The 57671-nt window shown below is 48.3% G+C and carries 56 protein-coding genes (1 of these 56 only partly in view); 34 read left to right on the plus strand and 22 right to left on the minus strand.

All coding sequences use genetic code 11. The features are described 5' to 3' along the window. The first annotated feature begins 415 nt into the window (after positions 1-415). Complete coding sequence (locus tag ACXAGX_RS07365) at positions 416-1279, plus strand: MaoC family dehydratase (protein ID WP_474837481.1); 864 nt, start codon at positions 416-418, stop codon at positions 1277-1279. Between the two features lie 82 nt (positions 1280-1361). On the opposite strand, the gene nadB is transcribed toward ACXAGX_RS07365, so the two are convergent. Further along, a complete protein-coding gene (nadB, locus tag ACXAGX_RS07370; RefSeq protein ID WP_474837483.1) occupies positions 1362-3038 on the minus strand; it encodes an L-aspartate oxidase in 1677 nt (558 codons plus the stop codon). A gap of 220 nt (positions 3039-3258) precedes the next feature. Here nadB and rpoE point away from each other — a divergent pair, with 220 nt between their 5' ends. The 10 genes from rpoE to ACXAGX_RS07420 all read left to right on the plus strand — a co-directional run bounded on the left by rpoE (position 3259) and on the right by ACXAGX_RS07420 (position 12119). Next, complete coding sequence (rpoE, locus tag ACXAGX_RS07375) at positions 3259-3837, plus strand: RNA polymerase sigma factor RpoE (protein ID WP_070126678.1); 579 nt, start codon at positions 3259-3261, stop codon at positions 3835-3837. A 100-nt stretch (positions 3838-3937) separates the two neighbouring features. After that, a complete protein-coding gene (locus ACXAGX_RS07380; RefSeq protein WP_070126679.1) occupies positions 3938-4528 on the plus strand; it encodes a sigma-E factor negative regulatory protein in 591 nt (196 codons plus the stop codon). A 179-nt stretch (positions 4529-4707) separates the two neighbouring features. Continuing rightward, entirely contained in the window at positions 4708-5688 is a 981-nt protein-coding gene (locus ACXAGX_RS07385; RefSeq protein WP_474837485.1) for a MucB/RseB C-terminal domain-containing protein, read from the plus strand. Then, complete coding sequence (locus ACXAGX_RS07390; RefSeq protein WP_474824526.1) at positions 5681-6154, plus strand: SoxR reducing system RseC family protein; 474 nt, start codon at positions 5681-5683, stop codon at positions 6152-6154. The genes ACXAGX_RS07385 and ACXAGX_RS07390 overlap by 8 nt, the downstream gene beginning before the upstream one ends. A 235-nt stretch (positions 6155-6389) precedes the next feature. Next, entirely contained in the window at positions 6390-8186 is a 1797-nt protein-coding gene (gene lepA / locus ACXAGX_RS07395) for a translation elongation factor 4 (protein ID WP_474837487.1), read from the plus strand. Then, complete coding sequence (lepB, locus tag ACXAGX_RS07400; RefSeq protein WP_474837489.1) at positions 8186-9088, plus strand: signal peptidase I; 903 nt, start codon at positions 8186-8188, stop codon at positions 9086-9088. The genes lepA and lepB overlap by 1 nt, the downstream gene beginning before the upstream one ends. Next, positions 9088-9777 carry a ribonuclease III gene (gene rnc / locus ACXAGX_RS07405; RefSeq protein WP_070126684.1) on the plus strand — a complete coding sequence of 230 codons (690 nt, stop codon included), beginning with the start codon at positions 9088-9090 and terminating at the stop codon, positions 9775-9777. The genes lepB and rnc overlap by 1 nt, the downstream gene beginning before the upstream one ends. Then, complete coding sequence (gene era, locus ACXAGX_RS07410) at positions 9764-10675, plus strand: GTPase Era (RefSeq protein WP_474824529.1); 912 nt, start codon at positions 9764-9766, stop codon at positions 10673-10675. Before rnc ends, era begins: the two co-directional genes overlap by 14 nt. Positions 10676-10706: 31 nt before the next feature. Beyond that, a complete protein-coding gene (gene pdxH, locus ACXAGX_RS07415; protein WP_474824530.1) occupies positions 10707-11345 on the plus strand; it encodes a pyridoxamine 5'-phosphate oxidase in 639 nt (212 codons plus the stop codon). 9 nt (positions 11346-11354) lie between these two features. Beyond that, positions 11355-12119: a TatD family hydrolase gene (locus ACXAGX_RS07420; RefSeq protein ID WP_474837491.1), complete on the plus strand. Its 765-nt coding sequence runs from the start codon at positions 11355-11357 to the stop codon at positions 12117-12119. On the opposite strand, the gene ACXAGX_RS07425 is transcribed toward ACXAGX_RS07420, so the two are convergent. The 4 genes from ACXAGX_RS07425 to ACXAGX_RS07440 all read right to left on the minus strand — a co-directional run bounded on the left by ACXAGX_RS07425 (position 12110) and on the right by ACXAGX_RS07440 (position 14983). After that, positions 12110-12652: a tetratricopeptide repeat protein gene (locus ACXAGX_RS07425; RefSeq protein ID WP_474837493.1), complete on the minus strand. Its 543-nt coding sequence runs from the start codon at positions 12650-12652 to the stop codon at positions 12110-12112. The genes ACXAGX_RS07420 and ACXAGX_RS07425 overlap by 10 nt on opposite strands. 165 nt (positions 12653-12817) lie before the next feature. Next, positions 12818-13672 carry an SDR family NAD(P)-dependent oxidoreductase gene (locus ACXAGX_RS07430; RefSeq protein ID WP_474837495.1) on the minus strand — a complete coding sequence of 285 codons (855 nt, stop codon included), beginning with the start codon at positions 13670-13672 and terminating at the stop codon, positions 12818-12820. A gap of 42 nt (positions 13673-13714) precedes the next feature. Continuing rightward, positions 13715-14065: a DUF4345 family protein gene (locus ACXAGX_RS07435; protein WP_474837497.1), complete on the minus strand. Its 351-nt coding sequence runs from the start codon at positions 14063-14065 to the stop codon at positions 13715-13717. A gap of 306 nt (positions 14066-14371) precedes the next feature. Then, a complete protein-coding gene (locus ACXAGX_RS07440; RefSeq protein WP_474837499.1) occupies positions 14372-14983 on the minus strand; it encodes a hypothetical protein in 612 nt (203 codons plus the stop codon). Between the two features lie 139 nt (positions 14984-15122). On the opposite strand from ACXAGX_RS07440, the gene serB reads away from it, so the two are divergent. Then, positions 15123-16121 carry a phosphoserine phosphatase SerB gene (gene serB / locus ACXAGX_RS07445; protein WP_474837560.1) on the plus strand — a complete coding sequence of 333 codons (999 nt, stop codon included), beginning with the start codon at positions 15123-15125 and terminating at the stop codon, positions 16119-16121. A gap of 120 nt (positions 16122-16241) precedes the next feature. On the opposite strand, the gene ACXAGX_RS07450 is transcribed toward serB, so the two are convergent. Further along, positions 16242-18752: a PilZ domain-containing protein gene (locus ACXAGX_RS07450; protein WP_474837501.1), complete on the minus strand. Its 2511-nt coding sequence runs from the start codon at positions 18750-18752 to the stop codon at positions 16242-16244. Positions 18753-18939: 187 nt separating this feature from the next. On the opposite strand from ACXAGX_RS07450, the gene radA reads away from it, so the two are divergent. After that, the gene (radA, locus tag ACXAGX_RS07455) at positions 18940-20310 is read left to right on the plus strand and encodes a DNA repair protein RadA (protein WP_474837503.1); all 1371 of its coding nucleotides are present in this window, start codon (positions 18940-18942) and stop codon (positions 20308-20310) included. Between the two features lie 2 nt (positions 20311-20312). Here radA and ACXAGX_RS07460 read toward each other — a convergent pair whose 3' ends face one another. Then, positions 20313-20717: a PilZ domain-containing protein gene (locus ACXAGX_RS07460; RefSeq protein WP_474837505.1), complete on the minus strand. Its 405-nt coding sequence runs from the start codon at positions 20715-20717 to the stop codon at positions 20313-20315. A gap of 141 nt (positions 20718-20858) precedes the next feature. Beyond that, complete coding sequence (gene ettA / locus ACXAGX_RS07465) at positions 20859-22529, minus strand: energy-dependent translational throttle protein EttA (protein ID WP_474837507.1); 1671 nt, start codon at positions 22527-22529, stop codon at positions 20859-20861. A 203-nt stretch (positions 22530-22732) separates the two neighbouring features. Here ettA and lpxD point away from each other — a divergent pair, with 203 nt between their 5' ends. The 11 genes from lpxD to ACXAGX_RS07520 all read left to right on the plus strand — a co-directional run bounded on the left by lpxD (position 22733) and on the right by ACXAGX_RS07520 (position 31980). Then, complete coding sequence (gene lpxD / locus ACXAGX_RS07470; RefSeq protein ID WP_474837509.1) at positions 22733-23773, plus strand: UDP-3-O-(3-hydroxymyristoyl)glucosamine N-acyltransferase; 1041 nt, start codon at positions 22733-22735, stop codon at positions 23771-23773. Positions 23774-23848: 75 nt separating this feature from the next. Then, positions 23849-24544: an aspartate/glutamate racemase family protein gene (locus ACXAGX_RS07475; RefSeq protein ID WP_474837511.1), complete on the plus strand. Its 696-nt coding sequence runs from the start codon at positions 23849-23851 to the stop codon at positions 24542-24544. A gap of 203 nt (positions 24545-24747) precedes the next feature. Beyond that, a complete protein-coding gene (glyA, locus tag ACXAGX_RS07480; RefSeq protein ID WP_474824542.1) occupies positions 24748-26004 on the plus strand; it encodes a serine hydroxymethyltransferase in 1257 nt (418 codons plus the stop codon). A 71-nt stretch (positions 26005-26075) separates the two neighbouring features. Continuing rightward, a complete protein-coding gene (nrdR, locus tag ACXAGX_RS07485; protein ID WP_070126694.1) occupies positions 26076-26525 on the plus strand; it encodes a transcriptional regulator NrdR in 450 nt (149 codons plus the stop codon). Between the two features lie 9 nt (positions 26526-26534). Then, the gene (gene ribD, locus ACXAGX_RS07490; protein WP_474837513.1) at positions 26535-27656 is read left to right on the plus strand and encodes a bifunctional diaminohydroxyphosphoribosylaminopyrimidine deaminase/5-amino-6-(5-phosphoribosylamino)uracil reductase RibD; all 1122 of its coding nucleotides are present in this window, start codon (positions 26535-26537) and stop codon (positions 27654-27656) included. 23 nt (positions 27657-27679) lie between these two features. Further along, on the plus strand, positions 27680-28345 hold the full coding sequence (locus tag ACXAGX_RS07495; protein ID WP_474824544.1) for a riboflavin synthase: 666 nt from the start codon (positions 27680-27682) through the stop codon (positions 28343-28345). An 18-nt stretch (positions 28346-28363) separates the two neighbouring features. Continuing rightward, the gene (gene ribBA / locus ACXAGX_RS07500; protein ID WP_474837515.1) at positions 28364-29464 is read left to right on the plus strand and encodes a bifunctional 3,4-dihydroxy-2-butanone-4-phosphate synthase/GTP cyclohydrolase II; all 1101 of its coding nucleotides are present in this window, start codon (positions 28364-28366) and stop codon (positions 29462-29464) included. 86 nt (positions 29465-29550) lie between these two features. Beyond that, entirely contained in the window at positions 29551-30024 is a 474-nt protein-coding gene (gene ribH / locus ACXAGX_RS07505; protein WP_070126698.1) for a 6,7-dimethyl-8-ribityllumazine synthase, read from the plus strand. 11 nt (positions 30025-30035) lie between these two features. Then, on the plus strand, positions 30036-30455 hold the full coding sequence (gene nusB / locus ACXAGX_RS07510; protein WP_070126699.1) for a transcription antitermination factor NusB: 420 nt from the start codon (positions 30036-30038) through the stop codon (positions 30453-30455). A 62-nt stretch (positions 30456-30517) separates the two neighbouring features. Next, the gene (gene thiL, locus ACXAGX_RS07515) at positions 30518-31486 is read left to right on the plus strand and encodes a thiamine-phosphate kinase (protein ID WP_474824546.1); all 969 of its coding nucleotides are present in this window, start codon (positions 30518-30520) and stop codon (positions 31484-31486) included. Further along, complete coding sequence (locus ACXAGX_RS07520; protein ID WP_474824547.1) at positions 31486-31980, plus strand: phosphatidylglycerophosphatase A family protein; 495 nt, start codon at positions 31486-31488, stop codon at positions 31978-31980. Before thiL ends, ACXAGX_RS07520 begins: the two co-directional genes overlap by 1 nt. Before the next feature lie 95 nt (positions 31981-32075). Here ACXAGX_RS07520 and ACXAGX_RS07525 read toward each other — a convergent pair whose 3' ends face one another. From ACXAGX_RS07525 to xseB, 4 genes are all read right to left on the minus strand, one after another. Next, positions 32076-33332, minus strand: a complete 1257-nt coding sequence (locus tag ACXAGX_RS07525) for a PQQ-dependent sugar dehydrogenase (RefSeq protein WP_474837517.1) — start codon at positions 33330-33332, stop codon at positions 32076-32078. A 202-nt stretch (positions 33333-33534) separates the two neighbouring features. After that, entirely contained in the window at positions 33535-35400 is a 1866-nt protein-coding gene (gene dxs, locus ACXAGX_RS07530; protein ID WP_474837519.1) for a 1-deoxy-D-xylulose-5-phosphate synthase, read from the minus strand. A 34-nt stretch (positions 35401-35434) separates the two neighbouring features. Next, positions 35435-36325: a farnesyl diphosphate synthase gene (locus ACXAGX_RS07535; protein ID WP_474837562.1), complete on the minus strand. Its 891-nt coding sequence runs from the start codon at positions 36323-36325 to the stop codon at positions 35435-35437. A 49-nt stretch (positions 36326-36374) separates the two neighbouring features. Next, entirely contained in the window at positions 36375-36620 is a 246-nt protein-coding gene (gene xseB, locus ACXAGX_RS07540; protein WP_070126704.1) for an exodeoxyribonuclease VII small subunit, read from the minus strand. Positions 36621-36938: 318 nt separating this feature from the next. Here xseB and pomA point away from each other — a divergent pair, with 318 nt between their 5' ends. Together pomA and ACXAGX_RS07550 are read left to right on the plus strand one after the other, a co-directional pair. Next, positions 36939-37697 carry a flagellar motor protein PomA gene (gene pomA / locus ACXAGX_RS07545; RefSeq protein ID WP_474824550.1) on the plus strand — a complete coding sequence of 253 codons (759 nt, stop codon included), beginning with the start codon at positions 36939-36941 and terminating at the stop codon, positions 37695-37697. Positions 37698-37702: 5 nt separating this feature from the next. Further along, positions 37703-38650 carry a flagellar motor protein MotB gene (locus tag ACXAGX_RS07550; protein ID WP_474837521.1) on the plus strand — a complete coding sequence of 316 codons (948 nt, stop codon included), beginning with the start codon at positions 37703-37705 and terminating at the stop codon, positions 38648-38650. Positions 38651-38664: 14 nt separating this feature from the next. On the opposite strand, the gene ACXAGX_RS07555 is transcribed toward ACXAGX_RS07550, so the two are convergent. The 5 genes from ACXAGX_RS07555 to ACXAGX_RS07575 are packed head-to-tail and all read right to left on the minus strand — an operon-like array spanning position 38665 to position 43102. After that, entirely contained in the window at positions 38665-39924 is a 1260-nt protein-coding gene (locus tag ACXAGX_RS07555) for a class I SAM-dependent methyltransferase (protein WP_474837523.1), read from the minus strand. Further along, positions 39924-40661, minus strand: coding sequence for a DUF1365 domain-containing protein (locus ACXAGX_RS07560; protein ID WP_474824574.1), 738 nt, complete (start codon positions 40659-40661; stop codon positions 39924-39926). Before ACXAGX_RS07560 ends, ACXAGX_RS07555 begins: the two co-directional genes overlap by 1 nt. Positions 40662-40678: 17 nt before the next feature. Then, the gene (locus ACXAGX_RS07565) at positions 40679-41950 is read right to left on the minus strand and encodes an NAD(P)/FAD-dependent oxidoreductase (RefSeq protein ID WP_474837525.1); all 1272 of its coding nucleotides are present in this window, start codon (positions 41948-41950) and stop codon (positions 40679-40681) included. 13 nt (positions 41951-41963) lie between these two features. Next, positions 41964-42683, minus strand: a complete 720-nt coding sequence (locus ACXAGX_RS07570; RefSeq protein WP_474837527.1) for an SDR family NAD(P)-dependent oxidoreductase — start codon at positions 42681-42683, stop codon at positions 41964-41966. After that, the gene (locus ACXAGX_RS07575) at positions 42680-43102 is read right to left on the minus strand and encodes a nuclear transport factor 2 family protein (RefSeq protein WP_474837564.1); all 423 of its coding nucleotides are present in this window, start codon (positions 43100-43102) and stop codon (positions 42680-42682) included. Before ACXAGX_RS07575 ends, ACXAGX_RS07570 begins: the two co-directional genes overlap by 4 nt. 186 nt (positions 43103-43288) lie before the next feature. Between ACXAGX_RS07575 and ACXAGX_RS07580 the strand changes: the two genes are divergently transcribed. The 3 genes from ACXAGX_RS07580 to ACXAGX_RS07590 all read left to right on the plus strand — a co-directional run bounded on the left by ACXAGX_RS07580 (position 43289) and on the right by ACXAGX_RS07590 (position 45298). Beyond that, positions 43289-43864: an LON peptidase substrate-binding domain-containing protein gene (locus tag ACXAGX_RS07580; RefSeq protein ID WP_474837529.1), complete on the plus strand. Its 576-nt coding sequence runs from the start codon at positions 43289-43291 to the stop codon at positions 43862-43864. A gap of 110 nt (positions 43865-43974) precedes the next feature. Next, the gene (locus ACXAGX_RS07585; protein ID WP_070126713.1) at positions 43975-44586 is read left to right on the plus strand and encodes a sigma-70 family RNA polymerase sigma factor; all 612 of its coding nucleotides are present in this window, start codon (positions 43975-43977) and stop codon (positions 44584-44586) included. Continuing rightward, positions 44579-45298 carry a ChrR family anti-sigma-E factor gene (locus tag ACXAGX_RS07590; RefSeq protein ID WP_474837532.1) on the plus strand — a complete coding sequence of 240 codons (720 nt, stop codon included), beginning with the start codon at positions 44579-44581 and terminating at the stop codon, positions 45296-45298. The genes ACXAGX_RS07585 and ACXAGX_RS07590 overlap by 8 nt, the downstream gene beginning before the upstream one ends. A gap of 94 nt (positions 45299-45392) precedes the next feature. Here the strand turns inward: ACXAGX_RS07590 and fucP are convergent, their stop codons facing one another. Further along, entirely contained in the window at positions 45393-46721 is a 1329-nt protein-coding gene (gene fucP, locus ACXAGX_RS07595; protein WP_474837534.1) for an L-fucose:H+ symporter permease, read from the minus strand. Between the two features lie 198 nt (positions 46722-46919). Here fucP and ACXAGX_RS07600 point away from each other — a divergent pair, with 198 nt between their 5' ends. From ACXAGX_RS07600 to ACXAGX_RS07610, 3 genes are all read left to right on the plus strand, one after another. Next, positions 46920-48119 (plus strand): ROK family transcriptional regulator, encoded by a 1200-nt coding sequence (locus tag ACXAGX_RS07600; RefSeq protein WP_474837536.1) that lies wholly within the window; start codon positions 46920-46922, stop codon positions 48117-48119. Positions 48120-48238: 119 nt separating this feature from the next. Then, positions 48239-49579: a carbohydrate porin gene (locus ACXAGX_RS07605; RefSeq protein ID WP_474837538.1), complete on the plus strand. Its 1341-nt coding sequence runs from the start codon at positions 48239-48241 to the stop codon at positions 49577-49579. 43 nt (positions 49580-49622) lie between these two features. Then, on the plus strand, positions 49623-50591 hold the full coding sequence (locus ACXAGX_RS07610; RefSeq protein WP_474837540.1) for a carbohydrate kinase family protein: 969 nt from the start codon (positions 49623-49625) through the stop codon (positions 50589-50591). Between the two features lie 69 nt (positions 50592-50660). Here the strand turns inward: ACXAGX_RS07610 and ACXAGX_RS07615 are convergent, their stop codons facing one another. Then, the gene (locus tag ACXAGX_RS07615) at positions 50661-51428 is read right to left on the minus strand and encodes an outer membrane protein assembly factor BamD (RefSeq protein WP_474824563.1); all 768 of its coding nucleotides are present in this window, start codon (positions 51426-51428) and stop codon (positions 50661-50663) included. Positions 51429-51596: 168 nt separating this feature from the next. On the opposite strand from ACXAGX_RS07615, the gene rluD reads away from it, so the two are divergent. Both rluD and pgeF read left to right on the plus strand, forming a co-directional pair. After that, positions 51597-52580 carry a 23S rRNA pseudouridine(1911/1915/1917) synthase RluD gene (gene rluD / locus ACXAGX_RS07620; protein ID WP_474837542.1) on the plus strand — a complete coding sequence of 328 codons (984 nt, stop codon included), beginning with the start codon at positions 51597-51599 and terminating at the stop codon, positions 52578-52580. A 9-nt stretch (positions 52581-52589) separates the two neighbouring features. Then, complete coding sequence (pgeF, locus tag ACXAGX_RS07625) at positions 52590-53336, plus strand: peptidoglycan editing factor PgeF (protein ID WP_474837566.1); 747 nt, start codon at positions 52590-52592, stop codon at positions 53334-53336. Here pgeF and ACXAGX_RS07630 read toward each other — a convergent pair. The 3 genes from ACXAGX_RS07630 to ACXAGX_RS07640 all read right to left on the minus strand — a co-directional run. Next, the gene (locus ACXAGX_RS07630; protein ID WP_474824564.1) at positions 53333-55138 is read right to left on the minus strand and encodes a sigma-54-dependent Fis family transcriptional regulator; all 1806 of its coding nucleotides are present in this window, start codon (positions 55136-55138) and stop codon (positions 53333-53335) included. The genes pgeF and ACXAGX_RS07630 overlap by 4 nt on opposite strands. A gap of 110 nt (positions 55139-55248) precedes the next feature. Beyond that, positions 55249-56370: an NAD(P)-dependent alcohol dehydrogenase gene (locus ACXAGX_RS07635; RefSeq protein ID WP_474824565.1), complete on the minus strand. Its 1122-nt coding sequence runs from the start codon at positions 56368-56370 to the stop codon at positions 55249-55251. An 11-nt stretch (positions 56371-56381) separates the two neighbouring features. Continuing rightward, a protein-coding gene (locus tag ACXAGX_RS07640; RefSeq protein WP_474837544.1) for a benzaldehyde dehydrogenase crosses the window boundary here: on the minus strand, positions 56382-57671 show its 3' portion. The gene runs 174 nt beyond the window's last position; 1290 of the gene's 1464 nt are visible here — the last part of the coding sequence; its start codon lies beyond the right edge, outside the window; the stop codon is at positions 56382-56384.

The following is a 57671-nucleotide window of genomic DNA, read 5'->3' on the forward strand; positions in this document are numbered from 1 at the left end:
TTTGTTGTGCCTTCCTCCTACAGCGAAAAGCTGGCTGCCGGGAAACCTACCTGAACTGCTCATCGTTTTTCTCGTAGTAATAACGTCAGTATGGCAATTTAGAACTAACATTCTGTGTGTTTTCTGCGCGTTGTTGAAGAGGCCTGTTCACGATTCAGCGAGAGATATTGCCCGCCCAACTATATTCGTTGAAGTCGATGGCGACATTTGGACTGAACAAGAATCAGGAGCGATACGACGCAGACAAATAAATATAAACCACAGCCGACTGTTTCCCGGTGCAATGTTCCTTCAATTCAGAACTGAAAACGGTGATGTGAGCTATCGCTGGGTATTCAGAGGGGAATGCGATGAGTTGTATTATCGTCGATTGAGCCGGCTTATCGTTACATGAAGCTTTTTTGGAGATGCGTGTATGTTTGGTTTAATGTTCAAGGCGTTGACACACCGGCCTGACAAAAATTTACTACGGCAATTTAAGCCACCCGTGGTACCCGCGATTACACGGGAAAAGAATATCATTATTGATGATAAGCATTTGGCCCAGTATGCATCGCTAACCGGTTGGGAGCATGCGGTATTGCACCCGTGTTATCTTCAAGTGTTGTCATTGCCGCTGCAGTTACAATGTCTGGCACATAAACGAAGTCCTTTTCCCCTGTTAGGCTTGGTACATCGGGAAAACAAGATTCGTCAGTTGAATCACCTCGATAAAGCAAAGCCTTTTGAGATGCGTGTGGGATTTTCCGATATTAGTGCCCACAAAAGAGGGTGGGACGTGAAAATGTACGCCCGCGCGTTGCAAGACAATCAGTTGGTGTATGATGCGCAAGCGACCTATCTGGTGAAAGCAAAAGCGCCCCATGTGTCAACGGAAAACAATGCTGGTACCGGAACGGTCCATATCAAGCCGCAGATAGAATATGCTAACGCAACCACGCATATCGAAGCGCCAGGGAATATTGGCAGGCGCTATGCGAAACTGTCCGGTGATGCGAATCCTATACATTTGAATGCGTTAACGGCCAAACCATTCGGATTCCCTCGCGCCATCGCTCATGGTATGTGGACACTCGCCATGTCGGTAAGTCATCTTTATCCGGCAGCACCGGTCACGGAAATCACCGTTAATAATCAATTTAAGAAGCCGTTGTTATTGCCTGGCCTGGCGCAGTTAAAGACGGCGCAGAGTAACGGCGATACTCGCTTCTTACTGGAAAATGCAGACAACAATGAGCCGGTGATAACCGGCGTTATGGCGAACTTCTTTGCCCTGTAACCAATGCTATTAGCCCAATAAAAAGCCCACGTTAATTAACGTGGGCTTTTTGTTTGGTGACAAGATCACTTCCGGTAGACCCTTAGTGGTCTTTTACCGTCGCCATAGAGCCGGGTTCGGGTTGCCATTTCGCAGGAAGCGGTTTCAACACTGTAGGCTTGGCCTTAGGAAGCAAGTCGGGATAATCAAGATTATAATGTAGCCCGCGACTCTCTTTACGCTCCATGGCACAGCGAACAATCAGCTCAGCCACAGTGACCAGGTTACGCAACTCTAATAGATTGTTGGAGACACGGAAATTGGCGTAATACTCCTGAATCTCCTGGCTTAGTAGCTGTATTCGTCGTAGTGCTCTTTCCAGGCGTTTATTGGTGCGCACAATGCCAACGTAATCCCACATGAAGAAGCGCAGTTCATGCCAGTTGTGCTGAATGATGACTTCTTCATCAGAGTTGGTCACCTGAGACTCATCCCACGGCGCTATCGGTTCTTCTACGTAATTGTCTTGCAGGTGACTGAGAATGTCTTTTGCTGCTGCGGCGGCGTACACCACACATTCTAACAGCGAATTTGACGCCATTCGGTTAGCACCGTGCAATCCGGTATAAGCTACCTCGCCCACAGCGTATACGTTGTCCAGATCCGTTTTAGCGTTGAAATCTGTCATCACGCCCCCGCAACTGTAATGCGCTGCGGGCACCACGGGAATGGGCTGTGTGGTGATATCAATACCCAACGACAAGCACTTCCGATAGATATTCGGGAAATGTTTGACCACGAATTCCGCCGGCTTGTGGCTGATGTCGAGATACATACATTCTGCACCCAGACGTTTCATTTCATAATCGATGGCACGGGCGACGATATCACGGGGAGCCAGATCACCGCGTTCATCAAACCGTTTCATAAATGGTGTGCCGTCAGTGTGACAAAGGCGGGCACCTTCACCGCGCAATGCTTCGGTGATCAAAAAGTTTCTGGCCTGGGGATGATACAAACAGGTTGGATGAAACTGATTAAATTCCATATTGGCAACACGACAACCTGCGCGCCATGCCATAGCAATACCATCACCGCTTGAAACATCTGGGTTCGACGTATATTGGTAAACTTTACTGGCGCCACCTGTGGCAAGCACGATGAATCTGCTGCGAATAACTTCAACGTGAGCGCGCTGCAGGTTCCATACATACGCACCAGTACAATGCTGGCTATTTTGCTTTGAACGGATAAGGTCAATCGCATTATAGCGTTCAAGAAATTCAATGTTTGGATGGGCTGAAACCACGTCATTTAACGTTATTTGCAATGCTTCGCCGGTGGCATCTGCAGCATGCAGAATGCGGCGATGACTGTGTCCACCTTCACGGGTAAGGTGAAAACGTTCTTCACCTTTTTCATCGGTTTCGGTGTCGAAAGGTACGCCATGATTAATAAGCCAGGTGAGCGCTTCTTTGGCATTCTCGGCGGTAAATCTAACCGCCGCTTCCTCGCAAAGTCCGGCACCCGCGTTGAGTGTGTCAGCTACATGTGCGTCAATTGAATCCTGCTCATCGAATACGGCAGCAATGCCACCCTGAGCGTATCGGGTAGAGCCTTCATTACGATCACTTTTACTCAGTACGATAACCCGGCAATGGTCGGCGAGTTTAAGCGCAAGACTAAGACCCGCAGCGCCACTGCCTATTACGAGTACGTCGCACTGGTGTTCAATACTTTGATGTTCCGCTGAAGGTAGTGATGAAGCCACTGATTTCATGGTATTTTAGCGGTTTATAACTAGGATAAGGTTCGGCAAGTCTAAATGAAGCGTGGAAAAAGGCAAATCGCCAATATCCCGTTATGGTAAATTTTCTTATATCTTTTATTGATAATTTAAAGTTTGACCGCATTTTCTTCGAACTTTCTGAAAAATATGCAGTCTACCTGATGCTTGCATGAGCTGTTTATGTGGTAGATGTTAAGGAGAAATGGCTCGGATGAGCGAGCAGATAACCGATCAACAGATTGTTGAAAAGGTACAGAACGGTGATAAAAACGCATTTAACCTGCTGGTAACCCGTTATCAGCATAAAGTCATGCATCTGGTGTCAAGGTATGTGAAAAATACTGGTGATGTTGCAGATGTCACGCAAGATGCGTTTATTAAAGCTTACCGTGCTTTGCCCAATTTTCGTGGAGACAGTGCGTTTTATACCTGGCTCTACCGTATCGCTGTTAACAGTGCAAAAAATTATCTCGTTGCTCAGGGGAGAAAACCGCCTGCCAACGATGTAGATGCAGAAGAGGCAGATTACTACGACGGCAGTGACGCGCTCAGAGAGCAGTCTACCCCCGAACGCAGTTTGCTTTCTGATGAAATTGAAGCAACGTTGTTCCGTGTGGTCGAAAAACTGCCTGACGATTTGCGTATGGCTATTACGCTTCGGGAGATCGAAGGACTAAGTTACGAAGAGATCGCCAGTGTAATGGGTTGTCCGGTAGGCACGGTACGTTCTCGGATCTTCCGGGCACGTGAAGCCATCGACAAAGTCATTCAGCCACTTTTGGAAAATTAATTTAGTTTTTTTCGCGATGAAGTTGAACTTTCTCGGGATGAAGTGAACTAACTAGCTGTGTTATGGTAGCAAGCGATCATTTGGATCAGGATTTTATAGTATGACGCAACAGCAAGAAAAATTGTCAGCCTTTATGGATGGTGAGACAGATAGCGCTGAAATTATGGAAGCTATCCTCAATGATGAAGAGCTGAAAGCAAAATGGCAGCGTTACCATGTTATCCGTAGTGGTTTACGCAAAGAAGCAACGGTGGCACCAGAAATGGATATCACCGCAGCAGTGGCTGCAGCGTTAGACAGCGAGCCAACAGTCATGGCGCCTAAGCGCTCAGGCTGGAAATCACTGCCACTTATTGGCAACGTGGTTCCATTTGCAAAGCAAAGTGGCCAGTTTGCGGTTGCGGCTTCCGTTGCCGTTGCCGTTATCTTAGGCGTGCAGCAGATGAATCAGCCAGAGCCAACAGAACCGTTTTCGACATTCGAAACGCCGGGACGCATTGGTGGTTTATCACCGGTAAGTCTTGAGCAAACTCGTACGTTGCCTCGCAACGACATGAGCGTGGTTCTGGAAAAGAAACGTAAGATTAATGCTATCATTGCAGACCACGAGCAGCAGATTCAGCTGAAACAAGCTGAAGATCAGAGCAACGAGGTAGATCAGGAAGCGCGGTCAAACGTTAATCCAGACTAAGAGTTTCGATGACAAAAGCATTTTTTAATAACGTACCAGCTCCCTCGGAGCTGGTACGTTTGTTTTCACCGTGGAATTTTTGCATTTATAGCCTGGCGTGTGTTGGGCTCGCATTTTCTGTTCATGCACAACAGCCCCCACCCCCACAAGTAAAGAGCCAATCCCAGCCAGATGCTATTGTGTCTGAGCAAAACTCCATGCTGGCCGACGACGACAATAATGCATTGGCTGATGTTTATCCCTATGCTCTCACGGAAAAACCGCAATCTGCCACAGATTGGATGCTGAAAATGTCTGCGGCGGTGAGAACGCTGAATTTTGAAGTGTCGTTTGTTGTAAGCAGACTGAATCAAGAAACGGTACCGTTCTTGTGGCGTCATGGTGTGCTTAACGATGGCACTTCGGTTGAACAGCTGAATTTACAAAATGGACCTGGACGGGAACTGATTCGATTTGGTGATGTAGTCAGTATTTTTGAACCTGATGCACCGCCTTATAGTTTGCAGTCTAAATACATCAATGGTCCTATTCCCAGCGAGTTACTTTATGATCCGATGTCGCTGGTGAAAGGGTACGATTTTGTTTCTGTTGGCCGTGCGCGCGTAGCCGGCAGACCTGCTCAGCAGCTCCGGGTTGTTAGTCGTGATAATACGCGTTTCAGTTATCAGCTATGGCTTGATCAGCAATCAGGTATGCTGTTGAAAATGAATACCCTGGATTTACAGGGTAATGTGCTTGAACAAATCCAGGTAAGTTCGTTTGAGATTCATCAACAGGCGCCGGAATATTTTGCAAAAGTAAACAGAAACTCGTTACCTGCCGCCCTGGCACTGCATTCGGCAGCAAACCGGGCGCAAAACTGGGAAGTGGATTACCTCCCCAGTGGCATGGTTGAGGTAAAACAGGATATAAGGCGACTGGCAGTAACCGGTCAGGTTGTTGAATACAAATTATTTTCTGATGGACTGGTCGATGTGTCAGTTTATGTGCAGCCCGCAGCCGATGCCATCGGTTCTGACCTGGTGTTGCGCCATGAACTGAGTACGTTTCTGAGCCTGACTGACGGTAAAGCCCAGGTTACGGTGATCGGAGAAATTCCTTTGCAAACGGCGAATGCCATTGCAACCTCGTTGAAATTAAAGGACGACAACGGTGATTAAAGAAACGGCGACAGTGGTGGCCGTAGACGGCGATCTCATCACCGTGGAAGCGGCCATTAAAACTACGTGCTCAAGCTGTCAGGCGCAAAGTGATTGTGGTTCTGGAGTTATTTCACGGGCACTGTCGCCACGCACGCAACAGCTTTCCTTGCGTTCGCCGGTTCCCTGTAAAGTGGGCGATACTGTGCGTATCGGTGTACCTGAAGCCGGGGTAGTTGCAGCGTCTTTATGGCTCTATGTTGTGCCTCTCATCGTATTGGTGATATCGGCTATTGGGGCAGGGCAGAGTTTGCCCCGCCTGGGTTTGCACAGCGAACTATGGGCACTGGCAACCAGCCTACTGTTAACCTTTGGCTCGTTCATCCTGATCTCAGGTCATCTGAAGAAAATTGACCAAACTCGCTTTCAACCGGTTATTTTAAGCGCTACCATTTCCACTCCAGAGATTTACACGCCACAAAAATAGCGAAGGGGTGACGCCAAGCCCCGGTATCACCCCTCAATTTCTGCAATAATTCGTGTTAATACCGTAGACTATCCTAAATGGTGAAGCTTATTCGCTTTTCGCTGAATAAATAGGTAAAATCCGCACGCTTTACACCGCCGTATTTTATTATTCGCAAGTGGTGTCGTGAAACAGTAAGTCATAAACTTACTTTCCGGTTTGTTTAATTCTATCTCGCAGGACATTTTCCAGCATTATGCAACAGTCGCACATTCGTAATTTCTCTATCATTGCCCATATTGACCATGGGAAATCCACGTTATCAGACCGTCTGATCCAACATTGCGGAGGATTGACTGACAGGGAAATGGCTGCCCAGGTTCTTGATTCAATGGATCTGGAGCGTGAGCGCGGTATCACCATCAAAGCCCAGAGCGTAACGCTGAACTATAAAGCGAACGATGGCGAAACTTATCAGCTGAACTTTATCGATACCCCGGGACACGTAGATTTTACCTATGAAGTTTCCCGTTCACTGGCAGCCTGCGAAGGCGCACTGCTAGTGGTTGATGCCGGTCAGGGCGTGGAAGCACAGACACTTGCCAACTGCTACACCGCTATCGATCTGGATATGGAAGTTGTGCCAATCCTGAATAAAATCGATCTGCCTCAGGCTGAACCTGAGCGTGTAGCGGAAGAAATCGAAGACATCGTTGGTATCGATGCTATTGACGCTGTGCGTTGTTCAGCAAAAACCGGTATTGGTATTGATGAAGTACTCGAAGTGATTGTTAAACGTGTACCACCACCTGAAGGCGAGCGTGAAGCTCCGTTGAAAGCACTGATCGTGGATTCCTGGTTCGATAACTATCAGGGCGTCGTATCACTGGTGCGTATTGTTGAAGGCGAACTGAATGCCAAAGACAAAATTAAAATCATGTCCAACGGCCAGGTGCACCAGGCAGATAAAGTGGGTATCTTCACGCCGAAGCAAACCGAAACCGGTACCCTTAAAGCCGGTGAAGTAGGTTTCATTATTGCGGGTATCAAAGAAATTCACGGCGCGCCGGTGGGCGATACCATCACGCTGGCCCGTGCTCCTGCTGAAAAAGCCTTACCGGGCTTCAAGAAAATCAAGCCGCAGGTTTATGCCGGTGTGTTCCCGGTCAGTTCAGACGACTACGAAGATTTCCGTGATGCGCTGGATAAACTCAGCCTGAATGATGCCTCTTTGTTCTTCGAACCAGAGAGTTCTGCCGCACTGGGCTTTGGTTTCCGTATTGGTTTCCTGGGCATGCTGCACATGGAGATTATTCAGGAGCGTCTTGAACGCGAGTACAATCTGGATCTTATCACTACCGCACCCACAGTAATCTATGAAGTGGTTACTACCAAGGGTGAAACGGTGCAAGTGGACAACCCGTCTAAGCTACCAGCCGTAAATGAAATTGCTGAAATTCACGAACCGGTCGTTGAGGCCAATATTCTGGTTCCGCAGGAATTCCTGGGTAATGTCATCACACTTTGCGTTGAGAAGCGTGGTGTGCAGACCAACATGGCTTATCACGGTAAGCAGGTCGCGGTAACCTATGAACTGCCGATGGCTGAAGTGGTGATGGATTTCTTCGACCGTCTTAAGTCAACTAGCCGGGGCTTTGCTTCACTGGATTACAACTTCAAGAAGTTCCAGGAATCCGACATGGTGCGGGTGGATGTATTGATTAACGGTGAGCGTGTTGATGCGCTGGCGATGATCACGCACCGCGAAAACAGTCAGGGCCGTGGCCGTGAACTGGTGGAAAAACTGCGTGAACTCATTCCTCGTCAGATGTTTGATATTGCCATTCAGGCGGCAATCGGCAACCACATTATTGCACGAAGCACAGTAAAACAATTGCGTAAGAACGTTATCGCCAAGTGTTACGGTGGTGACGTAAGTCGTAAGAAAAAACTGCTGCAAAAACAAAAAGAAGGGAAGAAGCGCATGAAGCAAGTCGGTAACGTTGAGTTACCACAGGATGCGTTCCTCGCTGTTCTCAAGGTAGGTAAGTAATGGCAAATTATTTTTCGATTTTGTTGGTTATCCTGACGGTAGCCACCGGTCTCATCTGGCTTCTCGATAGCTTGTTATGGGCACCGGCAAGGAAGCAGAAGTTCGTACAAGGTACAGAAGCTGCATCGTCTGCGACAGGCCAGCAAGCCGAATTGCCGTGGTTAGTAGATACATCTCAACAGATTTTTCCGGTTATCGCCTTTGTATTGGTGCTGCGCTCGTTCTTGTATGAGCCATTTCAAATACCGTCGGGCTCAATGATGCCAACTCTGTTGGTGGGCGATTTCATTCTGGTAGAAAAGTTTGCTTACGGTTTGAAAGATCCGGTGCTGCGAAACAAATTTATCGAAACCGGCGAGCCTGAGCGGGGCGATGTGGTGGTGTTTAAATATCCTGAAGACACCAATGTTGATTACATCAAGCGCGTGATTGGTCTGCCGGGTGACACTATCGTTTATCAGAACAAACAGATTTTTATTAAGCCTTACTGCGAAAGCGGCAGTGACTGCCCTGAAATGGAGCCGGTTCCACTGGAGTTTCAGGAGCGCGGTGAATTTGTTCAGGATATGGTGCCGCTGCTTCGCTACACCGAGCAACTGGGCGATGTGACTCACGATATTTTGCGTAATCCGGGTCGCAGTATTCCTGCTTCAAATTTCTATACACAACCAGGTACCCGTAGCAACGAGTGGATTGTGCCGCAAGGCGAATATTTCGTGATGGGTGATAACCGCGAAAACAGCCGTGACAGCCGTTTCTGGGGCTTTGTACCCGACGACAACCTGGTTGGTAAAGCGGTAGCCATCTGGATCAGCTTTGAATTTGAACGTTCTGCAGACAGCTTCCTGCCGGGTTGGGTTCCTACCGGCGTTCGATTTAATCGTGTTGGTGGCATTGAGTAATGCAAGGTATCGACCGATACGCACGGTTATCGAAACTACTCGATTACCGTTTTAAAGACGAAGGTTTATTAGAGCAGGCGCTCACGCACCGCAGTGCGGCAAAAAAGCACAACGAGCGCCTGGAGTTTCTCGGTGACGCAGTATTGGGCATGGTTGTCGCTGACGCCTTATTTGCCCGCTTCCCGACGGTGCCAGAAGGCAAGCTCACTCGCATGCGTTCCACACTGGTAAAAGGCGACACTCTGGCAGAAATGGCAAAAGAAGCCGGCGTCGGCGAACTGCTCAAACTGGGCCAAGGTGAGCTAAAAAGTGGCGGTCACCGTCGAAGCTCTATTCTCGCTGATGCCGTAGAAGCCATTCTCGGCGCAATTTATTTAGATGACGGTATCGACACCGTACGCGGTGTTATTCTGCGTTTATGGTCAGACCGTATCGATCGTCTTGATCCGAATGAACATCCTAAGGACAGCAAAACCCGGTTACAGGAGTACCTCCAGTCCCGCCGTGAGCCGTTACCGGTTTACGAAGTGGTGACCATTAGCGGTAAGGACCACGCACAAACCTTTGAAGTCAGTTGCACCGTAGCGCGACTGGATGCACCGGTTTTTGGTGTGGGGAATAGCCGCCGCAAAGCAGAACAACAGGCTGCTAAAGAGACATTGGAGAAGCTTGAACATGCATCTGAATGATGATGTCGAAACCTATTGCGGATTGGTTGCCATTGTCGGCCGTCCAAATGTGGGTAAATCCACACTACTGAATCGTATTTTGGGTCAAAAGGTCAGTATTACCTCGCGTAAACCGCAAACGACCCGTCACCGTATTTTGGGTATTGATAGCGAAGAAGCTTATCAGACCATTTACGTTGATACGCCAGGGCTTCACCAAGACGAGAAAAAAGCCATCAACCGTTACATGAACCGTGCCGCTTCCAGCTCATTGGCTGAGGTGGGGTTGGTGCTGTTTGTGGTGGAAGGGACTCGCTGGACTGAAGAAGACGAGATGGTGCTGACGAAAGTGAAAAACAGTCGCCTGCCTTGTTACCTCGTTATCAATAAAGTAGATAAAGTCGAAGACAAAGCGTCGTTGATTGATCAAATCCAAATGCTGTCTGAAAAGCATGAGTTCGACCATATTTTTCCGGTAAGTGCAAAAAACGGCAAACAAGTAGATGCACTGCGTGAAATGGTGCAGAAGTCTTTGCCGCCGAGCGAGTTCTATTATCCTGAAGATTACATTACTGATCGCTCCAGCCGCTTTATGGCAGCGGAAATTATCCGCGAAAAACTGATGCGATTCACCGGTGATGAACTGCCTTACTCCACCACGGTTGAGATAGAGCAATTCAAACTCATGGAAAATGGTGTATACCGAATTAATGGTCTTATTCTGGTAGAACGCGATAGCCAAAAACGTATGGTTATTGGTAAAGCCGGCAACCATATTAAAACCATTGGCGAGCAGGCCCGTAAAGATATGGAGAACCTGTTTGATAATAAGGTTTTCCTTGAGCTGTGGGTGAAAGTGAAACAGGGCTGGGCTGATGATGATCGCGCCTTACGTTCACTGGGCTACGGCGACGACTAAGTGATCCGTCTTACCATGTTATGGAGGTAAAATGTCTCTTTCTGATATTCGTCGGCAATATTCAAATGCGCATTTAACTGAGCAGGAGCTCACTGGGCATCCTATCGCGTTGTTTCGTAAATGGTTAGACGATGCAATCCAGTCAGACAGTCCGGACCCCACTGCAATGACAGTGGCCACGGTAGACCCATCAGGCCAGCCATCGCAGCGCATTGTATTGCTAAAAGATGTTAGTGAGGATGGATTCCTGTTTTACACCAACCTTGGTAGTCGCAAGGCGCAAGAGTTGTCGCAAAACAACAAAATCTCTCTGCATTTTCCTTGGTTTTTTATGGAACGCCAGGTACGCGTTTGTGGCACCGCGCATAAACTGTCTACCACTGAGAATGCAAAGTACTTCTTCTCTCGTCCTAAAGACAGTCAGCTCGCGGCTTATGCCTCTCGTCAGAGTCAGCCAATTGCAACCCGCGAGCTGCTTATGACGCAGTTTAAGCAGCTTAAAGATAAGTTCGCTAACAAAGCACTGCCGGTACCGGATTTCTGGGGTGGTTTCCGTGTTGAACCGCACCAGATAGAGTTCTGGCAGGGTGGGGAAGACCGTCTACACGATCGTTTTGAATACAATAAAACCGCAGACGGCAACTGGACCACGCAGCGCTTAATGCCGTAGCTTCTACTTATGATAGACAGCCACTGTCACCTGGATTTACCCGCCTTTGATGACGATCTTGATGATGTACTTCAACGGGCGAAAGAAGCGGGCGTCAGTGGTTTTTTAATTCCGGGTACCACGCCCGCGGGCTGGCAAAAACAGCTCGACATTCAGGCTAATCACGCCAACATTCATCTTGCCTTTGGAGTTCATCCTTGGTTTATTCGTGGCGCGCTGGATGATGCTCTCTCCGATTTGCAGCAAATGGTCGCAACACACCGTGACAGGGTATGCGCCATTGGTGAAATCGGCCTTGATGCCACCATCAAATTACCTCTTGCGGAGCAGGAAACGTGGTTACTGGCACAAATAGATGTCGCTAAGCAATATAAACTTCCGGTAATCCTTCATCACCTTAAAACCCATCACCGTCTACCTGCACTCATCAAGCAGTCAGGCTTTACCCATGGTGGTGTCGTCCACGCTTTCTCTGGCAACGCGCAAGTGGCAAAGCAGTATATTGATTTAGGGTTTAAACTTGGGGTTGGTGGCACTGTCACTTATCCCAGAGGGCAAAAGACGTTAAACGCGGTGGTGGAAGTAGGGTTAGATAATATTCTGCTTGAGACCGATACCCCTGATATGCCCGTTTATGGCTACCAGGGGCAGCGCAACGAGCCGGCTAGGCTGGTAAATGTGGTAGGCATATTAGCCGAAGCCTTTTATACCTCGCCGGAAATTATCAGCGCCCGCACAAACACGCATTTCAGGCAGTTGTTTACTCAGCCCTGACCAGAAGGCTTCATATCCATACTGGTAAGGTATTCATCGGCATCAGTCACTCCTTCGAGACTGGCTTTTTTCAGCCAGGCAATACCCTGCTGACGATCGGCCATTACACCTCGGCCCTCAATCAGCGCGACACCATAGTGATATTTCGCCAAACTGGAATAGCCCGCGGCGTCATTGGTGTTGGCGCCACGCTTCATCAGTGCCGTGGCTTTCGCTAAATCCTTTTCTACCGCCACACCGGTTTCATACATCTGTGCAAGCCAAATCATGGCGTAAACGCTGTCGAAACGTTCGATGCAGTCATTAAAGATTGCCAGGGCTGCAGCGTGATCGCCGGTTTTCTCTGCTGCGTAGCCGTAAAGACATTTAAGCTGATTATGGCTGTTGATCATACTGTCGTAGCTGAGCTCATTACCGGTGACTTCGCGGGCTATGCGACTGGAAGGCGGTGGAGCATCCTGCTCTGGGAGGGCCGCTGCCGGCAGGACGGGAAGAAACACTGCAACTAAGTAAACTATGTTGACAACTTTCATACCAAGCTCCTTTCTCAAAGAGGTGTTGGTTGTTATTTAAACATTATCAAAGTCGATTGCACAACTGAATAATAAGAATATTCATCTAACGACATTGGAGAGCACCACTGCTGCCGAAAAGTCAGCAGCCGGACAAAGCAAATGCTTAGCTTTCTCAGCACTCCACTAGCTGTTTTCTTTAATATCAAATTTTTTCGCGAGTATTTTATCAACCATTCGCTCTGGTAGCATGGTAGGTAGGGTATAGTTAATCAGCTTGTTCGGCACCGGAGCATAGCGTGCTTTAGGCTTTTCTGCGGTCATTGCCTCGTAAACCACGTCGGCGATGTAGTCGGTTTCGAGCCCGTCTTCGCCTCCTTCTATCATTACGTCGAGGAAGGTCTTAATTGAATCTTCCCAGGCGGTCCCATTATATTGCCCGGCAGCATCCGCTTCCTTTGCTTTTTTCCATATTGGAGTTTTAACGCTGCCTGGACCAATTGATATTGAGTCTATACCGTATACCAACAGCTCGCGGCGCAAACTATCGGTAATACTCTCCATGGCGTGTTTGCTGGCAGTATAAGCGCCCAGAAACGGAGACGGCAGCTCCCCACCTACACTGGTAATATTAACAATGCGTCCGGGGGCCCCGTCCAATGACTCATTGGTACCCAGAAGTGGTAAAAAGGCCTGGGCCATTCGCAGCCCGCCGAATGCGTTCACTTCAAAATGCTGTATAAATTCATCGATATCCTGTAACGCCAACGGGGCAATTTTAGCTATACCAGCGTTGTTAACCAGTCCGTTGAGGGTGTGACCTGCTAGCTTCTCTGAAACTGCATCCACGGCTGAACTGATTTGCTCCGGCTTGGATACGTCCAGAAACAGGGGCTGGATACTCGCTTCTTTTTCCTTAAGGTTTTGCGCATCATCTTCATTGCGCACACCTGCAAACACTAACCATCCCTCCTGCGCAAACCGGATAGAGATAGATTCACCGAGTCCTGATGAAGCGCCTGTAACTATAATAGATTTCATAAATGTCTCCCTGAATCAAAAAAGGTGAATTAAATTAAGAGCTCAGAGGTTGGCTATCAGCAGGTAAACCGCCAGGGCAGCTTCAGCAGTAAAATATCCCCAGCTTTGTTTAGATCCCGCTTTGTTGCCAAAGATACCCGAAATTCTGCCAACAGCAGCGCCAGCATATAAAAAGCCAACCATCGCATAAGCTTCAGGGATAGAAAGAAAGATTGCACCGACCCCCGCGCCGATAAATAACGCGCCATTTGCCGCCCGAATTTCCGTGTAGCCCATATTGCTGCCATCTGTTTTGAGACCGAGTTTATCCATGGTATAGCGGGGAGCGAGAAACCCGACTAACCCCAGCGCGATAGTGAGTACCATTGCAATAATGTTTAACGTGTCAATCATGATTTCCCCGTGTGGCAAGTGAGAATGTAGTATCTGGCTGATATGCAATGACCCGAAGCTTTTGTATGCCGGGAGCATGCTCAGTGGCGTTAGCGGTAGGGTCAGGTTTTTAAACAACCGCTAACACCAATTTCTACTTCGGGTAAACCTGCAGAGATTACTTAGAAGGCCGCGAATAAGGCCTAATTAAGGTTAAATTTGTTTAACAGGAGGGCAGGGATTTCAGCCTGGAGGGTTCATGCACTGCAACGGGCAGAGGTAGAAACATAGTATGCAGAGTGTGCGTGCTGTGCCAGAGTACTGGCGCTAGCGAATTTTATTAAGCAACAAAAAGCGATATCGCCATGACAGCAGAGTCAGCGCTGCGCCGGTAATCACACCGAAGAACAGCAGACCAGCGTGAAAACTAAATGCCGAGGAGGTAAGTTGTCGCTGGGCCTTAAGCAGTGCGTTGTTATCAATGACTAATTGCAACAAAGCGGTTTGCACCTGTTGCTTATTATTAATCGATACCATTCTTACAGAGTCTTCGAACTTAGCTGGGTCCTGTTTTTCAACGTATGAAGGTTCACTTACTGCACTGCCAAGCATATTACCTTCAAGGTCAAAAACAGCAGCCCGGTGGATAATATGAGATTTTACCAGTCTGGCGAGATGGCTGTTAATTTTTTCCCGCTGCCGCATCTCTGCTGCATCCGCCAGCAGTAAACTATACTGTTCGGCTAATACATTTACCGGTGCAGAAGCGGCCAGTTCCAGCGACTGCTGTGCATCACGTTTCTGAAACACAGCCAGCGTGATCGCAGCTGTTATTAGCAGAACAACCGTTATCAAGTGCACGTTGCGCTTTTGCAGCCATGCAAACCAATGCGTTTTCTCTAGGGCGGGCGTTTTCCATGCCGCGTATTTATCAGTCATATTCAAAAAGCTTAACGGTTTGTGTTCATGATACCGGTTTTCGATTCCTGGGCATAATCTATTCATAAAAGGCTGTTTTACCTTGTCGATGAATTCGCTAGGATACGCATACTTTTATTGGCAGGATTTTATTTTGAGCGTGTTAACGGTTTCTTCATTACATAGTCAGCAAGGCTTGCTGGCGTTATTCAGCGCACAACCAGATGGCGTGGTGTTTAAAGATTCGCAATGGCAGGCTGCAAGTGGCAGTGAAGCTGCGACAGACGCAGTGTTAACCGTGTATGCCCCGGCGCTTACCCTTGGCCAACTGGCAGGTATTACTCAAGCGTTGGAAGGAACTTGTGATCTTCACGGTTTTACCCTGCATCCGCTTAGCGGTAAGTTTCATGAAGTGGTGGTGAAAGCACCGGTAACAGTGTTGGATGAACCTGCATTAAAGCCGCAGCTAGAAGCTATTGCCGCACAGTATTATGTCGATATTGTTGTACAGCATGATCAACCAGAACTTGCTCAACCGGGTTTGTTGGTGATGGACATGGACAGCACGATTATCCAAATAGAATGTATCGATGAAATCGCCAAACTAGCGGGGCTGGGTGAAAAAGTCGCAGAAGTAACTGCACGGGCCATGCGCGGTGAATTGGCATTCAGCGAAAGTCTGATTTCCCGAGTGGCTTGCTTAAAAGGGGTGCCAGTTGCGCAGCTCGCGCAAATTCGTGACAGCATTCCACTGATGCCAGGCGTTGTACCGCTCATTACAGAATTAAAAGCCCATGGCTGGAAAATTGCTATTGCCTCTGGCGGCTTTACTTACTTCGCTGACTATGTGAAGGAGCGCCTTGGTTTAGATGCGGCATACTCGAATACGTTAAAAGTAAACGGAAACGTGTTAGCCGGAGAAGTGGTGGGTGAAATCGTTGACGCCGACGTTAAAGCACGCACAGTGGCGTCGCTGGCAGATGAATGGCAAATTCCCATGTCGCAAACGGTGGCGATGGGCGACGGTGCTAACGATTTAGTGATGATGGCTAAAGCCGCATTGGGTGTTGCTTGTCATGCTAAGCCGTTAGTACGTGAAAAAGCCGATACTGCTATTCGTTACAGTGGCTTACAAGGCATGCTTTATTTACTCAAATAATGGGTTTTTAGCCCAGGTACGCGTTGCAGAAATGCGATTCGCAGTACTATAAGTCGCCAAAGAATTATTCGTAAAGTACGGAGGGGGATAGCGGGAACGCGAGTCACCCTTTTACCTGAGTCAATTCAACATTTTTTGAATGCGGTTTGTTGCCTCGTTGGCTTTTACAACCTGGCTATTACGCGCAATCGTGGCTTGGTCATACCCGAAACGCATGAGTACTTCCTGGGTCATGTCGATTAAATGCACTGACGCACCCATAGACCAGATTTTTTCTTCTAACTCCTTTGCGCGGTGCAAAGCATAGGTGCTGACATAATTTAATTCAGCTTGCAGCATGGCCAAATCGGGCTTACCTGTAAGCGTAATTAACACCTGAAACGCAACAAAATGCCCTTTTGAAATCGCCTCTGAAATAAATGCTTTTTTACTCTCATCGTTAGCAAACTGCTTATCAAGCTTGGGTATTACTGCCTGGCCAACCTCCTTCGCTGTAGGGTTGTACGCAACCAATAATTCTTCTCTTACTAACTGATGGTCGATTTTCAATGTCTTTATGCTGCTTGCTATAAGCGGCGATTCTTGTTGTCTGTCCCGGTAGAGAAACTCGATATTAACGCGGTTTTGCGACGCAGCATGGGAGAGTAAGTGACAAGGCACGGTCCCTTTGTTTTGATAGACTGCCGTATCAGGTTCGTATCTCACACCGGTTTTAGCCAGCAGGAAAGCAAAGTTAGGCGTGTGACGCGCATTAATACAGCGCAGCGCATGCCCAATCCCTGGGGTTTCCTCTTCTTCAGGATAGGTTTTCAATGACTGCTTGTTTTGTTTTATGAGTGTATTGAAGAATTGCCGTGCCGCTGCGCCGGCTTCGCCTTCTACGGCTTTCAAATGCAGAATATTGCGGTCGGCATTATGATGAATCACTTCATAGTTCATGCTGACCGTAGCTGACTTCGCGGTCAGGCGAGGAAATTGTATTTTCACCATACTCCCAGCATTCCCCGTAAACTCGGGAGAAATTTCTAGGCGCAAGCCAGATATGGAAATGTCTTCAGAAATGCCTGTGCTATGGAAGCTGTCATCGAAGCCCGTCAATTCGATAGGTGAACGCAGAATGTAGCGTGTCTCCATTCGCTGTTCGGAAAAACGATAGCGGTAGGGTTTAATTGCTATGGGCGCTTTATTTCTAGGGTGACCAAAAACACGTAATCCACCAAGGTTCTTTCTGTCGAATTTGCGTGAGGCATATTGCCGCTGGCCAGAAAGGGAGGTCACATCAGTGATATGGACAATATACTTGAGGTTTTTGAGTCTTGCCATTAGTCGAGCCGACGGTGGCGAATTTTGTTTTTTCGCTGCGTTAGCGGCACTATCGGGTATAGATAGCGGGGCGTAAGCCTCGTCGGGTGCCATCGAGGACAAGGTGAGTTTGAACACCCGCCAACTAACTTTCCGAGAGCCAAAACCAATATAGAGGGCCTTGAGTTTGTCATTCTGTTCAAGCTCCAAATTGGAAGCCGAATAGAAATATACCGCACCGTCTTTTACGTGGGTAAAGCAGTAAATGTACATTTCCGCTCGGGTTGTCGACTGCTTCTGCAACCAGGCCAGACGGGAGGGTTTGAGCATATAACCCAACTTCACGTCATCTTTTTCATCTTTCCAGTAGTCCAGAATTTCCTTGTTTGTACTGTTGAGCATGGCGTAGCGGGGTAGCAGATGATTTTCTTGCTCATCAATAAAAATGGGCAAAGATGGGCTACAAGGTGAAATATATTGCTCAGCCGTTTTATTGATAATCGCTTCAACGGTGTTATTGAGATTTACCTTATACCGCCGCTTGTTTCCGTGGATAAAGTTATTTAGAAATTTATCAAATGATGGTGCCGGATAATCTGTGTTTCTTTTTAATATTAAATAGAAATTACCGCGCTCAAACTTGGTCGTGATGACGTGATAATGAATGCCATTTCGGTTGTCCATAGCAAATTCATCTTCAAATCCGCGGAAATGGATTTGCAATGGCTGACCAGAAGTAAAGGCATATTCGTTAGGAAGCTTAAGTCGAAGCCCTTCTATTGAAATGTCTACACTCGTGCCTTTGAAGAAATTGTGATGTTCATCTTCAATGTCTAACGCAACCGCAAAGTTCATCCTCTCATGATTACGATGATGGTACGCCAACAGATTTACGACGGGAATAATGTGGTTTAGTAGATTTTCTTGGTTAGATTCAGGGGTATTTTTTTCTTCAGAGCGGGCTGCTTCGGCCCGGTCGCGCATAACCCGAAAATTGTTTTCGGTTTTCATCACCGCTTCGTAAACGCCAAACGTGTAGTTGCCGTATACTTTGACTTGACGTTTAAACACGTCAATGGCTACGTCGTCCAAGTAGTGTTTTCGATCGCGAAATTCGAACAGTCGGCAATCGCCATCAACTTGACCTCGTAAGTCAATGGCGCGAAGACAGGGCTTGGCCAACCGTTTGAGCTCCATCTTAATCAAGAAGCGCTTTTCTGAAGGAAGCTCACGGGTAAGTTGGATCAGAACCTGATTAAATTCCGGACGCCCGACAGACGGTTTCAATTGCTCAATGACATCTGCAAATTGCTGAAGTTCTTTTTCCATTTCACCGACTAATCTTATCTGGCTGCCAACATCATCTGTCTTTATCGGCAGCATTGCAGGTAACTACAACCCAAATTAAGACCGGAAGCTTATCCTTTATTATTTTTCCGGTGTGCGGACCACAGATATTAACGGTAGAATAGCGGGAAATACCACTGTTTTGTTACATCTTTACTCAACTATCACTATGGCTAAACGAAAAACCGCATACGTATGTTCCGATTGTGGCGCTGAATTTCCGCGTTGGCAGGGGCAGTGCAGTGACTGCAAATCCTGGAACACCATTTCTGAATTTGTCGTCTCTCCAGCAAAAACGCCCAAAGCCGGATTCAGTGGCTATGCAGGACAAACCAACGCGCGAATAGAGCCCCTCAATGCCATTGATTTAGAGGCATTGCCACGATTTAGTTCAGGTTTCAAAGAGCTGGACCGGGTGCTCGGGGGCGGCATTGTTCCTGGCGCTGCCATGCTGATTGGTGGCTCTCCCGGGGCAGGTAAAAGTACATTACTGCTTCAGGTTATGTGCGAACTGGCAAAAGAGAAAAGCGCCTTGTATGTCACCGGTGAGGAATCGCTGCAGCAGGTTGCGCTGCGGGCTCAGCGTTTGAATCTGCCTACTGACAAGTTGATGATGCTAGCAGAAACTAATGTGGAAACCATCTGCGAGCTGGCACTCACTCAGCAACCGAAGATCATGGTTATCGATTCCATCCAGGTAATGAATGTGTCAGATGTGCAGTCTGCGCCGGGCAGTGTGTCGCAGGTACGTGAAAGTGCCGCCTACCTGACCCGCTTTGCTAAGCAGAATCATATAGCCATGTTTATCGTTGGTCATGTTACCAAAGACGGCAACTTGGCTGGCCCCAAGGTGTTAGAACACTGTATCGACTGTTCTATGATGCTGGAAGGGGAAAGTGATGGGCGATTTAGAACCTTGCGCAGCCACAAAAATCGCTTTGGTGCGGTGAACGAGCTGGGCGTGTTCGGCATGACCGAGCGGGGTTTAAAAGAAGTGAATAACCCTTCGGCAATCTTCCTCAGCCGCGGTGAAAATCAGGCACCGGGTTCCAGCGTCATGGTGGTGTGGGAAGGGACGCGGCCGCTACTGGTAGAAATTCAGGCGCTGGTGGATTATTCCCAGATGGCAAATCCCCGGCGAATTGCCGTGGGATTGGAACAGAACCGCCTGGCCATGCTACTGGCGGTGCTGCATCGCCACGGCAATGTGCAGATGAACGACCAGGATGTGTTCGTGAACGTGGTGGGCGGCGTGAAAATTGGTGAAACCGGCGCAGATTTAGCGCTACTGCTGGCTATGGTGAGCAGTTTCCGCAACCGTTCATTACCGCGGGATTTGATTGTGTTTGGCGAAGTTGGGCTGGCTGGGGAAATTCGCCCGGTGCCCAATGGCACTGAGCGTATTACTGAAGCGGCTAAACATGGCTTTAAGCGGGCTATTGTGCCTAAAGCCAATGCGCCGAAGCAACCTATCCCGGGATTGATCGTAGTACCGGTGAGTCAACTCTCAGATGCATTAGAAGCCGTTAGCGAACAGTAGTGCTACGCGTCTTTTTTATACACAGCATCAATAAGCGCATTAAGATCCTGTTCACTCAGACCAGGATCGCCACTGTTTAAATTAATCAGTGTGCGCAATTCAGCCAGGCATTCCACCTCGACATGGTCGACCTTACAGCCGATAAATATCAGATCAGAATTGCCCTGAGACTGGCGATAAAGCTGCTGAAGATAAAGCGTAATTAATGGACTGTCGGGGTTGGCTTTGAACATAACCGTGTAGGGGTCATGGCTGTCAAAGGGCAACATTTCCAACATGGCTTCGGCCGCGCTTAGCCGCAACCCTTGCAGGGAAACATCTTCAATTGTGACGGGTATGCTATTACCGTGAAGGCTTAATTCTCCCGGAACTTTCAAATCAACTCGCTGGAACTGGCGTTTATCCACGTTATCCTTCCCACATGCTTACCCCTAATTATTAGTATAAACAAAAGGGTAAGGTCAACCTGATAGGTAAAATTTATCAAACCCAATGGGTAAAAGCACGAAATAGATAATAAAAACCCCGCATGACGCGGGGTTCGATGATTATTTCTTCGCCATTCGCTTGTATTTCAAGCGGTGGGGCTCTACCACGTCTTGTCCGAAGTTTTCTTTCAGCCAGGTTTCGTAATCGGTGTAGTTACCTTCAAAGAAGTTAACTTTACCTTCATCACGATAGTCAATGATGTGGGTAGCTACGCGGTCGAGGAACCAGCGGTCGTGCGAAATAACCATGGCACAGCCTGGGAATTCCAATAACGCATTTTCAAGTGCACGCAGGGTTTCAACATCCAGGTCGTTGGTAGGTTCATCGAGCAGCAGTACGTTGCCACCGGCTTTCAGTAGTTTGGCCAAGTGAACACGGTTACGCTCACCACCGGACAGATCGCCAATAAATTTTTGCTGATCGCTGCCACGGAAGTTAAAGCGGCTGCAGTAAGCGCGGCTATTAATTTCAAAGTTACCGATGCGGATAATGTCCGAGTCGTCAGAAATTTCCTTCCACACGGTGTTTTTGTCGTTCATGTGGTCACGGAACTGTTCCACGCTGGCAAGATGAACGGTATCACCAATTACGACTTCACCTTCGTCAGGTTGTTCCTGACCTGAAATCATTTTAAACAGGGTCGATTTACCTGCACCGTTCGGTCCGATAATACCCACGATAGCGCCTTTCGGTACCACAAAGTCCATGTCATCGATAAGTATGCGGTCACCGTAAGCTTTTTTCAGATGCTTCACTTCAATAACTTTGTCACCTAAGCGCTCACCAGGTGGAATAAACAGCTCGTTGGTTTCATTGCGCTTTTGGTAATCAGAGGTGGACATTTCTTCAAACCGGGCCATACGGGCTTTCGATTTAGCATGACGGCCTTTCGGGTTCGAGCGTACCCATTCTAATTCCTGCTTCATCGATTTCACGCGGGCATTTTCAGTGCGTTCTTCCTGAGCAAGACGAGCCTCTTTCTGTTCCAGCCAGGAAGAATAGTTACCTTCCCATGGAATACCGTGACCACGGTCGAGTTCCAAAATCCAGCCTGCTACGTTATCAAGGAAATAACGGTCGTGGGTAATGGCGACTACGGTACCTTCATAGTCGTGAAGGAAGCGTTCCAGCCAGGCAACAGATTCGGCGTCTAAGTGGTTAGTCGGTTCGTCAAGCAGCAGCATGTCTGGCTTTTCAAGCAACAGACGACACAGGGCAACACGACGACGCTCACCACCTGATAATTTAGACACATCGGCATCCCACGGTGGCAGACGCAGGGCGTCGGCGGCGCGTTCTAATGCGTTATCCAGGTTGTGACCATCTTTAGCCTGAATGATGGCTTCCAGTTCACCTTGCTCTTTAGCCAACGCATCGAAATCGGCATCTGCTTCGGCGTAGGCGGCATACACTTCTTCTAGACGGGTAAGGGCGTGTTTTACGTCAGCAACGGCTTCTTCGATGTTGCCGCGTACATCTTTGGTTTCGTCCAGCTTCGGTTCCTGAGGGAGGTAACCGATATTGATACCGGGCTGCGGGCGGGCTTCGCCCTCAATTTCGGTGTCCACACCAGCCATAATACGCAGCAAGGTGGATTTACCCGCGCCATTCAGACCGAGTACGCCGATTTTAGCGCCAGGAAAAAAGCTTAGAGAGATATCTTTTAAGATATGACGGTTGGGTGGCACAATTTTGCCAACCCGATGCATAGAATATACGTATTGAGACATACTCGTAACAGTGTCCTTAAATGAATTAACCGTATTGTACTCGTTTTCCCGTGGATCTGACCAGTGAAGCCGGTAACGATTTTGGCAATTGGCGGAAAAATATCCGCATAGTTGTTAAACCAACGGATTTTAGTGATAAGGGTCAGGACGAGAGTGATATTTTACAGTAGCATACACACAAAATTTCCGAACAGGATTTGCGCATGACAGCACAGACAAAGCACACATATACTCTTGCCGAACTGGCTAAACACGTAGGTGGTCAGGTGGGCGGTCAGGGAAATGCCGCAGAAGTGAAAATCAGTGGTGTTGGTACACTGGCTGGCTCAGAAAGCCATCAAATTTCTTTTCTCACCAATGTAAAATACAAGTCTCAGTTGGCCGAAACCAAGGCCGGTGCGGTAATCATTCATGATAAAGCCGCAGACGAATGCCCGGTACCGGCACTCATTCATGGTAATCCACACGCTGCCTTTGCGCGCATTGCACAGTTGTTCGATACCACGCCAGTTGTCGCTACAGGTATTGCTGCCTCGGCGGTAGTGGCGTCGTCTGCCACATTGGGCACCAATGTGTCATTAGGTCACAATGTGATTATTGAAGACAACGTGGTGCTGGGCGACAACGTCACTATTGGCGCAAATACCGTTATCGGTAAAGGTGCGAAAATTGGTGAAGACACCACCATTTATCCGAATGTGACCATTTATCATGAAGTTAATATTGGTAAGCGCGTTACCATTCACAGCCAAACGGTTATTGGCGCATCGGGATTCGGTTATGCCAACGACAAAGGCACCTGGATCCCAATTCCACAAACCGGCAGTGTCCGCATTGGCGACGATGCGCAAATTGGTGCTTCCAGCAGTATCGACCGTGGCGCCATGGAAGACACCATTATTGGTAAGAATGTGATTATCGATAACCAGGTACAGGTGGGTCATAACTGTATCATTGACGACCATTCCTGTATCTGCGGTGCCACCGGCATCGCCGGAAGTTGTCATATCGGTAAATACGTGATCATCGGCGGTGGCGTAGGCATCAACGGTCATATTTCTATTTGCGATAATGTGCAGGTTACCGGCTACACCATGATCGTGCAGGACATCACGGAACCCGGCGTGTATTCCTCGGGTCAGCCAGCGATGAAGAACCGCGATTGGCGCAAGGTTACTGTGCGAGGCCGACAGATAGACGACCTGTTTAACCGGGTTAAAGCACTGGAAAAAGGGGGCCAGTAAGGTCTACCTTATACTGAACAGGCTCATAGGAGCCTGTTTTTGTATCTGCAGTTCGGTTTTTCTAAAGGGGCAATTATGAAGACGATCGGGTTACTCGGCGGCATGAGCTGGGAAAGTACCGTTGGCTATTACCGAGCAATAAACCAAGGCGTGAAGCAAGCGTTGGGAGGATTGCATTCAGCGAAAATAGTGTTGGTGAGCGTCGATTTTGCCGAAATTGAAGCATGCCAATCTCGTGGTGACTGGGAAACCGCCGGGGCCTTGCTGGCTGCCGGAGCGCGTCAGTTAAAGTCTGCTGGCGCGGAATGCTTACTTATTTGTACCAACACTATGCACAAAGTGGCAGATGCCGTGAATGCCGCAACGAATTTGCAGCTTATTCATATTGCCGATGCGACGGCTGAACGGCTGGTGGCAGACAAGGTTGCAAAAGTCGGTTTGCTTGGCACGGCTTTCACCATGGAGCAGGATTTTTACACGGGGCGCCTGCGGACTCATGGACTGGATGTTATCGTACCTGAAGAGGTCGATCGCCACATTGTGCATCGCGTTATTTATGAGGAATTGTGCCTTGGAAACATCTCAGCATCGTCGAAAGCAGAGTATTTACGTATTATCGATTTACTCCACGCTAACGGCGCTGAAGCGGTCATACTCGGATGTACAGAAATCGGCTTGTTAGTCACGGATGCCGATACCGAAGTGCCACTTTTCGATACCACCGCCATTCACGCGCAAAAGGCAGTGGAATTTGCCTTACAAAATAACTGAGTTAACCGCTTATTCCACTTTCATATCAGTTAAATAAATAATTGCTAAAGCCCACCGGTTGTATGCCCCATGCCGATGTGAAACTTTCTTCACATCGGATCTTATGATTAATGCAAACAAAGCAGTATACATAGCGTCTAAAATGACTAAAATATGCCCCTCATTTTATAGCAGTCCAAAAATACGCAGAGTAAGGAGCCTTCATGTTACCTCGCGATATGACTATTGCGGATTACGATCCGGAACTGGCAGATGCCATGGCGAAAGAAGCTGAGCGTCAAGAGCACCACATCGAGCTCATCGCATCAGAGAACTATTGTAGCCCCCGAGTCATGGAAGCACAGGGTTCACAGCTGACTAATAAATATGCTGAAGGTTATCCTGGTAAGCGTTATTACGGTGGTTGTGAGCATGTAGACGTGGTTGAGCAGTTAGCTATCGACCGTGCGAAGCAGCTGTTTGGTGCTGAATACGCAAACGTACAACCGCACGCAGGTTCACAGGCCAATGCGGCAGCGTTCATGGCGCTGATCAACGCTGGCGATACCGTATTAGGTATGAGCCTGTCTGAAGGTGGTCACCTTACTCACGGTTCACACGTAAACTTCTCTGGTAAGACCTACAATGCAGTACAGTATGGTCTGAATCAGGAAACCGGCGAAATTGATTACGAGCAGGTTGAAGCTCTGGCGCTTGAGCACAAGCCTAAGCTGATCATCGGTGGTTTCTCTGCTTACTCTAAAGTGGTTGATTGGGCCCGTTTCCGCGAAATCGCAGACAAAGTGGGTGCGTACCTGTTAGTCGACATGGCACACGTTGCCGGTCTGATTGCAGCTGGCGTTTACCCAAGCCCACTGCCTCACGCACACGTGGTAACTACCACCACACACAAAACGCTGGCTGGCCCGCGTAGTGGTCTTATTCTGTCTGCCTGTGGCGACGAAGATATTTACAAAAAGCTAAACAGTTCAGTATTCCCGGGTAACCAGGGTGGTCCTCTGTGTCATGTTATCGCTGCAAAAGCAGTAGCATTCAAAGAAGCCCTGCAGCCTGAATTCAAAGCATACCAGCAGCAGGTTGTTAAGAACGCGAAAGCGATGGTTGAAGTTATGCTTGAGCGCGGTTTCGACATCGTTTCCGGCGGTACTGAAAACCACCTGTTCCTGCTTGACCTGATCAAGAAAGACATCACTGGTAAAGATGCCGACGCTGCCCTTGGCCGCGCGAACATCACAGTGAACAAAAACTCGGTGCCAAATGATCCGCGTTCTCCGTTCGTAACCAGCGGTCTGCGTATTGGTAGCCCGGCAATTACCCGTCGCGGTTTTAAAGAGCAAGAAGCAAAACAGGTAGCTACTTGGATTTGCGACATTCTTGACAACATGGGTGATGAAAGTGTTGTTGAGCGTGTTAAAGGCGAAGCCATCAAACTGTGTGAAGCATTCCCTGTTTACGGTTAATAGCCCCTCGCGTTAAACTAAGAACCGCCGGACAACCCTGTCCGGCGGTTTTGTTGTTTTAAGGACTCCCCATGTTTTGCCCGTTTTGTTCGGCTCAGGAAACCAAAGTTATCGATTCCCGTCTGGTGGCAGAAGGGCATCAGGTGCGCCGTCGCCGGGAATGCGTGATCTGTCACGAACGTTTTACTACGTTTGAGAGCGCAGAATTGGTGATGCCCCGTGTGATTAAACGTGACGGTTCTCGGGAACCGTTTAACGAAGACAAACTCCGTGCAGGCCTGCAGCGGGCACTGGAAAAACGTCCGGTGAGTACAGAGCGTATTGAGGAAGTGATTTTGTCACTGAAATCCGCCCTACGTGCTACTGGAGAGCGTGAAGTCTCTAGTGAATATCTGGGTAATCTGATTATGGATGCCCTTAAAGAACTGGATAAAGTGGCTTATGTACGCTTTGCCTCTGTCTACCGTTCGTTTGAAGACATTCGCGAGTTCGGTGAGGAAATTGCCCGCCTGGGAGACTAATCCGCTGTTATGACATGCTCATTATCTGCGTCAGTAAATGACGATTACACCTGGATGGCTAAGGCCATCAAACTGGCCCGAAAAGGCCGCTTCACCACCTCACCGAACCCTCGGGTTGGGTGTATCGTTCTCGATGCAAAAGGTGAGTTAGCCGGGCAGGGCTTTCACGTTCAGGCGGGGACGCCACACGCTGAAGTGCATGCGCTACGTGAAGCCGGTGAAAAGGCCCGTGGCGGCACCGCGTATGTCACTTTGGAGCCATGCAGCCATTTCGGTCGCACGCCACCTTGTGCCAATGCCCTCATCGATGCCGGCGTGAGCCGGGTGGTGGTGGCGATGACCGACCCAAACCCGCAAGTGAGTGGTAATGGCATACGGCGCTTGCAGGATGCCGGCATCGACGTGGTTACCGACGTACTGGCCGCTGAGTCCGCTGCGCTCAATCCGGGATTCATTAAGCGCATGGTTACCGGTAAGCCAAGAGTGACCGTAAAAATGGGCATTAGCCTCGATGGTAAAATTGCCTTATCCAATGGTGTGAGTCAGTGGATCACTGGTTCTGAAGCCCGCCGCGATGTGCAATTACAGCGCGCGCAGAGTTGTGCCGTGCTTACCGGCTCTGGTACTGCGCTGGCTGATAACCCCAGCTTGCTGGTAAGAAAAGCCGAAGCCGATTTGTCCGACTATCCTGCATTGCCACTGCGCCAGCCTCTGCGCGTTGTCATTGATTCTCATAATGCTTTACCGAGCAATTTACAGTTGTTTACCGACGGTCATAAAACACTGCGCATTACTGGGCAGCCCATAGCGCCAGAGACTGACGTGCCGGCTCAGGCAATCTCAATGAAAGGCGATCACATCGATTTACATGAATTGATGATGAAATTGGGTGAGCGCCAGCTTAACGATGTTTGGGTGGAAGCTGGCCCTGGACTCGCAGGTGCACTGTTAGCTGCCGGAGAGGTCGATCAGCTCGTGGTATATCAGGCCCCTAAAGTACTCGGCGATAAGGCGAAAAGTATGCTTACCCTGCAGGATTTCACTGCGCTGGATCAGACACCATCACTTTCTTTGTCCGATGTCAGGCAAATTGGCCCGGATATCCGCCTGACCTACGATATAATTAGTTAAATTCAGCCAGGAGGCTAACCGATATGTTTACCGGTATTATCCAGGCTCTGGGAACCATTCGTTCACTGGACCACCGTGGTGAGGACATCAAACTCACCGTTTCGTCTGAGAAGCTCGACATGTCGGATGTGGCGTTAGGCGATAGCATTGCCACAAACGGCGTTTGCTTAACGGTTACCGAGTTTGGTCAAGACTACTACTGCGCCGATGTTTCAGCCGAAACCATTAAGTACACGGGCTTCGCCAATTATAAGCCAGGTAGCACCGTAAATCTTGAGAAGGCCATGCGTCCTACCGACCGTTTCGGTGGTCATATTGTTTCCGGTCACGTAGACGGTGTAGGCGAAGTAAAACGTATTGTTAAGCACGCCACCTATATTGAAATTTGGGTTGCTGCCCCCACTGATCTGGCTAAGTACATCGCCCACAAAGGCAGTATTACTGTCGACGGTGTGAGCCTCACAGTCAATGAGGTAGACGGCAACGAATTTATGCTGTGGATTATTCCCCATACGCTTCAGGAAACGGTGATTGGCACTTATAAAGCCGGTAGCCGGATCAACCTGGAAGTCGACGTGGTAGCACGCTACCTGGAGCGGTTGATGATGGGCGAGAAAGCGGCAGAGAAATCGAGTAAAAAAGACATCAGTATGGCGTTTCTTGCCGAAAATGGCTTTTTGAGAAAATAACCCTACACAAGTGAAATTATGGCACTCAACACATCAGCAGAAATAATTGAAGATATCCGTCAGGGTAAAATGGTCATTCTGATGGATGACGAAGATCGTGAAAACGAAGGCGATATCATCATGGCGGCGGAGCATGTAACGCCAGAAGCGATTAACTTTATGGTAACCCACGCCCGTGGTTTGGTTTGTCTGCCTATGACCCAGGAACGTTGTGCACGTTTAAACCTGCCATTAATGGTCGATAAAAACGGCGCTCAATTCCACACCGCATTTACCGTATCGATTGAAGCTGCACGTGGCGTAACTACCGGTATTTCTGCCGCTGATCGTGCCACAACAGTGCTTGCCGCTGTTGGCAAAGATGCCGTTGCTGCCGATGTGGTTCAACCTGGACATATTTTCCCTTTAATCGCGAAAGACGGTGGTGTGCTGAATCGCGCTGGGCACACCGAAGCCAGTGTTGACCTGGCTCGATTAGCAGGTTGCGAACCGGCTGCGGTGATTGTTGAAATTCTAAATGAAGACGGCACCATGGCCCGTCGTCCTGAATTAGAAAAGTTTGCCGAGAAGTACGATATCAAAATTGGCACCATTGCCGACTTGATTGAATACCGTAATCTTAACGAAACCACCATCGAAAAAGTCGCGCAGTGTCATTTGCCGACGGAGTACGGCGATTTCGAATTGCATACATTTAAAGATGTGATTGATAACCAAATCCATTTCGCATTGAAGAAAGGGGATATCAATCCAGAAGATCCCACGCTCGTTCGGGTACATCTGCACAATACATTGGGTGACTTGCTTGGCTCAACTCGCAATATTAGCCGCACGATGACGCTGCAGGATGCGATGAAGCGGATTGCCGATGAAGGTGGCGTCTTGGTGCTGCTAGGCAAAGAAGAAGATCTGGAAGGCCAGGTTAGACAGTTTGCCGCGGAAGACCGCGGTGAACAGCCAGAAGGCAAGACCTGGACAGGCTCGTCGCGCACCGTCGGTGTGGGAAGTCAGATCCTGGCAACATTAGGCGTGAAGAAAATGCGCCTGTTAAGTAAGCCTGTTAAGTATCATGCATTGTCAGGTTTTGGGCTCGACGTTGTCGAATATATTCATTCATAAGTTCGCGTTGCTTTCGTGAACAATCGATTCAGTTTGTGCGCAGTTATGCTATACTGCGCGCCGTTTTTTCATAGGGGTGGAATTCCATGCAGGTAATTGAAGGTAACATTCGCGCGACAGGCAAAAAATTCGCTATTGTTGTGTCTCGTTTTAACAGTTTTGTTGTAGAAAGCTTGCTGGAAGGTGCACTTGATACCTTAGAGCGTCACGGCGAAGTCAGCGACGGCGACATCACGCTTGTACGTGTTCCAGGCGCTTATGAGTTACCTGTAGCGGCTAAGAAAATCGCGGAAAAAGGCCAGTTCGACGCCATCATCGCGTTGGGCGCGGTTATTCGTGGAGGTACGCCGCACTTTGATTTTGTTGCTGGAGAGTGTAACAAAGGTCTGGCGCAAGTTTCTTTAGAATACGGTATTCCGGTCTCTTTCGGTGTAATCACCACAGACTCAATCGAACAGGCAATTGAACGTTCAGGCACTAAAGCCGGCAACAAAGGTGCAGAAGCTGCACTGGGCGCGCTGGAAATGGTGAACGTTGTTTCTGCCCTTAACGATCTTTAATCGGGGGTTACGTGAAAGTATCCGCACGTCATAAAGCCAGAGAACTCGCCCTGCAGGGTATCTACTCGTGGCAGATGAGTAAAAATGACATTGCTCAGGTTGAGCTTGCACTGGCAACCAGCAATGACATGCAAAAGGTTGATATGGTGTATTTTCAGGCCATTCTGCGCGGCGTCGTCGAGAACGTAGAAACACTGGATACGAAAATCAAACCGTATCTTGGCCGCTTGCCGGAAGAGCTTGATCCTATCGAGAAAGCCGTTCTGCGTATTGCTACCTATGAACTGACTGAGCGCATGGACGTGCCTTATCGCGTAATTATCAACGAATCGATTGAACTTGCTAAGTCTTTCGGTGCCGAAGAAAGCCATAAATTCATTAACGGCGCGCTGGATAAAGCAGTAAAAACCCTGCGTCAGCACGAACGTTAATCAGCGATCTATTTACGGGGAAATCCGTAGATATTCGACGACACTGAATCAATCGGTATTACGTGAAAGAATTTGACCTCATTGGCCGCTATTTTGCAGATGGCGGGCATCAACGAAAAGACGTACTTGTCGGCATCGGCGATGACTGTGCGGTAACGTCTGTACCTGCAAATCAGCAATTAGCCATCACCACTGACACATTGGTATCTGGCGTTCATTTCCTTAAAGATGCACCTGCGCGCTCTGTTGCCTATAAAGCGGTGGCGGTGAACTTGAGTGATTTGGCGGCCATGGGTGCCGAGCCCGCGTGGATTTCTCTGTCCTTATCGATGTCACATGTTGATGAAGCTTGGATGGAAGAATTTGCCAATGGCCTCTACGAGCTAACCCGTTACTATTCGGTGCAGCTTATTGGCGGCGATACGGTACGTGGTCCACTGGCGATGACAATCACTGCACAGGGCTTTATTCCACCTGAAAACGCGCTAAAACGCAGTGGTGCAAAACCGGGCGACTGGATTTACGTTACCGGCACCACCGGTGATGCCGGCGCTGGCCTCGAAATCCTGAAAGGCGAGCGTGAGGCAAAATCAGAAGCGGATAAAGAGTTTTTGGTAAAGCGTCACTTGTATCCTACGCCGAGGGTAGCAGTGGGGACGGCGATTCGTCGCACTGCCACATCCTGTATTGATGTCTCTGACGGCCTGCTGTCTGATTTGGGCCATATACTAAAAGCGTCGAACTGCGGAGCCCTGGTTCATGTAGACCGTTTGCCGGTTTCATCCCCATTATTTAATTGCCTGGGTGCGCAGGAAGCTTACCGCTACGCGTTAACCGCTGGTGACGACTACGAGCTAGTCTTCACGGTAAATGAGGAGCAGCGGGGGAATTTAGAAACCTCTTTGGCTTCTACTGGTGTAAAAGCGACCTGTATTGGCCAGGTTACCGGACAAAAGGGCAAGGTAGACCTCAAGCTGTACGATGCACCTTATGAACTACCTGATGCTGTGGGTTACGAGCACGAGTTTTAATGCAACCTGAGTATCGCGCCCGAGTTTCGATGAAAAATCCCGTGCATTTCTGTGCACTGGGATTTGGTTCAGGCCTTATTCCATTGATGCCTGGTACCTTCGGCTCACTGGCGGCAATCCCGCTAATCCTTCTTCTCGCGCCGTTAGGCGATAGTATTTTCTTAACCGCTACCCTTGTTAGTTGCATCGTTGGAATCTGGTTCTGTGGCCGTACCGCGAGCGATATGGGCGTGCATGACCACGGTTCTATTGTATGGGACGAAGTGGCAGGTATGCTACTTACCTTCATGTTTGTGCCGCTGACAGTGTGGACTGTCATTGCAGGGTTTGTACTGTTCCGCATTTTCGACATACTCAAACCCTGGCCAATCGGCCCAGTGGATAAAACCGTGCATGGCGGTTTGGGAATAATGTTGGATGATATTCTGGCCGGGCTGATGTCTTTTGCCTGCTTGCAGGGCGCGATCTATTTGTTTCCTGTCTTGCTTAGGTAATTATTAGTTGTAAGCGAAATATAAAATCCGGCATAAGTGCCGGATTTTTGTATCTGCTTAATTTTTCCCGCTTAGCTTTAGAAAAAAAAAGGCCATTAATCTGCAGCTTGCACTGACCAGACAGTATTACCATCGTCATCTGCAACCAATAACTTGCCGCTGGAGGTGACACGCACTGCGCTAGGTCGGCCATAGGCTTCATCTGTATCCATGCTTTTAATGAAACCACCTAGAAATTCTTCAATCTCACCAGTGGGTTTGCCGTCTTTGAATGGCATAAAAACAATGCGATAGCCGTTGTATTTTGCACGATTCCAGGAGCCATGCTGAGCAGCGAATAAACCGTTGTGATAGCGTTCAGGAAAACTATTGCTGTCGTAAAATTCCAAATCCAGCGTGGCGGTATGATTGCCAAGCGCAATATCCGGGATTATTGTCGTTTCCGGTAAATCATCAGGCATCTTATCTTTCCAGCGCGGGTCAATATTCTCGCCGTAGTATTTATAAGGCCAACCATAGAAGCCGCTTTTTTTCACACTGGTGACATAATCTGGCACCAGGTTGTCACCCAGTTTATCTCGCTCATTAACGGCAGCCCACAATTCGCCGGTAACCGGGTTATAGTCCAGACCATTTGCATTACGCAGCCCGGATGCAAATATTGTCTCATTAGTGCCATCAGGATTTACGGTGAGGACTTTAGCCCGTCGGGCTTCCTTATCCATGCCATGCTCGCCTACATTACTTGATGATCCAATTGTGAGTAGAAACTTCTTCCCAGTGTTATCAACTTCAATGTTGCGGGTCCAATGATGGTTGTATCCGCCGGCGGGGAGTTCATGAACCACAACACCTTTTTGAGAGATGGTTTCTGCGTCCTCAATATAAGGGAACCGCATAATGCTGTCTGAGTTAGCGACATAAAAATTATCGTCGAGAAGGGCCATGCCGAACGGCTGGTTCAGGCTATGGTTAATAAACGTATGGCGCTCATCAGCAACACCATCATCGTTTGTGTCACGTAATAAAGTGATTCTGTCAGCGCTGCCTTTCTCCGCATCGTCAGACTCCGCAACTAAAACATCATCATTAGGGAGTATGTAAATCCAGCGTGGGTGTTTCAGATCAGTAGCAAAAGGCTTCACTTCAAACCCTTGTGGCGCTGTAGGTGTTTTCCCCTCAGGCCAGCCGATCACTTTAGTTCTCCGATCTATTGACTCGGTAGCAAATGGCTCGGGCAAGGGAACGACCTGACCAGGTGCGTAACCGTTTTCAGGCGCAACGGCGACCTGAGCTAAACTGGAAAATGAAAATAGCGTCGAGAGTGATAGTAGGCTGAGTCGAAAGGTCATTATATGCAGCGTCCTGTTCTGAGAATGAACCATTGCTACGTTGTTGTGATTAACAGAGATTGGTGAAAGAACAAGATTTAATGTTTGCCAGCACGTTCAAAGAAGTCTTAAAGCAATAGTGTCGCAGTGCGAAAAATAAAAACGGGAGCCTGATGGCTCCCGTCTATTGTTAAGCACTATGCTGGTTAGCAGACTATATTGACTACCTGGCAAGAAACGCCGTAATTTGCGCTTCTATTCCTGCTCCGTCAATCTGGTGCTCAGCGAACATTTGCTGCTGGGTACCTTGCTGAATGAAGCTGTCTGGCAGACCAAGGTGTAATGTGTGGACAAGCAGCTTATTCGCACTTAAGTACTCGCTGACTGCCGAGCCTGCACCGCCCATAATGCAGCCGTCCTCAAGTGTCACTAGCAGCTCATGGGAAGAGGCAAGTTCGGTGATCATATCGCCATCGATGGGCTTCACAAAACGCATATCCACCACGGTCGCATCGAGCTTTTCAGCCGCTTCCAGCGCGCCGGGCAGCAAAGTACCAAAGTTCAGGATAGCCACCTTTTTGCCTGCTCGAAGCGTACGGGCTTTACCCAGCGTCATCGCTGTCATAACGTCATCGGCGGGCTTACCATTGCCGCTTCCTCGCGGATAACGGACAGCCGCAGGCATATTTGCTTTATGGCCGGTAAACAGCATTTGACGGCATTCGTTTTCATCTGAGGGCGTCATGATTATCATGTTTGGAATGCAGCGTAAGAACGCAATATCAAATGCCCCTTGGTGCGTTGGGCCATCGGCGCCGACCACACCAGCGCGGTCGATAGCGAATAATACCGGTAACTCTTGCAGTGCCACGTCATGAATTAACTGATCGTAACCCCGTTGCAGGAACGACGAGTATATTGCCACAACAGCATTGTAACCTTCTTTCGCCAAGCCGGCGCCAAACGTCACCGCGTGCTGTTCGGCTATTGCGACATCAAAGTATTGATCAGGGAATTGCTGTGAAAACTTCACCATGCCAGACCCTTCACGCATGGCGGGTGTAATCGCCATGAGTTTTGGATCATCCGCAGCCATATCGCACAACCATTGGCCAAAAATCGCCGAGAAAGTAGGGGCTGATGGCGCTGCTTTAGGTAATGCGTTATCCAGCGGATTGAACTTCGGTACCGCGTGATACTTAATTGGGTCTTGTTCTGCTACCGGGTAGCCTTTCCCCTTACGTGTTACCACGTGAAGAATATGAGGGCCCGAAAATTGGCGCATATTACGCAGGGTATCTACCACGGCGTTTACGTCATGGCCATCAATAGGGCCAATGTAGTTAAAGCCAAGCTCTTCGAAAATTGTGCCCGGTACCACCATGCCTTTAATATGCTCTTCCGCACGGCTGGCGAATTCCTTAATTGGCGGTACATTGCTGAGGAGCTTCTTACCACCATCGCGAATTTTATTGAAGAAGTTGCCGGTAAGAAGGCGAGCAAGGTGGCTGTTTAGCGCACCTACGTTTTCCGAAATCGACATTTCGTTATCGTTCAGCACGACCACTAAGTCTTTATTGATATCGCCAGCGTGGTTCAGCGCTTCAAACGCCATACCTGCAGTCATCGCACCATCACCAATTACCGCAACGACTTTACGGTTTTGGCCTTCTTTATCGGCAGCCACAGCCATACCCAGCGCTGCACTGATCGACGTTGAAGAATGCCCAACGGCAAACGTGTCATAGTCACTTTCAGGCGGCCAAGGGAAGGGGTGTAAACCGTCTTTCTGACGAATAGTAGACATTCGCTGTGCGCGGCCCGTCAGGATTTTATGTGGATAGGCCTGGTGACCTACATCCCACAGTAGTCTGTCGAAGGGCGTGTTGTATACGTAGTGCAACGCCACGGTTAACTCAACGGTACCCAAGCCAGAGGCAAAGTGGCCACTGGTTTGACTAACCGAAGTCAGTAAGAACTGTCGAAGTTCGTCTGCTACGGCCCGCAGTTTTTCCTGCGGCAATTTTCTGAGTTCATCCGGAGTCTGTGCCTGCGCCAGAAGAGGGTAGTGCGATAAATCTAAACTCATTGTTCTTTTTTCATTTTGTTGTTTAGCATGAAAATCAGAATGTCCGCTTTACCATTAAATCGGTAAAAGCAGATAACAGCTCGGTATTGTAGGGCAAACTGTCTAATGCTTGAAGTGCACTATCGTGTAGACGGGCTAATTCCGCCTTTGCTTGTGTCATCCCTAACAATGCCGGGAAGGTATTTTTCCCTGCTTCTATATCGGAGCCCTGAGGCTTTCCAATCACAGATGCATCGCCTTCCACGTCTAAAATGTCATCCTGGATCTGAAAGGCAAGACCGATATCGCTGGCGTAACGAATAAGGGCGTTACGGTGCGCAGGGTCGAGTTCTTCAGCCAGTGATGTGATCATTTCGGCGCAAGCCTGCAATAACGCCCCTGTTTTTAAACGGTGCAGGCGCGTTAGTGCGTCGATATCTATGGATTTACCTGTAGACGCCAAATCAATAGCCTGGCCGCCACACATGCCCATATAGCCTGAGGCACGGGCAAGGATGCTAACTAATATAGCGCGCTTATCCTGGGCGAACTTACTCATTGGCGCTTCGGCTAAAATACTAAACGCCATCGTTTGCAGTGCATCGCCAGCGAGAATGGCTGTTGCTTCATCAAACTGTATATGACAAGTGGGTTTTCCGCGGCGGAGATCATCATCATCCATGGCGGGTAAGTCATCATGGGCAAGTGAATAAGCATGAATACATTCAATGGCCATGCTTATTGCAGCTTGATCCTGACCAGGAATATCCAGCGTGTTGCCAATAAGATGAACCAACAGAGGGCGCATGCGCTTACCGCCAGCCAGTAATGAATATTCGATAGCCGCACGAAGTTGCGGGGCGTGGTCAGGTAGTTGTGCTACGTATTGCAGCAGGCTTTCGTCAGTATTTTGTTTAATCTTCTGACGTAAGCTGTCGATATTAATCATGAATTACCTGTAAAACGGGTAGCAGAGGCACCATGGGCGCCGTTAATCAGTCTTCAGATGGGGTGAAGTCAACGAGGCTGTCCTCACCTTGTTCGCGGAGCAGAATTTTGACTTTTTGTTCTGCCTGGGCGAGCGCCTGTTGGCTGAGACGAGATAATTTTACACCACGTTCGAACTTTTCCAATGCTTCATTAAGCGGTAATTCGCCGGATTCCATTTCTGTCACTATGGCTTCAAGTTCCTGCAGCGAGGCTTCGAATGAAGGTTGAGAAGGCGCTTTTTCTTCAGACACGTCAGAGATCCCGTGGGTAACTAATGGTAAACGCGCACATTAACCGAGGGTTTCCGCCGGGTCAATTGGTTTGTCCAATGAGCATGCCGGAAAAAGCGGCTATCCGACTGGTTTCGCTCAGGATACCTGATAATGAGGATTCATCCTGAAAAGTTCATGCTTTGATTATAGAATTCAGAAATCTGGCCGATAGAGTATAAGTCAGCGATGACAGTTTCCGGCAGGTCGAATAAAACAGGTTATAATAAACAAGGTCGTAAACGACCATTCACAACAACCTGCCAACAGCGCTAGTACGAGTTTTTTGAGGAGCAATAAGTGGATTTAGCAACCGTCATTGGCATGTTAGGTGGTATCGGCTTTATTGTCATGGCCATGATCCTCGGTGGAGATCTGTCCATGTTTGTCGATGTCGCCTCGGTGCTCATCGTTTTCTGTGGTTCTATTTTCGTGGTTATGTCCCAGTTCACCCTTGGCCAATTTTTCGGTGCCGGCAAGGTGGCGGGTAAAGCGTTCATGTTTAAAATCGATCCGCCAGATGCGCTTATTGAAAAAATCGTTGAAATGGCAGATGCAGCACGAAAAGGTGGCTTCCTGGCATTGGAAGAAGCAGAAATTGATAACCCTTTTATGCAGAAAGGGGTAGATATGCTTGTAGACGGACACGATATTGAAGTGGTTCGTGAAACGCTGAAAAAAGATATTCTGATGACCACCGAACGGCACGAGTTCGGTGGTTCTATTTTTAAAGGCCTGGCCGACGTTGCCCCTGCCATGGGAATGATTGGTACTTTGGTTGGTTTGGTTGCCATGCTTTCCAACATGGACGACCCGAAGTCTATCGGTCCTGCGATGGCGGTTGCATTGTTAACCACACTTTACGGCGCATTCTTAGCCAACGTAATTTGTCTGCCCATTGCAGCGAAGCTGGAAAACCGCAAAGAAGAAGAAAAGCTGAACCAGTCGTTGATCCTCGATGGTATTGTGGGTATTGCCGATGGCCAGAACCCAAAAGTCATCGAAGGTATTTTGAAAAACTACATTGCTGCCGGTAAGCGCGGCGGTGATGAGGAGTAGGGGCGATGTCTGACGAATGCCCTAAATGTCCTCCTCCCGGTCTACCGGCATGGATGGGGACATTTGCCGACCTGATGTCACTGTTGATGTGTTTCTTCGTACTGCTGTTGTCATTTTCGGAAATGGACGTACTGAAGTTTAAACAAATCGCAGGTTCGATGAAGTTTGCCTTTGGTGTGCAAAATAAAATTGAAGTGAAGGACATCCCTAAAGGAACGAGCGTTATTGCTATGGAGTTCCGTCCAGGCCGCCCTGATCCTACCCCCATTGAAACCATTCAGCAGCAAACCATTGATATGACGCAACCGACCCTGGAGTTTCAGGCCGGTGATGAGGATTCCTCCGGGGGCCGTCAAACCCAACGGGGTGATCAGCGTGGTGGTCAGGCGCAACAAACAGCATCCGATTCTGCCGCATCCTCGTCGCAAAGTTCTGATAAAGAACAAGATAACGAAATGATGAAAAAGGTGGCTGAACAACTGCAGAAAGAAATTGCAGACGGTTCGATTGAAATGGAATCGCTGGGTCAGCAGATCACGATCAGAATTCGTGAGAATGGTTCTTTTTCTGCCGGTTCTGCATTTTTACAGCCTCAGTTCAAACCGGTGCTCAGAAAAATTGGTACGATGCTGGCAGATATGCCGGGAGAAATTGAGATTTCAGGCCACAGTGATGGTCAGCACATAGCGAATGAGTTATATCGTTCAAACTGGGACTTGTCTGCCCAGCGGGCGGTGGCGGTTGCTGAAGAGTTGCGAAATGCGCCAGGCTTTGATGAATCCCGCATGTCGGTAGTAGGGCTTGCAAACACTAAACCGCTGGTGGAAAACGCGGCTACGTCTGACGACAGAGCACGTAATCGCCGGGTAGAGATCAATATCAACCAAGGCAAGCCACTGATTTCAGACCCTATCTCGGTGCTCAACAACAGCGCCAGCGGCGGGGAAGAATAATAAAAGGGGCGCTGTTATGCGCCCCGTGTAATTGCCTCGCGGTAATGCGGTTTCGACAGCAGCAATTGCACCGTCGAAATAGTGCGTTCAAGGAATCCACCTTCACAGTATTTTAAGTAGTAAGTCCACATACGCATAAAACGTTCATCGTAACCGTCCTGCTTTAAGGGGTCTCTTGCATTGATGAATGCCTCGTACCAATCATCCAGGGTTTTAGCGTAGTCCAAGCCGATATCTTGCAAATCGCGAATTGAAAGGTCGCTGTGACGTTTCAGGTAATCATTAATAATGAGTTGCGAGGGCAAGAATCCGCCCGGGAAAATGTATTTCTGAATGAAGTCGACACTGTTGCTGTAGCTTTCGTAGCGGCGGTCATCAATGGTGATAGATTGCAGCAGCATGAGCCCTTCAGGCTTTAGCAGTGAAGCGCATTTACTGAAAAAGTTCCCCAGATAACGTTTGCCCACCGCTTCAATCATTTCGATGGAAACCAATTTATCGTACTGACCCTCAAGGGTTCGGTAATCTTGCTTTAATAAGGTAACCTTGTCGCTCAACCCTTCTTTAATTATCCATTCTTGTGCATACGCAAACTGCTCTTCAGAGATGGTGGTGGTAGTCACGTGGCAACCGTAATGTTTCGCTGCGTAAACGGCTAGCCCTCCCCAGCCCGTGCCGATTTCCATTAAATGTTCACCAGGTTTGAGTTGCAGCTTGTCACAAATGGTTTTCAATTTATGCGTCTGGGCGTCAGATAGCGATGCGTTGGGATCTGGGTAGATAGCAGATGAATACATCATTGACTGGTCGAGAAAGCGGGTATAGAGCTTGTTGCCCAAATCGTAATGGGCTTCAATATTCTTCTTCGCCTGAATTTCCGTATTGCGGCGGAGAAAATGCTGCACCTTCTGAAAAGGTAGCATGAACAAACGGTATTTCTGTTCCCATTTATCCAGCATTGGTAGGTTACGAGCAAAGATACGAATGACCGACGTAAGATCGCTGCTTGTCCACAAGCCATCGGTGTACGTTTCGCCCGCTGCAACGCTACCACCAAATAATAATTGACGGTAAGCTTTCACATTCAGAATGTTTACGTCTGCTTTCAAATCGTGTGACGGGTTACCGAATTCACCCACTGTCGTGCCGTTTTCCTGAATGGTCATGTGACCTTCAGGTAAAATCGACAGCACTTTTAAAAAAGCTGCGCGACAGGCGCGGTCTATACCGCTGGCTTCCTGCTCAAAAATAAACGCTGATTCACCGTGTGACATTATCTCGGTTCCTGGCTGTTAGGGTGATCGTATATTGGTGTGCGTTTGATGAATAACTTCAACGCCTGCCAATAAATCCCCACCACTGTTTTTATTGTCATACTAGGTATACGTCTAAGCATAATGCGCAGGTTAGTATTATCTAATGAAATTCTTTTCATATTCAGACCAGCGGTAAAATCCTTTTCTTTTCGATGGCACGCCATTACCAGGTTGAAATGTGCATCGGGCTGCCTAATTGTCCATTTATAAGTCATGTCCAGTGGGTTAAACGGCGACACATGGAAGGCTTTCTCGGTATCTTCCTGGGTTTCCATATCAACTAAATAGTAATGTCGTTCATTCCACGGCGTATTGCTGACTTCAGCGAGCATATGCGTGAAGCGATTGTGCTCAGGACTTCTTAAAAAGTAAAAATTTACCGGGCTAAAATAAATGCCTAAAGTGCGAAGTTGACCAAAAAAGAAAACCTCACCATCGAGCTTTTTACCCTGATTAAGCGCCGTCATTTTTTGGCGTATCGCTTCATCTAACGGCACTGATGGCTCACCGTAATAATCATCGCGATGGAAACTGAGCCAGCCACGTTTGCCGATAGAAAAATGTCTCAGTGTATGACTCAGGGAATCAATTTCAGACAATTTCAACCAGAACAAGTATATATCGTAGTCGAATTTGTGCTGAGTGGGGCGAAACCGTTGGTGAAAAACTTTGCCCTGGTAGATCGCACTTTCCATGTCGCTGGGTTTTACGTTCACAGCGAAGCCCCAAAACGTTCGCAGACATCCAATGCGCTGCGCACGCCGTCTTCATGAAAGCCGTTGTACCAGTATGCGCCACAAAAATGTAAGCCATCAATGCCACAGATTTCAGCGCGTCGACGCTGTGCGGCTACCATGCTGCCGCTGAACTGAGGGTGGGCATACGAATATTGTCGTAAGATTTTTGTTTCATCAATGGCATCTGTGTTGTTCAGCGTTACACAGAATGTGACCGGCGCATTGTCAAATCGCTGTAGAATATTCATGTCGTAGGTAACTGAGGCCGGCGCATGATGCTCATCCGGTGTTTCTTTTAAATGGTAATTCCAACTCGCCCAAGCCAGCTTTCTGTCGGGTAATTGTGTGGTATCGAGGTGAAGCACCACATCATTACTGGAATAAGGAATAGCGCCAAGTATCGCTTGTTGTGCATCGGTAGGCGCATCTAGCATACGCAATGCCTGATCCGAGTGACACGCAAAAATTACTTCATCAAAAACGTTGCTTTCCCGGCCTTCAATACATACCTCCCAGCCTGCTTCTATTTTTTTTACTTTGTAGACCGCTGACGACAGGTGAATTTTATCTTCGTAGCCTTTAGTGATGCCAGGGATATAACTGTGAGAACCGCCAATCAATGTGTACCACTGAGGGCGATTGTTGACACTGAGCAGGCCATGGTTATTGAAAAACTGCAAAAAGAAGGCGAGGGGAAACTGTTTGGTTTGCTCAAGGCTGGCAGACCAAATAGCCGCGCACATGGGCAAAATATAGAGGTTAGCAAACTCGTCACTTAGGCCAAGCGATTGAATGTATTCAAACAACGTGGTGGTAAAATCTTCTTCGCGCGCTTCTTCATGACGTGCTTTACAAGCTTTATTAAATTTGAGGATGTCGCGAACTAGGCGCCAGAAACGGGGGCGGAAAAGATTGCGGCGCTGGGCAAACAGCGTGTTCAAATTGTTACCGTTGTACTCAAGACCGGATTTTTCACTATGCACCGAAAAGCTCATTTCAGTAGGCTGACGTGACACGCCCAGCTTATCCATGAGTTTGATGAAATTTGGGTAGGTCCAGTCATTAAATACGATAAAGCCGGTGTCGACCTGGTAAGCACGCCCCTTCACTTTGATTTCTTTAGTGGCGGTATGGCCACCTATATAATCGTTAATATCAAATACGGCTACATCATGCTGTTTGTGTAGCAGGTGAGCGCAAGTCAGTCCCGAAATGCCGCTGCCAATAATTGCAATTCGCCGTTGCATATTAAAACCCTTATTACTGCTGTTGCCTCATTTTTAAAGACAACCATCTTTGAATACCTGTGGGAAGATTGTGCAATGTACGCATGATCCAACCGAATCCCGTAGGGAAAAACAGGCTGTGTTTTTGTTTTTCTATTCCTTCAAGTAATGCTTTCGCCGCTTCGTCAGCGGTTATTTTCATCGGCATATCGAAGTCGTTTTTATCAGTAAGTGGCGTTTCCACAAATCCCGGCGAGACAGATTGCACAAGAATGCCCTTATGCGCTAAGTCCACTTCCAGGCTTTTAGTAAAGTAATGCACTGCTGCCTTACTCGCACCGTAGGCTTCAGTACGTGTAAACGGCACCAACCGCGCCATGCTGTCGACAATGACCAGTTGGTCGCCAGCTTTGAATTTAGGCAGTAACGCGTCGACGCTGTGAATAATGCCAAAAAAGTTGATTTCGAAAACCCGACGAAACATCTCGGGCTGGAAATCGTTAATGTCGACATATTCGCAGTTGCCGGCATTGAGCACAGCAATATCAAATGACAGTTCCGCAATGGCCGACTTTGTTGCTGCCAAATCCGTTAAATCAAACTGAGTTGTTGTTATCTTACTGTTTTTACTGAGTTCTGCCAGTGCATCTTCATTTCGTCCACAAGCGATCACGTGGTAGCCCGCAGACGCCGCATGCAGCGCAAACGCTTTACCTATACCGGATGTGGCACCAGTAACAAGAATAGTTTTCATGAGGCTAACCTTTGTTTAATTTTTTTAATAATCCAACTAAGCACAGGAACATGCTCATAGACCATTTCGCCGAGGTCATAATAGTCGCGCTGGAAAAAGATTTTATTATCAGCAAACTTTATGAGACTGACGCCATCCAGCGTCACTTGCTTTGCGTTTGACTTCAACGTAAGACGCATGGTCCAGGTAATGGTTGCAGAACCTGTGTCTGTTTGACCCTCTGCATGCACATCATGAATATCGAAGAAACAGGTTTTAGCCTGCTCAGTTAATGAAGAAAGATAGTCCGTGAGGTCTTGTAATCCGCTGTGGGTGGTAATGGGATCAATAAATTCTACATGCTCTGTGTAAATCGTTCCCAATGCTGACATATGTGTATCGTGAAGTTCGGCGTACAACTTACAAAATTTATCAATCATGTTCACGGCGCTGATTCTTTATGAATGTGAAAAGTAGTATGTAAAAACGTCTTACTTGTATACCAAATTTACTGACAACAAGATCAGGAAGTTAAAATCTGCGTACAAAAAACCTATGGTTCTGTTGCGATCCAAATTTATTTTTTGCCGTAGTTATGATGAAGATAATATCAACATAAATTGTGTATGACGCAGCAAATCCTACCCTTATTTCCGCTCTCGGCAACCTTGCTTCCACAAGGTCGTATGGCGCTTCGGATCTTTGAGCCACGCTACATTCGCATGGTGAAAGAAGTGTGTGCGAGTAACGGTAAATTTGTGGTATGCATGCTAAATCAAGCCGGTGACAAAACGGCAAATACACATGTCTTTCCTATCGGTACGGTTGCCTCTGTGATCGACTTCGACATGCTTGAAGATGGGTTGCTTGGCATAAAGGTTGCTGGTGAGTACTGTGTAGAGGTTACTGAAATGTCCACTGAACCCGATGGGTTGCGAGTTGGCAAGTGTCATGCATTACCGGAATGGAAGTGTGACTTAACACCTCAACAGATTTCACCTATGGACGAACGTTTAAAGGAGATCTTCGAGCGCTACATCGAGTTAGGCCAAATGTACGAGAAGCCGGAATTTAACGACCCGCTTTGGATAATGTACCGCTGGCTAGAGTTACTCCCTGTAGACGCCAAACAGAAACAGTATTTTCTTGCTCAAAGAGATTGCGTTAAATTACAAAATTATTTGTCGGCGCTAGTGCAATAAGTACCTTGTAATAATTACACGGTCAGTCTGAGCAAATCTTACATTTCTGTCATCTTCTTGAATTGTCTGTTCGTAGCGACTATTAACTTTATAGGATATGGACAATACTTATGTTAGTTGGAATTCCAGTGGAACAAAGTAACAGCGTAATTAAGCCGAAAGATTGTGCGGCAGAAATGTCAGACTACATTGTTAAAGTTGCAGAACAACGATGCAAAGCGTCGTTCGCACGAGTTTTCGGATACTTCGCCCCTCGCTTACGTTCCTATGCGTTAAAGCAGATGGGTAATGAAGCCTTGGCAATGGAGATGGTGCAGGACACCATGTCAAATGTTTGGCAAAAAGCACATCTTTTTAATGCTGAGAAAGGAAGCCCTTCTACCTGGATTTTCACTATTGCACGTAACATCCGATTTGATATGCTCCGTAAGTTGCAGAATCGAAAGGAAGATATTTGTTCCGACGATTTATGGCCGGTACTTTGTGAACAAACGCCTGATGCCAATGAGCAATCTCTTGATGAGCAAATTACATTAGAGCAGATTGGGTTTATGTTTGAAGATTTACCGCTGAAGCAAAAATCGGTGATAGAAGCTATTTATATCGATGGCAAGTCGCAGCAAGAAGTAGCAGATGAACTTCATATTCCACTAGGTACTGTAAAGTCCCGCACGCGGTTAGCGCTACAACGCCTTAAAGGCATGTTACAGGATCATGATTAAGCATCACCCAGAACAATCCCAATTAACACAATTTGTTCAAGGTAATATATCTCCCGCCGAAGCGTTAATCGTTTCGGCGCATTGCGATCTGTGCCACAGATGCCGCCAATTCGTACATCATCAAACCCAACTCATTGCTGCTGAAGTGTTTGATACCCCGCAGCCGAAAGATTCACTGGAAAATTATGGCGCAATGCTCGCCGCAATAACCCAACTCCCAGCCTCCGAGACAGCAGCCCCTGATTCGCTAGATAACAAACGCAATGTGTCGACGCCAGAGCCTATCGCTACTACTAAGCTGGTGAAAACACTTGAGCTCGACGGGCACCAATTTACTTTACCGCCCACGCTTCAGAGAATTGCATCGAAAACAGGAAACTGGTCGGGACTTGTAGGTCGATTATGGCAAGCCCCTGTAGAGCTAAATTATCCTGGCGTAGCGAATTTTATATACATGGGGCGGGGGGGCAGTGTACCTGAACACACCCATCGCGGAGTGGAGTATACCTTGGTACTTGATGGTGAATTTAATGACGGCATTAACCACTATCGTACCGGTGATTTTGTCGTAATGACCGACGATAATACCCATGCTCCTCATTCTGATCATCGAGAGGGGTGTCTGGTATTTACGTTACTGGATGAGCCCCTTCATTTCACCTCTGGCATTGCCCGGCTGTTAAACCCTTTCAGCCATTTGTTCTTTCGATAAACGTTATTAACCCGCTGAACGGTTATTCGAACAATGAAAAAGGCCAGCAATATTTACTGACCTTCTCGATTGTTAAACTTCTTTGCGCCTTCAATCATTTACTCGACAATGGTGACGCAGTGCGTTCCTCGGTTGAAGCTGTTTGGTCGTGCTTATGTTCACGTGTTTTGATATCAAATATACCATATCCGCCAACCACTAAAAAGCACAGTGCCGGCACAATGTAAGAAACCACTACGCCGTTAGAGTCGATGAGTGCAGCTTGGAATAGTGGCAGAATCGCACCGCCCAAAATTGCCATAACAAGGCCTGCTGCACCTAGTTTCGTGTCGTCTCCTAGTCCGTCCAGGGCAATGCCATAAATGGTTGGAAACATGAGCGACAAACACGCAGAGATAGACACCAGTGCGAGTATGCCAACAACGCCTGAGGTTTGTGTCATTACGATACACAGCGCCGCAGCAACCAGTGACATGATCATAAGCAGTCTTGCAGGGTAGAGGTACTGCATAACCCAGGTCATTACAAAGCGGGAAATCAGAAATACAATCATGCTGTATTGCAGGATTTGCCCACCATCTACTTCATTACCGCCTGTCGCTGCCATGGCGTATTGAATGGTAAACGTCCAAACACAGGTCTGCGCGCCTACATTGAAAAACTGCGCCAGCACACCGAAGCGGTAGTGACGGTTTGCCAGAAGTCGCTGGAAAGATGCACCTAAGTGAATATTTTCACTCTTTTGTTCAGTTGATTCATTCACCGGCGTCTTAATGCAAGCTATAGCAATCCACACTATCACCAGTACGCAAGCCATACCCACATACGGCAGCATAACAGCATCAAGCTCGGCACCGATCACCGATTTCAGTTCAGCCGCAGACATTGCCGCGCGCTCTTCTGCGGATGCCTGATTGAGATTCGGCAAAATAAGGGTGGCAGCCAGAAACACGCCAAGGTTGGTGCCTACCGGGTTAAAAGCCTGTGCAAGGTTCAAACGGCGCGTTGCACTTCTTTCACAGCCCATGGCCATTACATAAGGGTTGGCCGAGGTTTCCAGAATCGATAAGCCGCCAGCCAGAACGAACAAAGCGAGCAGGAAAAAGCCATACGTCATGGTTTGACTAGCAGGATAAAACAGAAAAGCACCGGCAGCGGCACAACCCAATCCGGTGAGTACGCCAGTTTTGTAAGAGAACCGTTTGTTAATGAATGCGGCGGGAATGGCCAGGCAGAAGTAAGCACCGTAGTAGGCGAATTGAACCAATGCTGACTGCAAAGACGACATAGTGAAAATTTTACTGAACACCTTTACCAGCGGATCTGTCATGTTCGCAGCAACGCCCCAGGCAGCAAAACAGATGGTAAGCAAAATAAAAGGGAGCAGAGTATCTTTTGAAACCAATGGTGCACGTTTTTGCACTTCATGCCTCTCAATGTAAAATTTTAGTTAAGCGATTTAAACAACAATTTTTTTCAGTGTCAATAAATCAACATAATTTATTTAATCTGTTTTCTTTTGATCTAGGCCGGGTGTTAGGGGATGTCTAACTAATACTGGGCATCAGGGGTTTGACGGTCTACTATAGGCTGTTGATTTAATGTAAATAAGAGTGTTGTTATGCCGAATTCAGCCCATCAGGAACCCAATGCCACGTCAGCCGTATGGCAGCAAAGCACTAAAGCCAAAGGGCAGTCAGGCCTCAGAGCTTTGAATGAGCGGCGCATTCTTACCCTCATCCGACATCATCAGCAGTTACCGAAAGCGCTAATAGCAAAAGAAACCGGATTATCAGCCCAGGCCGCCACTGTCATCATCAATCGGCTGGAAGAAGACGGCTTGCTGCAGCGAGGTGAGCCACACCGGGGCAAGCGCGGTCAGCCTAGCGTGCCGTTTTATTTGCGTGCTAAGGGGGCCTTTGGTCTAGGGTTAAAAATTGGCCGTCGTAGTATGCAGATTTCACTCATTGATTTTTGTGGCAACGTGCGTGCTTCACTCTGTGAGCATTGGCAATATCCGTGTGTAGAAGCCATGGAACGGTTCGCATCAAGAGGTCTAAAGGCCATTTTGTCTACGCTGGACGAAGACGAAGTTGGCCGGGTTAGCGGGGTTGGCATTGCTATGCCCTTTGAAATTTGGCGTTGGAGCGAACAGGCGGGGGCGCCGGCGGATAAGCTCGCGAAGTGGAAAGGGTACGATGTACTGGCGGCAATCCAATCGATTGTCGATTTACCGGTTTATCTTTGTAACGACGATACTGCAGCCTGTGCCGCAGAGCTTTGGTTTGGACAGCACCGGCAGCTTAGCGACTACCTTTACTGCTTCGTGGGGACTTTCATTGGTGGCGGCATGGTACTAAACCGGCAACTACATGTAGGCCGAAGCGGTAATGGTGGAGCGGTAGGTTCCTTACCTTTCACCTATGCCGGTAACAGCAAGCAGCTACTTGACGTGGCATCGGTTTATCTGCTTGAAAAACAACTCGAAGAAGCCGGTGTGGATACCAGCTTTATGCACGGCCGTCAGCAAAACTGGCCTGAGGACCTTCCCGGTTTAGGTGGTTGGATAGCGTCGGTTGCTGAAGGGATTGTGCATGCAGCCATTAGTGCCCACGCCTTTTTGGATTTAGACGCCGTTGTTATAGAAGGGGCGTTGCCATTGTCCGTTAAGCAACAATTGCTGGCGCGATGTAAACATCACTACCAACAGGCCGACTTGCGGGGCTTGTCTTCTCTTGCTTTCCTTCCCGGTACCGTAGGTGCTGAAGCGCGGGCACTCGGCTGTGCGAACCTGCCCTTACTTGCCCAATTTAGTTTGTAAATAATTAAATAATAAAAGTTGATTTAAATTTTCACCTGCTTTACATTGCGTTTCCAGAACCTCTGTTAATACGGTGTAATCGAGTTGTGCCTACTGATTACACCCAGTTAGGACGTAATATGAGCAGAAAAAGCATTTCAATGAAGCCACGTCTGTACCAGGCGATGATGAATGTAATGCCAATGATGGGCGTTGTTTCTTCTGGCATTTTGGCATTCAGCCTGGGTCATTCTTCCGTAGCCACTGCCGCTGAAAACAGCATGGATTATATTCACTGGCAAGCAGCGTACACCGGGGAAGCGGCTGCCAATGTGAAAGGTGGTGAGCAACGCGGAAGTGCCTACGCCGGGCAACTTTTCCTTGGCGCAGATTTCGATATGGAAAAGGCCGTCGAATGGAAAGATACCCAAATTCATGTTGCGCTGACGAATCGTCATGGCCAGAACCTGGCGCAAAACTACATTGGTAATAGTACCTCGGTGCAGGAAATTTACGGTGGACAAAGCTCCCGCTTAGCCCGGTTAACCATTGAAAAGACATTCTTCGATGGTCAGCTTCAGGTAGAAGCGGGCAGGACCGTGGCGAACATCAGTTTCCTTGGCTCATCGTTATGCCAGTATTTTCAGACCAACGCAGCCTGCGGTAATCCAACCTTCGTTTTTCGTACCAGTAACTTTACCTGGTGGCCGGTTTCGAGTTGGGGAGGACATGCCCAGTACAACATCAATGACAAGATGTATTTTCATGCTGGTGTGTACGAAGAGAATACCGTACATCAGCGACCAGGCGATCATGGTTTTGACTGGCGCACGTCAGGATCAACCGGTGTAATAGTACCGTTAACGCTGGGTTACAGAACCAGTTGGGAAAATGATAGCTATCCGCGGCAGTATGAAATTGGTGGTTGGTACGATGGTGCTGACTATACCGATCCAGCCCGTGACAGCAATGGTGATTTTGCCGCAGTAACGGCTGAAGACTATGCCACACGAAATGGTCGTTCAGGTGCTTTTGTGCGTTTTGAACAAACTGTGCTGCGACCAGATTTGAATTCTCAACGTAGTGTTACCGTTTTCGGCGCGGTTCTGACAGGGCTTTCTGGTGAGCTAACGCAAGATTACTTTATTAAAGCCGGATTTGTTAAACATGGCACCTTTGCTGGACGAGACGAAGACACCATTGGGTTTGTGATAACCCGTCAGCAGTATAGCGACGACGCCCTCGAAGACCAGGCGCTGCTCAGGATGTTGAACGGTGGCGTAGGAATGCCTGCGAGCAGTCAGACAATGATGGAGTTGAGCTACGGTATTCAGTTTAATGACCACATTCGAATTCAGCCAAACCTGCATTACATCATCAACCCCGATCAGTTTAATGAGCGGTCACGCGCTGAAGATTTACCTGATGCGTGGGTGGTGGGTTTACGACTGGACGTCGACCTGGCGGGTCTACTTTTTTAATATTAATCAGATGATTGTCTGAAACGTTAACGGGAGACAGTACATGCAGGTATTGTGTATGGGGGAAGCATTAATCGACATGCTTGCAACCAAAGAGCAAAACGGCAGCGGCACGATTGAAAGTTTCCGAAAATTTGCCGGTGGTGCGCCGGCGAACGTGGCTGTGGCGGTAGCTAAGTTAGGTGGAGACAGCGCGCTTTTTGGAAAGTTAGGTAAAGATCAATTTGGACATTACTTACATCAAACGTTAACTGAACTTGGCGTCGATACCACATTCACGGCTTTCTCTGACAAAGGCAAAACGGCGCTGGCATTCGTAGGTCTTGATGATGAGGGTGAGCGCTCTTTCGATTTTTATATTGATAATGCCGCCCATACCGACTTAACCGAAGCTGATTTGGTATCCGCGCTATTTGACCGCCCGCGAATAGTGAGTTTTTGCTCAGGGTCTTTCAGTACCTCTGCGCTACGACAGGTTACCGAAGCCGGACTCAAGCAATTTACTGATGCAGAAAGTGTACTTTGTTTGGATATTAATTACCGTCCGGCATTCTGGGATAATGTGGCATTGGCGCCAGAAGTTATCAGCGATGCGGCAGGCAAAGTAGACATGATAAAGGCGAGCCGGGAAGAACTTGTCGAATTGTATGGTGAAAGTCAGGTAGACAGTAAAATTCAGCAATGGCTAGACAGCGGTGTTTCATTGGTTTTATTAACCAATGGCGCGAAACCCGTGTCGTTTTATACCCGGGACACAGATGGCACGTTTCCCGTTCCCGAGGCAGAGGCTGTTGACACTACCGCAGCCGGAGACGCTTTCGTGGGTGGATTCTTGTTTATGATGTCAAACGCTGTGGTAAACCGACATTCATTTGTGCAGTGGGCAGGAAACTTTGAACATATTCTAACAACACTGCGGTTTGCTACCCAATGCGGTGCTGTTGCTGTAGCACGTTATGGTGCGTTCGACGCGCTGCCCGACCAATCGCACATGAATGACTTCGTGCAGTAATATTCATGTATAAAAAAAGCCGGATTACTTTAGAAAGTAATCCGGCTTTTTTGTATGTAGGCAGGGCGTTTAGCCAATAAAATCACTGTCTGGGAAATTCAGTTTCAGCGTTTTCATGGCGTTTTCTTTAAGCTCGTTCAGACCTAACAGGTCGTAGCTGGAAACCATGATTTCAAGTGCTTCTTGCACCTGGTCGGTATTGGAGTAATTTTCCAGTACATAGCGGCCACGATTCGCAGCGGCAACATAGGCTTCACGGCGCATATAAAAACGGGCGATGGCAATTTCATATTTCGCCAAACGTTGTTTAATAAACATCATGCGCTTTTTGGCATCAACGGCGTATTTGCTGTCAGGATATTGCAGAATCAAACGGCGAAAATCTTCAAACGCTTCTCGTGCTTTTGTTGGATCGCGGTCTGAACGGTCGATTTGCATCATCTCTTGAAACAGGTTGGCGTCTGATTCCATGTTGGTTAGCCCACGCATATAGTAGGCGTAGTCAACATCAGAGTGATTAGGGTTCAAACGAATGAAGCGATCGATAGTCGCCAACGTCTCGTCAATTTTTCCTGACTTGTAGTAGCTGTAAATCAGATCAAGTTGCACCTGATTAGACAAAGGACCAAACGGATAACGTGAATCCAGTTCGCTGAGGGTGGTTGCGGCTTGCCCAAAGTTACCTACTGACATGCTGCGTTTCGCATGGTCGTACATTTGCTGAGAGCCCATGTTGGCCAGTCTTGCGCGTTCTTCTGAATCGTCAGATGAGCTACAGCCCGTCACGCTAATCATGACGCCCACTACCAGTGGCATCATTAATCGAATTGGTTTCATATCTGTTGTCTATTCCTGCTTAACCGACTGATACGTCTATTACTGCATTTAGTAAGAGGCATTCTAGCGCACTCGAATACGCAAACTCCACACAAAAACCGGAAACTTTCCGATTTAACCTGCGCAAGAGTTGGTATAATGCGTTTTTTGTAACAGCGAAAGAGTTATATGACCCAGTCTGATAATACCGTCAAACTTGAGGCTAACACTGAATCACGTCATTTTGGTCTGAGGTTAGATCAGGTTTTGGCTGATTTGTTCCCTGAATATTCACGGTCAAAGCTAAAAAATTGGATTCTGGATGGCAATGTCACGGTAGATGGTGACGTTTTAACCACACCACGTCAAAAAATGTGTGGTGATGAATTTATTCAGGTTAAAGCCGAAATGGAAGTGCAGACCGCCAGCCTGCCACAGAAAATCGATTTAGATATCGTCTATGAAGATGATTCTATTCTAATCATCAATAAGCCTGCCGATCTGGTGGTTCATCCCGGCGCGGGCAACCAGGATGGTACTTTGCTGAATGCTTTGTTGGCGCATGTGCCTGGTATCGATGTTGTTCCCCGTGCGGGCATCGTGCATCGTTTGGATAAAGATACAACCGGATTAATGGTGGTGGCGAAGACCGTACCGGCGCAAACGCATTTGGTAAATCAACTTCAAGACCGGGTGATGAGCCGGGAATATGAAGCGTTGGCATACGGCACAATGGTTGCTGGTGGCATTGTTGATCAGCCTATTGGCAGACATGCAACGAAACGAACGTTAATGGCCGTTCGTGAAACCGGTAAGCCGGCAGTAACTCACTATCGTGTTATTGAAAAATTTCGCGCGCACACGCATCTACGCCTGAAACTGGAAACCGGCCGTACACACCAGATCCGCGTGCACATGGCGCACCTTAAGCATCCGTTGGTAGGTGATACGGCGTATGGTGGCAGAACACGTTTGCCAAAAGGTGCGACAGAAGAGTGTGTTGAAGTATTACGCGCTTTCCCTCGTCAGGCGCTTCACGCGGCACAGTTATCGCTGTTTCATCCTGAGACCGATGAATGGATGACCTGGCAGGCGCCGCTTCCTGATGACATGGTTCAGCTGATTGCCACTGTACGGGAAGACACTAAAATTAAAGGCATGGACGACTATTAATTGTTATCGATGATTGTTCCAGATTGGCCCGCGCCATCAAACATCTTTGCCTATACCTCGACCCGACCGGGTGGGGAAAGCACCGGTGTCTATGCAGGACGGAACGTGGGCCTACATGTTGGTGACAATGCCAGCCATGTGCTTGCAAATCGTGCGGGCTTGCCGGAATCTGATAGGCTGATATGGCTAAATCAAGTACATGGCAATACGGTCGTAGAACTGGATGCCACATTACTATCACTTGAAGCCGGTGCCATTGATGCGGATGCATCATTCAGTCGAACGCCAGATGTTGCCTGCGCAATCATGACCGCCGATTGTATTCCCGTATTGTTTACTAACAAAGCGGGAACAGAAGTCGCAGCGGTTCATGCTGGCTGGCAGGGTTTGGAAGGTCAGATAATTGCCGAAACCGTTAAACGACTGCATGCCTCTAGTCAGGATTTACTCGCCTGGATCGGCCCTGCTATCAGTCAGGCGTGTTATGAAGTGCCCGATTCCCTTGCGAGTCGATTTGCTCAATACGACGATGTAATTAAGCCCGCCGGTGTCGCCGGAAAGTCTTTACTTGATTTGGCTGGCATAGCGGCCAAACAATTAGCGGCTTGTGGTGTAGAGCATGTGGTGAACTCAGGGTTATGCACTTATCGCGACGAAACACGTTTTTTTTCTCACCGCCGTGCAACCCATCAACACCATCAAACCACTGGCAGAATGGTCTCTGTTATTGGTATTAAAGCCATAGAGCTGAGTTAATTTTCTCGCTTTTTATATAGCGTTGTGCGGGATATTCCCAGTTCACGCGCCGCCGCAGTGAGATTTCCATGGTGGCGCTGCACCGCGGCCTCAATGGCATTTTTCTCAATATTAGCCAACGTTAGCGGCTCTAATTCCTGAGGTTGGGCGTCGAATTCGACAAAATGCTCAGGTCTTAGCGCTTTCTCTCCATCAGCGATTACCGTAGCTAAATGAATGGTTTGTCTCAATTGCCTAATGTTGCCCGGCCAGGGCTGATTGATCAGCCACTGCATGGCATCTTCAGTAATTTCAGCGTGGTTGAACGATGCCACGATGGTCGTGATCAATCGGCGTAAGTCCTGACGAAGATGCAGTGGCGGCAACTTTACCTGCATACCTTTCAGGCGATAATATAAGTCTTCGCGGAACATCTGCTTTGCCACCATAGCCGGTAAATCTCTGTGGGTAGCGCAAATAATGCGAATTGATAGCGGGCGAATCATTGAGCTGCCGATGCGGGTGATTTGTCGCTCTTGTAAAAAACGGAGTAAGCGGGTTTGTAGTCGAAGTGGCATGTCACCAATTTCATCAAGTAATAGAGTGCCACCATTCGCGTCTTCCAATTTTCCTCTCGCCCCACCTTTTTTAGCGCCGGTAAAACTGCCTTCTTCGTAACCGAATAATTCCGATTCAATTAAGTTTTCGGGCATCGCTGAACAGTTAATTGCAATAAAGGGCGAGTCAGCATCAATAGTATCGTGTAGTGCTTTGGCGAAGACTTCTTTACCTGTACCGGTCTCGCCGGTAATCATAATGGGAATATCGGCTTTGCACGCTTTTACCGCAATTCCGAATTGCTTTTCGATGGCCGGTTCGGTACTCACACTTACCGGCACATAGCTTTGTTGCGGGGCATTTCTAAATGTGGTGACACCAGCGGCAAGATTGCGCACATAGATATAGGTGCCATCGGGTAAAGCGCGTTTTTCGGTTCTGGCACCGAGGTTTTTCAGGCTGCTCTGATTAAACGGTAATGACCGGGAAGAAATGCGTAGTTGAAGCAATTGTCTTGCAGAGTGACTGGCGGCCATAAAATCGCCGTTTGCTGACAAAGCAACTAAACCTTGAAAGGGTGTGTTCAATAATGTGGGAGATGACTGAATACTGAAAATATCACAACCTGCATAGTGATCGGTGAATAATTGGTTTTCTATTGCCATTGCCGATAAGCGCAGCTGTTCGAACACAACCTGGGTATTACGTTCGCCAATGCCCGTCATATCGAGGGCTCCGGCAAGTTGATTGTCAGGCCCGAAAACAGGCACCGATACACAGAAAAACCGATCAAATTCTTTTAAATAATGCTGCGGTCCGGTGAAGACAAAAGCCCTCTTTTCCCGCAAAGTGCATGCTGGCGCCGTGGTACCGATATCTGCTTCCTGCACACGTACACCTGTCTTAAGCATGCTCAGCGGCGGAGTCCCGGCATTGGTTTTGCTCCGCACTATCACCGCGTCACTATTTACACAGAAAAGACACCAATCTTCACCACCGAACACGTCCCATAAACGGTCTATTTCCGGTTGGGCGGTGGCTGCTAAGTGTTCATCGGTTTCTGACAGTGGATAGTCGTCATTTACTCGGTTTACTAACCGGCTTTCCCAGGGGTGTAAACCCGCATCCCGGGAGCGCTGCCATGAACGGGCTACCGCATCCGGTAACAGATTCTCTGGAAGAGGGTGCCCCAATAATAACTGGCGCCTTGCATCATCCAGCAAATCAGGATTTATCATAAGTTCTTGATCATGATTATTGAACACGGCAACACCTTTACCAGTTTATCTGGTGCCGATGTTATCACAATGTAAAATTGTCAGTTGGCTATTGATAGCAGGAAGGAGTGATTTCACCCCTTCCTGTGGCGGCAAGTTTACAGTTCGCCGATTTTGATGATGGGCTTCAAGGTTATGCCTTTTTCGCTATCTTCAGCAGCCTGATTGATATCGCCAAATTCGTAGAATTTAACTAATTTATCGAAGGGAAAGCGGCCTTGATTAAACAATTCTACAAGTTGTGGAATGAAGGTTTTTGGGGTGGAATCACCTTCAACGATACCGCGAATCGATTTACCGCCGAGCAGCACATCATTTACGTCAAAGGTAGCATCGGTTCCTAATGCTGGCGCACCGACTACACCAATGGTGCCCATCAGCCCCAGGGCATCAATCCCTTGTCTTAACACCGCAGGGCGGCCGGTTGACTCAAGGGCAAAGTCGGCGCCACCACCGGTAATTTCTTTTACCCGTTCAATCACGTCTTCGTCTTTACTGTTAATAACATGGGTTGCACCCAGTTCCTTTGCCAGTTCAAGACGGGATTCAACCACGTCGGTTGCAATAATCGTGGTGGCGCCGGCAACCCGTGCCGCCATTACTGATGATAAGCCTACCGCACCTGAACCATAAGACACAAAACTGCTACCCGGCGTGACTTTTAGTGAATTAATTACCGCACCAGCACCGGTTTGAATACCGCAACCGAGCGGACCTAGCAGCTCCAATTTGGCGTCTTTACTTACCTTGATGGCGTTACTTTCCAAACTCAGTGCATAGGTGGCAAAGGACGACTGGGCAAAGAAGTGATCGTGCAGCGGTTTACCATTGGCATCTTGAATAGCGGTTTCGCCATCTGTTCCTACGCCACTGAAGTTGCGAGGATAGAATTCCTGGCAATAGGTGGCATGACCGTGATTACAGGGTTTACAATGTGTGCAGTAACCGAAAGTGAGTACCACGTGGTCGCCCACCTCAAGGTCTTTTACCAGCGGGCCCACCGCCGTAATCACCCCGGAACCCTCGTGGCCTAAAACTGCAGGAAGAGGGACGGGATAGTATTGATCACGCACAATCATATCAGTGTGGCACATACCGGTTGCCACTATTTTAACCAATACTTCATCGTCTTTCGGTGCACGGATTTTCGCCTCTTCTAATTCAAAAGGGGCGCCTTTGGCGCGAGTCACTGCCGCGCGAATTTGCGTAATTTCAGACATTACCTTATTCCTTATAATGGATAACGAGGGGCTTCAGATTGGATAGTCAGCCATTGCCATTGGGTGAATTCTTCCCAATTCGCAGCGCCGCCCACACTGGTGCCGTTGCCGGATGCCCCGGTTCCACCAAATGGATTAACCACCTCATCATTGACAGTCTGATCATTGATATGAAGCAGACCCGTGTTGAGTTGCTGACTTAAGTTGAGCGCCCGCCCCACATTGGTCGCGATGATGCCCGCTGATAAGCCATACTCGGTTTGATTCGCCAGTTGCGCTGCTTCCTCATCGGTATCGAACGGAATAACAACGGCAACCGGACCAAAAATTTCTTCATTAAATGCCGGACTTTCCGGCGTCACACCGCTGAGCACTGTCGGTTGGAAAAACAAACCGGAATAATCGCCGCCAGCCTCTATTTTGGCGCCACCTTCTACAGCCGCTTTGAGAATTCGGCTAATGTTATCGCGCTGATGTTCATTAATGATTGGGCCCAGTGCGACCTGCTCGGTGGCCGGGTCTCCCACTGGTAGTTGCTTGGCTTTTTCTGCCAGCTTACTGACAAACGCCTGATAAATTTTACGCTGAACAAGAATGCGGCCGGTCGACATACAAATTTGCCCCTGATGTAACCAGGCACCCCAGGTCGCGTTCGCGATAGCAAGATCGATGTCGGCATCGTCCAGAATGATCAGAGAGTTCTTTCCACCCAGTTCCAGAGATACTTTTTTGAGATGGCGGCTGGCAGCTTCGCCTACTTTTTTACCCGCGTTGGTCGAGCCAGTAAACTGAATCATCGCCACATCCGGGTGTTCGGTTAATGTGGCACCGGCTGCGCCATCACCTGGTAACATATGCAGTATACCTTCAGGTAACCCGGCTAATTCGAACACCCGAGCGATAGTTACGCCACCGCACACGGCGGTTCGGGGATCAGGTTTAAGTACAACCGCATTACCCACTGCAAGCGCCGGAGCAACCGCACGAATGGCCAGATACAGTGGAAAGTTAAATGGCGAGATAACGCCAACCACACCTAAAGGTTTACGACGGGCGATACTAATTTTACCCGGCGCGGCAGGTAAGACTTCTCCTTGACTTTGTGAAGGCAAGGCTGCGCTTTCGTTCAGCACTTTTATACTGAGTGAAACTTCAAATTCGGCCTTTGCTCGAATTGAACCACTTTCGCGGATCAACACATCGGTGATGTCGTTAAAGTGCTCTTGCATCACCTGAGCGGCTTTGCGCAATACAGCAGCTCGCTCTTCAAAGTGGGTGGCAGACCAGACGGGGAACGCTTT

The sequence above is a fragment of the Alteromonas sp. ABV4_515 genome (assembly GCF_056160345.1).

Coding starts and splice junctions, on each gene's coding strand:
- ACXAGX_RS07365 (WP_474837481.1), top strand. CDS start 416: ATGTTTGGTTTAATGTTCAAGGCGTTGACACACCGGCCTGACAAAAAT.
- nadB (WP_474837483.1), bottom strand. CDS start 3,038: ATGAAATCAGTGGCTTCATCACTACCTTCAGCGGAACATCAAAGTATT.
- rpoE (WP_070126678.1), top strand. CDS start 3,259: ATGAGCGAGCAGATAACCGATCAACAGATTGTTGAAAAGGTACAGAAC.
- ACXAGX_RS07380 (WP_070126679.1), top strand. CDS start 3,938: ATGACGCAACAGCAAGAAAAATTGTCAGCCTTTATGGATGGTGAGACA.
- lepA (WP_474837487.1), top strand. CDS start 6,390: ATGCAACAGTCGCACATTCGTAATTTCTCTATCATTGCCCATATTGAC.
- lepB (WP_474837489.1), top strand. CDS start 8,186: ATGGCAAATTATTTTTCGATTTTGTTGGTTATCCTGACGGTAGCCACC.
- rnc (WP_070126684.1), top strand. CDS start 9,088: ATGCAAGGTATCGACCGATACGCACGGTTATCGAAACTACTCGATTAC.
- era (WP_474824529.1), top strand. CDS start 9,764: ATGCATCTGAATGATGATGTCGAAACCTATTGCGGATTGGTTGCCATT.
- pdxH (WP_474824530.1), top strand. CDS start 10,707: ATGTCTCTTTCTGATATTCGTCGGCAATATTCAAATGCGCATTTAACT.
- ACXAGX_RS07420 (WP_474837491.1), top strand. CDS start 11,355: ATGATAGACAGCCACTGTCACCTGGATTTACCCGCCTTTGATGACGAT.
- ACXAGX_RS07425 (WP_474837493.1), bottom strand. CDS start 12,652: ATGAAAGTTGTCAACATAGTTTACTTAGTTGCAGTGTTTCTTCCCGTC.
- ACXAGX_RS07430 (WP_474837495.1), bottom strand. CDS start 13,672: ATGAAATCTATTATAGTTACAGGCGCTTCATCAGGACTCGGTGAATCT.
- ACXAGX_RS07435 (WP_474837497.1), bottom strand. CDS start 14,065: ATGATTGACACGTTAAACATTATTGCAATGGTACTCACTATCGCGCTG.
- ACXAGX_RS07440 (WP_474837499.1), bottom strand. CDS start 14,983: ATGACTGATAAATACGCGGCATGGAAAACGCCCGCCCTAGAGAAAACG.
- ACXAGX_RS07450 (WP_474837501.1), bottom strand. CDS start 18,752: ATGGAAAAAGAACTTCAGCAATTTGCAGATGTCATTGAGCAATTGAAA.
- radA (WP_474837503.1), top strand. CDS start 18,940: ATGGCTAAACGAAAAACCGCATACGTATGTTCCGATTGTGGCGCTGAA.
- ettA (WP_474837507.1), bottom strand. CDS start 22,529: ATGTCTCAATACGTATATTCTATGCATCGGGTTGGCAAAATTGTGCCA.
- lpxD (WP_474837509.1), top strand. CDS start 22,733: ATGACAGCACAGACAAAGCACACATATACTCTTGCCGAACTGGCTAAA.
- ACXAGX_RS07475 (WP_474837511.1), top strand. CDS start 23,849: ATGAAGACGATCGGGTTACTCGGCGGCATGAGCTGGGAAAGTACCGTT.
- glyA (WP_474824542.1), top strand. CDS start 24,748: ATGTTACCTCGCGATATGACTATTGCGGATTACGATCCGGAACTGGCA.
- nrdR (WP_070126694.1), top strand. CDS start 26,076: ATGTTTTGCCCGTTTTGTTCGGCTCAGGAAACCAAAGTTATCGATTCC.
- ribD (WP_474837513.1), top strand. CDS start 26,535: ATGACATGCTCATTATCTGCGTCAGTAAATGACGATTACACCTGGATG.
- ACXAGX_RS07495 (WP_474824544.1), top strand. CDS start 27,680: ATGTTTACCGGTATTATCCAGGCTCTGGGAACCATTCGTTCACTGGAC.
- ribBA (WP_474837515.1), top strand. CDS start 28,364: ATGGCACTCAACACATCAGCAGAAATAATTGAAGATATCCGTCAGGGT.
- ribH (WP_070126698.1), top strand. CDS start 29,551: ATGCAGGTAATTGAAGGTAACATTCGCGCGACAGGCAAAAAATTCGCT.
- ACXAGX_RS07520 (WP_474824547.1), top strand. CDS start 31,486: ATGCAACCTGAGTATCGCGCCCGAGTTTCGATGAAAAATCCCGTGCAT.
- ACXAGX_RS07525 (WP_474837517.1), bottom strand. CDS start 33,332: ATGACCTTTCGACTCAGCCTACTATCACTCTCGACGCTATTTTCATTT.
- dxs (WP_474837519.1), bottom strand. CDS start 35,400: ATGAGTTTAGATTTATCGCACTACCCTCTTCTGGCGCAGGCACAGACT.
- ACXAGX_RS07550 (WP_474837521.1), top strand. CDS start 37,703: ATGTCTGACGAATGCCCTAAATGTCCTCCTCCCGGTCTACCGGCATGG.
- ACXAGX_RS07555 (WP_474837523.1), bottom strand. CDS start 39,924: ATGTCACACGGTGAATCAGCGTTTATTTTTGAGCAGGAAGCCAGCGGT.
- ACXAGX_RS07560 (WP_474824574.1), bottom strand. CDS start 40,661: ATGGAAAGTGCGATCTACCAGGGCAAAGTTTTTCACCAACGGTTTCGC.
- ACXAGX_RS07565 (WP_474837525.1), bottom strand. CDS start 41,950: ATGCAACGGCGAATTGCAATTATTGGCAGCGGCATTTCGGGACTGACT.
- ACXAGX_RS07570 (WP_474837527.1), bottom strand. CDS start 42,683: ATGAAAACTATTCTTGTTACTGGTGCCACATCCGGTATAGGTAAAGCG.
- ACXAGX_RS07575 (WP_474837564.1), bottom strand. CDS start 43,102: ATGATTGATAAATTTTGTAAGTTGTACGCCGAACTTCACGATACACAT.
- ACXAGX_RS07580 (WP_474837529.1), top strand. CDS start 43,289: ATGACGCAGCAAATCCTACCCTTATTTCCGCTCTCGGCAACCTTGCTT.
- ACXAGX_RS07585 (WP_070126713.1), top strand. CDS start 43,975: ATGTTAGTTGGAATTCCAGTGGAACAAAGTAACAGCGTAATTAAGCCG.
- ACXAGX_RS07590 (WP_474837532.1), top strand. CDS start 44,579: ATGATTAAGCATCACCCAGAACAATCCCAATTAACACAATTTGTTCAA.
- ACXAGX_RS07600 (WP_474837536.1), top strand. CDS start 46,920: ATGCCGAATTCAGCCCATCAGGAACCCAATGCCACGTCAGCCGTATGG.
- ACXAGX_RS07605 (WP_474837538.1), top strand. CDS start 48,239: ATGAGCAGAAAAAGCATTTCAATGAAGCCACGTCTGTACCAGGCGATG.
- ACXAGX_RS07610 (WP_474837540.1), top strand. CDS start 49,623: ATGCAGGTATTGTGTATGGGGGAAGCATTAATCGACATGCTTGCAACC.
- ACXAGX_RS07615 (WP_474824563.1), bottom strand. CDS start 51,428: ATGAAACCAATTCGATTAATGATGCCACTGGTAGTGGGCGTCATGATT.
- rluD (WP_474837542.1), top strand. CDS start 51,597: ATGACCCAGTCTGATAATACCGTCAAACTTGAGGCTAACACTGAATCA.
- pgeF (WP_474837566.1), top strand. CDS start 52,590: ATGATTGTTCCAGATTGGCCCGCGCCATCAAACATCTTTGCCTATACC.
- ACXAGX_RS07635 (WP_474824565.1), bottom strand. CDS start 56,370: ATGTCTGAAATTACGCAAATTCGCGCGGCAGTGACTCGCGCCAAAGGC.